The organism is Sphingobium indicum BiD32 (assembly GCF_000382885.1).
Classification (GTDB): domain Bacteria; phylum Pseudomonadota; class Alphaproteobacteria; order Sphingomonadales; family Sphingomonadaceae; genus Sphingobium; species Sphingobium japonicum_C.
In genome coordinates, this window is sequence record NZ_CAVK010000237.1 from 1 (window position 1) to 44394 (window position 44394).

Annotated in this window: 36 protein-coding genes, 1 tRNA gene and 1 pseudogene; 18 read left to right on the forward strand and 20 right to left on the reverse strand. The window is 64.5% G+C overall.

The window, feature by feature from the left end; translation table 11 throughout:
- Positions 1 to 73 precede the first annotated feature (73 nt).
- The gene (locus tag EBBID32_RS20705; protein ID WP_037492301.1) at positions 74 to 1018 is read right to left on the reverse strand and encodes a helix-turn-helix domain-containing protein; all 945 of its coding nucleotides are present in this window, start codon (positions 1016 to 1018) and stop codon (positions 74 to 76) included.
- A gap of 350 nt (positions 1019 to 1368) precedes the next feature.
- On the opposite strand from EBBID32_RS20705, the gene EBBID32_RS20710 reads away from it, so the two are divergent.
- Complete coding sequence (locus EBBID32_RS20710; RefSeq protein ID WP_037492318.1) at positions 1369 to 2412, forward strand: quinone-dependent dihydroorotate dehydrogenase; 1044 nt, start codon at positions 1369 to 1371, stop codon at positions 2410 to 2412.
- A gap of 12 nt (positions 2413 to 2424) precedes the next feature.
- On the opposite strand, the gene yczR is transcribed toward EBBID32_RS20710, so the two are convergent.
- On the reverse strand, positions 2425 to 3888 hold the full coding sequence (gene yczR, locus EBBID32_RS20715) for a MocR-like transcription factor YczR (RefSeq protein ID WP_006966384.1): 1464 nt from the start codon (positions 3886 to 3888) through the stop codon (positions 2425 to 2427).
- Between the two features lie 90 nt (positions 3889 to 3978).
- Between yczR and yczE the strand changes: the two genes are divergently transcribed.
- The 3 genes from yczE (at position 3979) to EBBID32_RS20730 (ending at position 6356) form a co-directional block, all read left to right on the forward strand.
- A complete protein-coding gene (gene yczE, locus EBBID32_RS20720; protein WP_006966386.1) occupies positions 3979 to 4581 on the forward strand; it encodes a membrane protein YczE in 603 nt (200 codons plus the stop codon).
- Positions 4582 to 4650: 69 nt separating this feature from the next.
- Positions 4651 to 5835 carry a hypothetical protein gene (locus EBBID32_RS20725; protein WP_006966388.1) on the forward strand — a complete coding sequence of 395 codons (1185 nt, stop codon included), beginning with the start codon at positions 4651 to 4653 and terminating at the stop codon, positions 5833 to 5835.
- A gap of 14 nt (positions 5836 to 5849) precedes the next feature.
- The gene (locus tag EBBID32_RS20730) at positions 5850 to 6356 is read left to right on the forward strand and encodes a DUF1993 domain-containing protein (RefSeq protein ID WP_006966390.1); all 507 of its coding nucleotides are present in this window, start codon (positions 5850 to 5852) and stop codon (positions 6354 to 6356) included.
- 3 nt (positions 6357 to 6359) lie between these two features.
- Here EBBID32_RS20730 and EBBID32_RS20735 read toward each other — a convergent pair whose 3' ends face one another.
- The gene (locus tag EBBID32_RS20735) at positions 6360 to 6842 is read right to left on the reverse strand and encodes a hypothetical protein (protein WP_006966392.1); all 483 of its coding nucleotides are present in this window, start codon (positions 6840 to 6842) and stop codon (positions 6360 to 6362) included.
- Positions 6843 to 6928: 86 nt separating this feature from the next.
- On the opposite strand from EBBID32_RS20735, the gene gyrB reads away from it, so the two are divergent.
- Complete coding sequence (gyrB, locus tag EBBID32_RS20740; RefSeq protein ID WP_037492321.1) at positions 6929 to 9418, forward strand: DNA topoisomerase (ATP-hydrolyzing) subunit B; 2490 nt, start codon at positions 6929 to 6931, stop codon at positions 9416 to 9418.
- Position 9419: 1 nt separating this feature from the next.
- Positions 9420 to 9932 (forward strand): COG3650 family protein, encoded by a 513-nt coding sequence (locus tag EBBID32_RS20745; RefSeq protein ID WP_006966396.1) that lies wholly within the window; start codon positions 9420 to 9422, stop codon positions 9930 to 9932.
- 64 nt (positions 9933 to 9996) lie between these two features.
- Here the strand turns inward: EBBID32_RS20745 and EBBID32_RS20750 are convergent, their stop codons facing one another.
- The 3 genes from EBBID32_RS20750 to EBBID32_RS20760 all read right to left on the reverse strand — a co-directional run bounded on the left by EBBID32_RS20750 (position 9997) and on the right by EBBID32_RS20760 (position 14910).
- On the reverse strand, positions 9997 to 10545 hold the full coding sequence (locus EBBID32_RS20750) for an ankyrin repeat domain-containing protein (protein ID WP_006966398.1): 549 nt from the start codon (positions 10543 to 10545) through the stop codon (positions 9997 to 9999).
- A gap of 142 nt (positions 10546 to 10687) precedes the next feature.
- Positions 10688 to 12355: a catalase gene (locus EBBID32_RS20755; RefSeq protein ID WP_006966399.1), complete on the reverse strand. Its 1668-nt coding sequence runs from the start codon at positions 12353 to 12355 to the stop codon at positions 10688 to 10690.
- Between the two features lie 146 nt (positions 12356 to 12501).
- Complete coding sequence (locus EBBID32_RS20760) at positions 12502 to 14910, reverse strand: ligase-associated DNA damage response DEXH box helicase (RefSeq protein WP_037492323.1); 2409 nt, start codon at positions 14908 to 14910, stop codon at positions 12502 to 12504.
- Positions 14911 to 15097: 187 nt separating this feature from the next.
- On the opposite strand from EBBID32_RS20760, the gene EBBID32_RS20765 reads away from it, so the two are divergent.
- Both EBBID32_RS20765 and EBBID32_RS20770 read left to right on the forward strand, forming a co-directional pair.
- Positions 15098 to 16417 carry a cystathionine gamma-synthase family protein gene (locus EBBID32_RS20765; RefSeq protein WP_006966401.1) on the forward strand — a complete coding sequence of 440 codons (1320 nt, stop codon included), beginning with the start codon at positions 15098 to 15100 and terminating at the stop codon, positions 16415 to 16417.
- Position 16418: 1 nt separating this feature from the next.
- Entirely contained in the window at positions 16419 to 17345 is a 927-nt protein-coding gene (locus EBBID32_RS20770) for a 2-hydroxyacid dehydrogenase (protein WP_006966402.1), read from the forward strand.
- 67 nt (positions 17346 to 17412) lie between these two features.
- On the opposite strand, the gene EBBID32_RS20775 is transcribed toward EBBID32_RS20770, so the two are convergent.
- On the reverse strand, positions 17413 to 18087 hold the full coding sequence (locus EBBID32_RS20775; RefSeq protein WP_006966404.1) for an HAD family hydrolase: 675 nt from the start codon (positions 18085 to 18087) through the stop codon (positions 17413 to 17415).
- Positions 18088 to 18185: 98 nt separating this feature from the next.
- On the opposite strand from EBBID32_RS20775, the gene EBBID32_RS20780 reads away from it, so the two are divergent.
- Genes EBBID32_RS20780 through EBBID32_RS20795 form a run of 4 tightly spaced genes read left to right on the forward strand, consistent with a single transcriptional unit; the run spans position 18186 to position 21774 of the window.
- The gene (locus EBBID32_RS20780; protein WP_006966406.1) at positions 18186 to 19295 is read left to right on the forward strand and encodes an ABC transporter permease; all 1110 of its coding nucleotides are present in this window, start codon (positions 18186 to 18188) and stop codon (positions 19293 to 19295) included.
- Positions 19295 to 20179 (forward strand): ABC transporter ATP-binding protein, encoded by an 885-nt coding sequence (locus EBBID32_RS20785; protein WP_006966408.1) that lies wholly within the window; start codon positions 19295 to 19297, stop codon positions 20177 to 20179. The genes EBBID32_RS20780 and EBBID32_RS20785 overlap by 1 nt, the downstream gene beginning before the upstream one ends.
- 3 nt (positions 20180 to 20182) lie before the next feature.
- Positions 20183 to 21145, forward strand: coding sequence for an MlaD family protein (locus EBBID32_RS20790; RefSeq protein WP_006966415.1), 963 nt, complete (start codon positions 20183 to 20185; stop codon positions 21143 to 21145).
- A 17-nt stretch (positions 21146 to 21162) separates the two neighbouring features.
- Complete coding sequence (locus EBBID32_RS20795) at positions 21163 to 21774, forward strand: ABC-type transport auxiliary lipoprotein family protein (RefSeq protein ID WP_037492307.1); 612 nt, start codon at positions 21163 to 21165, stop codon at positions 21772 to 21774.
- Here EBBID32_RS20795 and EBBID32_RS20800 read toward each other — a convergent pair.
- Both EBBID32_RS20800 and mutS read right to left on the reverse strand, forming a co-directional pair.
- The gene (locus EBBID32_RS20800; protein WP_006966417.1) at positions 21771 to 24533 is read right to left on the reverse strand and encodes a [protein-PII] uridylyltransferase; all 2763 of its coding nucleotides are present in this window, start codon (positions 24531 to 24533) and stop codon (positions 21771 to 21773) included. The two genes, EBBID32_RS20795 and EBBID32_RS20800, sit on opposite strands and share 4 nt — an antisense overlap.
- A gap of 9 nt (positions 24534 to 24542) precedes the next feature.
- A complete protein-coding gene (gene mutS / locus EBBID32_RS20805; RefSeq protein ID WP_037492326.1) occupies positions 24543 to 27194 on the reverse strand; it encodes a DNA mismatch repair protein MutS in 2652 nt (883 codons plus the stop codon).
- 123 nt (positions 27195 to 27317) lie between these two features.
- On the opposite strand from mutS, the gene EBBID32_RS20810 reads away from it, so the two are divergent.
- The 4 genes from EBBID32_RS20810 to EBBID32_RS20825 all read left to right on the forward strand — a co-directional run bounded on the left by EBBID32_RS20810 (position 27318) and on the right by EBBID32_RS20825 (position 32493).
- On the forward strand, positions 27318 to 29648 hold the full coding sequence (locus EBBID32_RS20810; RefSeq protein ID WP_006966419.1) for an NADP-dependent malic enzyme: 2331 nt from the start codon (positions 27318 to 27320) through the stop codon (positions 29646 to 29648).
- Entirely contained in the window at positions 29645 to 30142 is a 498-nt protein-coding gene (locus EBBID32_RS20815) for a flavin reductase family protein (protein ID WP_006966421.1), read from the forward strand. The genes EBBID32_RS20810 and EBBID32_RS20815 overlap by 4 nt, the downstream gene beginning before the upstream one ends.
- A gap of 160 nt (positions 30143 to 30302) precedes the next feature.
- Entirely contained in the window at positions 30303 to 31283 is a 981-nt protein-coding gene (locus tag EBBID32_RS20820; RefSeq protein WP_006966423.1) for a polysaccharide deacetylase family protein, read from the forward strand.
- Between the two features lie 22 nt (positions 31284 to 31305).
- A complete protein-coding gene (locus EBBID32_RS20825; RefSeq protein ID WP_006966425.1) occupies positions 31306 to 32493 on the forward strand; it encodes a carboxylate--amine ligase in 1188 nt (395 codons plus the stop codon).
- Here the strand turns inward: EBBID32_RS20825 and EBBID32_RS20830 are convergent.
- On the reverse strand, positions 32462 to 33013 hold the full coding sequence (locus tag EBBID32_RS20830) for an arsenate reductase/protein-tyrosine-phosphatase family protein (RefSeq protein WP_006966427.1): 552 nt from the start codon (positions 33011 to 33013) through the stop codon (positions 32462 to 32464). The two genes, EBBID32_RS20825 and EBBID32_RS20830, sit on opposite strands and share 32 nt — an antisense overlap.
- A gap of 20 nt (positions 33014 to 33033) precedes the next feature.
- Positions 33034 to 33125 (reverse strand) — tRNA-Ser (locus EBBID32_RS20835).
- Positions 33126 to 33359: 234 nt separating this feature from the next.
- Here EBBID32_RS20835 and EBBID32_RS20840 point away from each other — a divergent pair.
- The gene (locus EBBID32_RS20840) at positions 33360 to 34145 is read left to right on the forward strand and encodes a DUF1134 domain-containing protein (protein WP_006966429.1); all 786 of its coding nucleotides are present in this window, start codon (positions 33360 to 33362) and stop codon (positions 34143 to 34145) included.
- A gap of 48 nt (positions 34146 to 34193) precedes the next feature.
- On the opposite strand, the gene dinB is transcribed toward EBBID32_RS20840, so the two are convergent.
- From dinB to EBBID32_RS20855, 3 genes are read right to left on the reverse strand one after another with little or no spacing between them, the layout of a single operon-like run.
- Positions 34194 to 35282, reverse strand: coding sequence for a DNA polymerase IV (gene dinB, locus EBBID32_RS20845; RefSeq protein ID WP_006966432.1), 1089 nt, complete (start codon positions 35280 to 35282; stop codon positions 34194 to 34196).
- 58 nt (positions 35283 to 35340) lie between these two features.
- Positions 35341 to 35871 (reverse strand): DUF177 domain-containing protein, encoded by a 531-nt coding sequence (locus tag EBBID32_RS20850; protein ID WP_006966433.1) that lies wholly within the window; start codon positions 35869 to 35871, stop codon positions 35341 to 35343.
- On the reverse strand, positions 35868 to 36395 hold the full coding sequence (locus EBBID32_RS20855; RefSeq protein WP_006966438.1) for a ubiquinol-cytochrome C chaperone family protein: 528 nt from the start codon (positions 36393 to 36395) through the stop codon (positions 35868 to 35870). The genes EBBID32_RS20850 and EBBID32_RS20855 overlap by 4 nt, the downstream gene beginning before the upstream one ends.
- A gap of 164 nt (positions 36396 to 36559) precedes the next feature.
- Here EBBID32_RS20855 and EBBID32_RS20860 point away from each other — a divergent pair, with 164 nt between their 5' ends.
- Positions 36560 to 37075 carry an outer membrane protein assembly factor BamE gene (locus EBBID32_RS20860; RefSeq protein WP_006966442.1) on the forward strand — a complete coding sequence of 172 codons (516 nt, stop codon included), beginning with the start codon at positions 36560 to 36562 and terminating at the stop codon, positions 37073 to 37075.
- Positions 37076 to 37083: 8 nt separating this feature from the next.
- On the opposite strand, the gene pepN is transcribed toward EBBID32_RS20860, so the two are convergent.
- The 6 genes and pseudogenes from pepN to EBBID32_RS20890 all read right to left on the reverse strand — a co-directional run.
- Complete coding sequence (gene pepN, locus EBBID32_RS20865) at positions 37084 to 39681, reverse strand: aminopeptidase N (RefSeq protein WP_037492311.1); 2598 nt, start codon at positions 39679 to 39681, stop codon at positions 37084 to 37086.
- Positions 39682 to 39774: 93 nt separating this feature from the next.
- The gene (locus tag EBBID32_RS20870) at positions 39775 to 40698 is read right to left on the reverse strand and encodes a ParB/RepB/Spo0J family partition protein (protein WP_006966447.1); all 924 of its coding nucleotides are present in this window, start codon (positions 40696 to 40698) and stop codon (positions 39775 to 39777) included.
- The gene (locus EBBID32_RS20875; protein WP_006966449.1) at positions 40695 to 41477 is read right to left on the reverse strand and encodes a ParA family protein; all 783 of its coding nucleotides are present in this window, start codon (positions 41475 to 41477) and stop codon (positions 40695 to 40697) included. The genes EBBID32_RS20870 and EBBID32_RS20875 overlap by 4 nt, the downstream gene beginning before the upstream one ends.
- Complete coding sequence (rsmG, locus tag EBBID32_RS20880; protein WP_006966452.1) at positions 41474 to 42118, reverse strand: 16S rRNA (guanine(527)-N(7))-methyltransferase RsmG; 645 nt, start codon at positions 42116 to 42118, stop codon at positions 41474 to 41476. Before rsmG ends, EBBID32_RS20875 begins: the two co-directional genes overlap by 4 nt.
- Positions 42115 to 43965, reverse strand: a complete 1851-nt coding sequence (gene mnmG / locus EBBID32_RS20885) for a tRNA uridine-5-carboxymethylaminomethyl(34) synthesis enzyme MnmG (protein ID WP_006966454.1) — start codon at positions 43963 to 43965, stop codon at positions 42115 to 42117. The genes rsmG and mnmG overlap by 4 nt, the downstream gene beginning before the upstream one ends.
- 61 nt (positions 43966 to 44026) lie before the next feature.
- Positions 44027 to 44394 (reverse strand): annotated as a pseudogene (locus tag EBBID32_RS20890) (tRNA uridine-5-carboxymethylaminomethyl(34) synthesis GTPase MnmE); the annotation flags it as partial.

Consider the following 44394-nt stretch of genomic DNA (forward strand, 5'->3'; position numbering starts at 1 on the left):
GGTCGGGTGGGGGTGTGGGCTGGTGCGGCGACGCAAATGCGCTCTTTCGCGTATTTCGAGAGAGACTCTTGCCTCAGCTCAAGCGGTTGAGCGTGGCGACATCTGCGCCCAGCGACCGGCGCAGCAAGGTCAGTTGCGCCACGGCGGAGGGTTCGGTCTGCAACTGGTGCGGAGTCAGGCCGATGAAATGCTTGATCTCACGAATGAAGTGCGACTGGTCGTAAAAACCCGCCTCCTCGCACAGGAGTTGCCAGCTTTCCCGGTCGAGCGCGATCTTGGCCGAACAGCGCAGTGCGCGATATTTGCGGGCCAGCAATTTGGGCGGCGCGCCATAATATTTGTTGGTCAGCCGCGCGAGCTGGCGCGGCGACAGGCCGGTGGTTTCCGCCAATATCTCGATTCGCGGCGATCCTTCGTCCATCAGCCAAGCATCGACGGCATGGAGCAGCGCCCAGGTCGCCGGGCGCGGCGGTTTGATCATCCCGCCCAGCTGCGTCCAGCACAGGGCCACCATGGCGTCCGTCTGATCATCGCCCAGCGCGCGCAGCCCGTCGAGCAGGCGCGCATAGGCATCGCCCCGCTCCGCTACCAGATCGCACAACCGGTCCGCAAGCAGGCTGGCATCGCTGCCATGCAGCGCCAGCCAGCCGGCTGGCAGCAGCGAGATGCCAACGACCCGCGCGGGGCGATCCAGCTCGAACCGGGTCGCACCCATGGTTGGCCCCAGCAGGCAGACGTCAGGCGTCGCCATCGCCATGCCGTCCTGAAAATGATAATAGCCCCCGCCATCGAGCATGAAGCGCAGTTGCGGCACGTCGGCACGGGTTACGTCGGCATAGCGGTCCGCCGACACAGTGAACAGATAGAGAGAGCCGAAATAAGCGCGCAAATGTTCGGGCGGCGCAAAGTAGCACAACCGCACCGGTCCCTGCGCGGCGGCCACGGTATAGGATAGTGGCCCCCGGTCGTCCGGCAGAGCGACACCGCCCCCGGTCCCGTCGATGTGATGCGACCCCATATTCTTACCCCAATTGGGATTTACTATGCGCCAACATCGCCACCGCGCAAGCGGGATGGATAATAAACTGTAACTTTTGTTGGTTTGTGTCGCACTGCACAAAAAATGGCCCGGCAATTTGCATTGCCGGGCCAGTAAAAGGTCTCATCGGCTGGAAGCCTAAGAGCCTTCGGGTCGCAAGGACGCTTTACCCCCGAATCACGGTAATATTATTGGACGGATCGGACATTTCCCTGCCGAAAACGATCCCAAACATGACGTTTCCTGTTATGAAATGACGTTAGGAAGGGGCTGTGGCTATGCTGCAACAGCGACTCGACGGACGGCCCCGCCGCTGGCATAGCGCGGCCATGCCCTACCGTCTGATCCGCCCGCTGCTGTTCACCCTCGATGCCGAGCGCGCCCATAATCTGTCGATCGCCGCACTGCGCCTGATGCCGACTCCCGGCCCGCTGACGCCGGACCCGATGCTGGCGAGCAAGGTCGCGGGACTCCACTTCCCCAACCCGGTCGGTCTGGCGGCAGGCTATGACAAGGAAGGAAGGGTCGCGCACAAGATGCATGGCCTGGGCTTTGGCTTTGCCGAGCTGGGAACGCTGACCCCGCTGGCCCAACCGGGCAATCCCTGCCCCCGGCTGTTCCGGCTGGTCGAGGACAGAGCGGTGATCAACCGTTTCGGTTTCAACAATGGCGGTCAGGGCGCGGCGGCGGACCGGATCGCGCGCTATCGCCGTCCGTTTGGTGAAGGGCCGGTGATCGGCATCAATATCGGCGCGAACAAGGATGCGACGGACCGGATCGCCGACTATGTGACAGGGGTGCAGGTCATGGCACCGCTGGCAGACTATCTGACCGTCAATATCTCCTCCCCCAACACACCGGGCCTGCGCGCGCTACAGGATCGCGCGGCGCTGGATGAATTGCTGGGTGCGGTGATGGCCGCGCGCGGCAGGCGCACCACGCCGATTTTCCTGAAGGTCGCGCCTGATCTGGAACCAGCGGATGTGGAGGATATTGCCGCCGCCTGCCTCGATCATCGCATCGACGCGCTGATCGTGTCCAACACCACCATCACCCGCCCGGCGCTGCGGTCGGCCTTTGCGGGCGAAACGGGCGGCCTGTCGGGCGCGCCGCTGACCAACCTGTCATTGCAGAAACTGCTTGATTTCCGTCGGTTGCTGGGCGCGCGCCTGCCGCTGATCGGCGTTGGCGGCATTGCCAATGCGGAGCAGGCCTATGCCCGCATCCGCGCAGGCGCGTCGCTGGTCCAGCTCTACAGCGCGTTGGTCTATGAAGGGCCGTATCTGGCAAAACGGATCAATCACGGCCTCAAGGCGCTGATGGCGCGCGACGGTTTTGCGACCATAGACCAGATTGTCGGCATCGACGCCTGATCGACCAAGGCCTCAGATCAGTCGGTCCGCCTCCAGCGCCAGTGCCAGCGAATCGCGACCCCTGGGGGTGCGGGCGTGAAGATGGGCGTCGGCCTGGACCAGCCGTTCCACGCCGGTGGCGAGTTGGGCTTCGGATAGGGTGAAAGGCAGGCGCAGGAAGCGTTCAAACGCGCCGCTGACCCCGAAGCGCGGCCCGGCGGCAACCCGGACGCCCAGACTTTCGGCCAGCGCCGCAAGCGCCGTCGCCTCCGCACGGGGGAGTTCTGCCCAGAGCGACAGGCCGCCAGCGGGCGATTCGACCCGCCAGTGAGGCAGATGCTGTTCGAGCAGCGCCAGCAGATGGTCGCGCCGTCCGCGCAGCATATCAGCGCGCGCGCCCAGCCCTTCGTCGGCGTCGATGAGGTGAGCGACAGCAAGCTGTTCGACCACAGGGCTGGCCATGTCCATCGTCGTGCGCAGACGGCCGAGCGCCGCGACCGTCTGCGGATCGGCGCGAATCCAGCCGACGCGCAAGCCGCCCCAGAATATCTTGCTGGCCGACCCCATGGTGATGACCTGCCGCCCCGAGGGATCATGGATCGCGACCGGGGGCGGCGGCGCGAAATCCAGCCCCATCGCCACCATCGTTTCGTCGATCACCAGCGGCGTGTGGCTGCGGGTGGCGGCGGCGACCAGCGCGCGGCGAGTCGCCGGGTCCATGCTGCGCCCGGTGGGGTTATGGAAATCGGCAATCAGATAGGCAAAGCGCGGCGCGGTCTGGCGGAAGGCGGCGTCCATCGCGTCGATATCCCAGCCATGGGTCGGCAGACCGACCGGCACGGGCACGACATGGGCGCGCTGCAACGCCTGGATCGCATTATGATAGGTCGGATGGTCGATCACGACGCGATCGCCCGGCCCGGCGAGCCAGTGGAGCAGCAGGGAAAAGCCCTGCTGTGCGCCATTGGTGATGATGATCTGGTCCGCCTCCGTGGGGCAACCGCGCCGGTCGAAATGCGCGGCGACGGCGCGACGCAGCACCGGCAGGCCAAGCGGATCATAGCCCAGATCGCCGAGATAGGCGGGCAGCGCCTCGACCGCCGCCTGCATCGCGCGGCCGACGCCCGGTGCAGCGGGCAGCGCGGCATGAGTCCAGTTGAGCAGATTGCCGCCCGTCATCGTCTCAATCTCTGTCACCGGCGGTTCGACACGGCCCGGCGGCAGGCGAGTGACGCTGCCCGACCCCTGGCGGCTTTCCAGATAGCCCTCGTCCCGCAGCCGGTCGAACGCCGCCGCGATCGTCGTGCGCGACAGGCCAAGCGCGGCGGCCAGTTCGCGCTCGCCCGGCAGACGGACGTTGAGGCCCACGCGCCCGTCCAGCACCAGCATCCGCAACGCCTGCGCCAGTTGGCGATAGGCAGGCTGCGCGCTGTCCTGCGCGCGCCATGCGCCGAGCAAGCGGAGCAGGGAAGGTGGACGGAGGAAGGAAGTGGACATGGCGATCTAATCCAATTTGCGGATGGTCAGGGCCATTTATGTCAAAATGGTCCTTTTGGAAAAGGCCAATTGTGACGAAGAAGCCTGCCCATGATGATGCACCGCCGCCTTTTCCAGCTTTTCTGGGGCCTTGGCCTCTATGGTTTTTCCATGGCGCTGATGCTGCGTGCCAATCTGGGCCTCGACCCTTGGGACGTGCTGCATCAGGGGATGGCGCCCCGGCTTGGCCTGAGTTTCGGCATGACGGTCAATCTGGTTGGCGCGATCGTGCTGCTCTTGTGGTGGCCGCTGCGCCAGCGGCCGGGAATTGGCACGGTGGCCAATATCTTTGTGATCGGCACGGCGGTGGACCTGTCGCTGATGCTGCTGCCCACGCCGGACGGATATGCGATGCGCGCCGCGTGGCTGGGTGCGGGGATCGTGCTGAATGGCATCGCCGGGGGTGCCTATATCGGTGCGGGGCTGGGACCGGGACCGCGCGACGGCTTGATGACCGGCTTCTGCCGCCGCACGGACATGCCGGTCAAATGGGTCCGCACCGGCATAGAGATTGGCGTGCTGGCGATCGGCTGGCTGCTGGGCGGAACGGTGGGCGCAGGCACGGTCCTCTATGCAGTGAGCATAGGCTGGATCGTCCACCATGCCCTGCCATTGTTCCGCATCGACGTCCCGGAGCGTCCGGCGATGGCCTGAAGGGTCATTGACCGGGGCGGCTATCCGGGCATGATCCGCTTGCCCACCCCCGATCCCGGAGCTGTCCCGATGCGCCCCCTCCTTACCGTCGCCTTGCTGCTGACGTTGACCGCCGCCGCGCCCGATGAACGTGCGCTCGCCCCGCTCGCCTTTGAGCAGGTCGCGCCTGCGGGCACGAAAATGCCCCGGTTCAAGGTCGATGCGGCATGGCCAAACATGCCCGGCGACATGCTGCTGGGGCAGGTCAGCGGGGTGGCGGTCGCGCCCGATGATTCGGTCTGGGTCGTACATCGCCCCCACAGCCTGACCGCTACGGACACGGGCCTGGCCCAGAACCCGCCCATCGCCGTCTGTTGCAAACCAGCGCCGCCGGTGGTCCATTTTGGCAGCGACGGTCGCTATCTGGGCGGTTGGGGCGGGCCAGACAGCGCGCCGAGCGTCGATGGTGTCAACCAGTGGCCCGCCAGTCTGCATGGCATATTCGTCGATCAGGCGGGGACGGTCTGGTTCGGCGGCAATGGCAAGGACGACCATGTCGTGCTGAACTATCGCGCCGATGGCACATTCGTCCGGGCCTTCGGCCAGCGGGGCAAGACCGGCGGCAATGATGCGACCGACCAGTTGGGCAACCCGTCCGACGTCAACCATTCCGACGGCATGGTCCTGATTTCGGACGGCTATGTAAACCGGCGGGTAATCGGATATGAGGCCCGCACGAACGGCTATAAGGGCCGCTGGGGTGCCTATGCCAGGCCGCCGATTGCGCCGACACGGCAGGGGGCGTTCGACCAGAGCCATGCCGTCGACCCCAGCAAGATCGCCGATCCGAAAGCGCAGACCTTCGCCGACATCGTCCATTGCGTAGTGCCGACCAGGGACGGGCATGTCTATGTCTGCGATCGCAACAATAACCGCGCGCAGCTGTTCAGGCGGGGGAAGGATGGCGGCCTGACCTTCGTGCGCGACCTGGTGATTGCGGGCGAGACTGGCGGCACCCATACGGTCACCGACATCGCCTTTTCCCCCGATCCCGACCAGACCTATCTCTATGTCGCGGACATGATGAACGGGCGGATCTGGATCTTGCTGCGCAAGACGCATGAGGTGCTGGGCGCGATTGGCCGGGTGGGACGGCAGGCGGGACAATTTACCTGGCTGCACAGCATTGATACCGACAGCGACGGCAATATCTATGCAACCGAGGTCAATACCGGCCGTCGCATACAGAAGCTGGTGTTCACCGGCATCCAATGAGGGGGGGACGCCATATGGCGACCGCATTATACGATCTGACTGTGCCCATGTTCATCCGTGGGCTGAACGCGCTGTCGGGGTTGCTTGACAAGGGTGCCGCCTTTGCCGCCGAAAAGGGCATCGATCCCGCGACGCTGACCGGTGCGCAGCTGATCGCGGACATGAAGCCGCTGACCGCGCAGGTGCAGTTCGCCTGCGATACCGCCAAGGGGACGGTGACGCGGCTCGGTGATCTGGAGCCGGTAGCGATGGCGGACACGGAACTGACGTTCGCCGAGTTGCAGGCGCGCATCGCCAAGACGATCGCGCTGCTGGAAGCGGTGCCGCGCGACAAGATTGACGGGCGGGAGGATGCCGCCGTGGTGCTGAAAGTGCCGGGTGGCGAGATTCCCTTTACCGGCAGCAGCCATGTGCTGACCTTTTCCCTGCCCAATTTCTATTTTCATCTGACGACGGCCTATGCACTGCTGCGCCAGGCGGGCGTGCCGATCGGCAAGATCGACTTTCTGGGCGGAGTTTAAGATTTAGCCGGCGATCAGCCGGACATAGGCGCTGGCGAGCCAGCCGCTGACGCAAGGGCCGTCATAGGCCTGCTTGCGATCGACCGGGGAGGAGACGCCGCAATCGGCCGCTTCAGCGCCGTTGTCGGCAGGGGGCGTGGGGGCCAGCACCACGCCCAGCCATTTCTGGTCGATGCTGCGGGTGCAGATATAGGCGCGGTCGCCCTCGGCCAGGCTGGCGAGGATTTTCGCGTCGCCAAAGGGCGCGGCGCGCAGGGGCAGGCCAGTCGCGCCGGCGCGGGCCACCTGCCCCATGCCGCCACAGGCGTCGAGGCGCGGGCCATCCTCGCCGATCGTCACCGCCCGCGCGACCGGCGCGTCCATGCGGCTTTCGGGGACTTCGGCGCGGGGCGCACCGGCCAGCGAACTGTTGGGCAATTCGTCCAGCACTTCGCGACTGTCGGAACAGGCGGCTAGCAGGAAAAACAGGGCGATGGGACGCAACATGGGCCACGAGATAGACTGGTCTTGCACCGGGGGGAAGCCGCCATGTTTCGCTTTAGTTTCAGCGAGGCTTTCCCTATATGCTCGGCATGAGCGACGAACCCCAGAACAGCCCGAACACTAACGAATATGGCGCGGACAGCATCAAGGTGCTGAAAGGGCTGGATGCCGTGCGCAAACGGCCCGGCATGTATATTGGCGACACCGACGATGGATCGGGCCTGCACCATATGGTGTTCGAGGTCAGCGACAATGCGATCGACGAAGCGCTGGCCGGACATTGCGACCGGATCGACATCACCCTGAACCCCGATGGCTCCGTCAGCGTGATGGACAATGGCCGCGGCATCCCGACCGGCATCCACAGCGAGGAAGGCGTGTCGGCCGCCGAAGTCATCATGACCCAGCTGCACGCGGGTGGTAAGTTCGAGAATACCAGCGACGACAATGCCTATAAGGTATCGGGCGGCCTGCATGGCGTGGGCGTGTCCGTGGTGAACGCGCTGTCCGACTGGCTGGAGCTGAACATCTGGCGCGAGGGCCAAGAACATTGGATGCGGTTCCGCAACGGCGACGCCGAAGCGCCATTGAAGGTACTGGGACCAGCAGCGCCGGGGCAGAAGGGCACCAAGGTCACCTTCATGTTCTCGACCGACACGTTCAAGAATGTCACCGACTATGATTTCGACAAGCTGGAGCATCGCTATCGCGAGCTGGCGTTCCTGAACAGCGGCGTGCGCCTGTTCCTGACCGACGCGCGGCATGAGGAAAGCAAGACGGTCGAGCTTTATTATGAGGGCGGCATCGCGGCGTTCGTCAAATATCTCGATCGTAACAAGGCGGCGATGATGCCGGAGCCGATTGCCATTTCCGGCACCCGCGACGATGTGACCATCGACGTCGCGCTGGAATGGAATGACAGCTATTATGAAAATGTGCTGTGTTTCACCAACAACATCCCGCAGCGCGATGGCGGCACCCATCTGGCCGCGTTCCGCGCGGCGCTGACCCGGACCCTCAACAATTATGCCGACAAGTCGGGCATGTTGAAGAAGGAGAAGGTGTCGCTGACCGGTGAGGATATGCGCGAAGGGCTGACCGCGATCGTGTCGGTCAAACTGCCCGATCCCAAATTTTCGTCCCAGACCAAGGACAAGCTGGTCAGTTCCGAAGTGCGCCAGCCGCTGGAAAGCCTGATGGCCGACAAGATGGCTGAGTGGCTGGAAGAAAATCCCGCCCATGGCAAGATGATCATCCAGAAGGTGATCGACGCCGCCGCCGCGCGTGAGGCCGCCAAAAAGGCGCGCGAACTGACCCGGCGCAAGGGCGTGCTGGACATTGCCAGCTTGCCCGGCAAACTGGCCGACTGCCAGGAACGCGACCCCGCCAAGTCGGAACTGTTCCTGGTCGAAGGCGATTCGGCGGGCGGGTCGGCCAAGCAGGGCCGCAACCGGCATAATCAGGCGATCCTGCCGCTGAAGGGCAAGATCCTGAACGTCGAGCGCGCGCGGTTCGACCGCATGATCTCCTCCAAGGAGGTCGGCACGCTGATCCAGGCGATGGGCACCGGCATCCGCGACGATTTCAACATCGAAAAGCTGCGTTACCACAAGATCGTCATCATGACCGACGCGGACGTCGACGGCGCGCATATCCGCACGCTGCTGCTGACCTTCTTCTACCGCCAGATGCCCCAGATCATCGAGGCCGGGCATCTCTTCATCGCCCAGCCGCCGCTCTACAAGGCGACGCGGGGACGCAGCGAACTCTATCTGAAAAACGACACCGCGCTGGAGCAATATCTGGTCGATAATGGCGTCGAATCGATGGTGCTGGAGGGACCGGGCGGCACAAGGACCGGCAATGACCTGAAAAGCCTGGTCGATCATGCCCGGCGGATGCGTGCAGTGATGCGCTACGTGCCGCGCCGTTATGACCCGACCATCATCGAGGCGCTGAGCCTGACCGGGGCGCTGGACCCCGAATTGTCGCAGGATGAGCAGGCGACCCGCCTGGCCGCTGCGGTTGCGTGGATGGGTGCGCAGGATGCGGAAGGCAAATGGACCGGCCGGATCGCGGAGGAAGGCGGCTTCCATTTCGAGCGACTGTGGCGCGGCGTGACCGACCATCATGTCATCGAACATGGCTTTGTTGGGTCGGCCGAAGCGCGCAAGCTGCACACGCTGGCAAGCGAGGAATCCCAAAGCTATGTAACGCCGTCGCGGCTGGTGAGCGCAAAGGCTGCGCAGGCGGCCGAAGAAGCGGGCGAGGATGACCTGCCGGTCGTCGCGGCCAAGGGTTCGACTTTGGTGACCCGGCCAAGCGAATTGCTGGCCGCGATCCTGGCCGCCGGGCGCAAGGGGCTGGCGATCCAGCGCTATAAGGGGCTGGGCGAAATGAACGCGGAACAGCTGTGGGAGACCACGCTGGACCCGGACAATCGCTCCATGCTGCGGGTCGAGGTCGAGCAGGCGGATGTCGCCGATGAGATTTTCAGCCGCCTGATGGGTGAAATCGTCGAGCCGCGCCGTGAGTTCATTCAGGACAATGCGCTGAACGTCGCCAATCTGGACGTGTAGGGTGACGGGCTTGCGACTGGCGGGTGTCGTGCTGATCAGCGCGGGGCTGGCCGGTTGCGACACTGAGCCGAACAATCATGCGGAGTCGGTCAATCAGGCCATTCCAGTGGTGGTGAATAGCGCGCTGCCGGTTAACGCCACTGCGCCGGTCGCTGAGCCGAAGATTTTGAAAAGTGACCACTTTCCTGTTTCACGTGAAACACAGCCTGCCCCGGCTCCCGCCCTGGCCGCACCCGATTATCGCGCGATCGGCACCGAGCCGTTCTGGGCAGTGACGGTGCGCGGCACGACCGCAACGCTGGAACGGCCGGATCATCCGCCGGTACGATTCGTAGTCGTTCGTGACGTCGAGGAGCGCGCCATTCGCTATTCGGGCGAAGGCTTCGCCATGACGATCAACGACGGCCCGTGCAGCGACGGGATGAGCGATGCGCTGTGGTCCGACCGGGTAGCGGTAGCTTTTGGGGATGGCGTGTTGAAGGGCTGCGGCGGGGAGCGGGACGAGGGCGCATGATCGACCAACCCTTGATCCTCTCCTGCAAGGGGAGGATCAGCGAGAGCAGGGCTGCTGTAAGCGTCTAGTTCCGCCCTTCCAGTTGCGCGACCATGGCGTCATTGCCCTGTCCCTGCGCCACCGCTTTGGCGGTGCGGCCTGACGCATCGGCCAAAGCCGGGTCGGCACCAGCCTTGACCAGCATCGCCACCTGCGCGCTGCGACCGAACAGGGCGGCCATCATCAGAGCGGTCTGGCCAGCCATGTTGCGGGCGTTGACATCGCAACCAGCGGTCAGCAGCCGGGCTGCAATGGCGTCATTGCCCTTGAAGGCGACGCCCATTTGCGCGGTGTTGCCCTGTGATGCGTCAGGCTTGCAGGGGTCAGCGCCCGCCGCGATCAGCGCGTCGAGCGTCTCTGCCTGACCGTTATAGGCGGCCAGGATCAGCGGGGTAAAGCCGCGCGCATCGGTGGCGTTGATGTCGACGCCCGCCTTGACCAGCGGGGCGATCATGTCCGCGCGACCGAGGCGGGCTGCGTCGAAGAGGAGTTGCTGGCGGCGTTCGGGGGATGGGAGGGCGTCGGCTGTGGGGGACGCGGCGGCAAGCGTGGTGGCTAGGAGGAGGGAGAGCATGGGGTCATCCTTGATGATTTCTGGCGTGGCATCTTGCCGCCCGCCCCCACCCCAACCCCTCCCCTGTAGGGGAAGGGCTAGAATGGGTGCCCTGTTCAAGCGGAGCGCATGGAGCCTGAAAGTGCGGTGTTTGGCTAATGCCTCAGCGCACCGTCAACCGCTGTTGCGGGTAGGCGGCCTCATATTCCGATACCGCCTTGGTCACTTCGCCCATCGGCACATTGACCGCCCTGGCGATGCGCGTGCCATAGTCCTTGTCGGCCTGGTAGAAGTAGCTGACCATGATCGTGCGGGTGCGGTCGGAGGTCACCTGTCCCAGATCGCCCGCCAGATTGGCGATCAGGTCGGCCTTGTCCTTGGCCGACAGCGAACGGTAAAATAGGCCCGCCTGCGCAAAATTATTGGTCTTTTCGATCGGCTTGGCGTCGACCGTGGCGTTCACCGCATAGGTGGATTGGCCAAATTCGGCGGCAGCCTGCTTCTGGACGGTTGCGGGGAAATAATTGACGTTGGAGGTTGATCCGGTCCCGTCCATCACCCCGTCCTGATAATTATTCACCACCGGTGCCAGCGGCTTGTTGACCGGCAGCCCCATGACGTTCGCGCCGACGCGATAGCGCTGCGTGTCCGAATAGCTGAACAGGCGACCCTGCAACATGCGGTCGGGCGACGCTTCGATGCCCGGCACCATATTAGCGGGTGCAAAGGCCGACTGTTCGGTGAATTCAAAGAAGTTGGCGGGCATCCTGTTCAGCGTCATTTCGCCGATCTTGCGGAAGGGGACGTCCAGCCATTCCTTGGTATCGTCGAACGGGTTATAATCGAGGCCGGCAAACTGGTCCGGCGACATGGTCTGGATCATCAGATCCCAGGTCGGGACATTGCCCTTGCCTACTTCGCGATAAAGATCATCTGTCATGAAGTTGAACTGCGCCGCGCCTGCGTCCCTGGCTGTCAGATTCTTGACGCCCTGACGGCTGATCCAGCGGAATTTGGCGAAGGTGACCTTGCCCTGCGCATTCACCAGCTTGAAGGCGTGGACGCCATTGCCGTCCATCGTGCGGTAGGAGGATGGCGTACCCAGATTGGAATAAAGCTGGGTCAGCATGTTGGTCGATTCAGGCGTGTTGGAAAAGAAATCGAAGAAACGATTGGGGTCCTGCTTGTTGGTCACCGGCGAGGGCTTGAGGCTATGCACCATGTCGGGGAATTGCATCGCGTCGCGGATGAAAAAGACCGGCAGGTTGTTGCCGACCAGATCCCAATTGCCCTGATCAGTGTAGAATTTGGTGGCGAAACCGCGCGGATCGCGCAGCCCTTCGGGACTGCCCGACGGGTGGATCACGCTGGAAAAGCGCACGAATATCGGGGTTTCCTTGCCCGACATGAAGAGCGAGGCGCGGGTCAGGTCGCTAATGTCGGCGGTGGCGCGGAATATGCCATGGGCGCCGGTGCCGCGCGCGTGGACGACACGTTCGGGGATGCGTTCGCGGTCGAAGCGTGACAGTTTTTCGATCAGCGTCGTGTCCTCCAGCAGGACCGGACCAAGATCGCCCGCCGTTTTGCTGTTGCGGTTCGCCCCGATCGGCGCGCCATTGTCGCGGGTCAGGTTGGGGACGGCAGCGGACACGGCTTCGGCGGGGACCGGCATGGTGTTGCCAGCATCGGCAGGCAGGGTCACGGTCGCCATGCGCCCGGCAACCTGTGTTTCCGTCTGGGCGAGCGCCTGCGCGCCGACAAGCGCGGACAGGCTGACGGCAGCCAGGGTCAGGCCGCGCAGGGACGCGGCCGAAATCGGTGAATTCGGCATGATCAGGTTCCTCTGTTGTTTCATCGATCGTGGCGATCGAATACCCTTCGGACCGGGAAACGCTGGATGAACCCGGACGATCGCCAAGAGAAACGGCTAATCTTGCTTTCAGATAGTGGCGTTTTCGATGATTGCTCCAGAAACAGTCAATCGGGGCGCATGGCCTGCGCGACAAGCGCCTCCGCCTCGATCAGCAGCGCGTCGTCCGCCGCACTTTGCGCGACATGCTCACGGCCAATGAGGATTAGGACGGGGACGGCCAGCGGACTGACCCGGTCGAGCGTCACATGCAGCATGGTCGTCGCAGCGCGATCTATCAGGTCGCCGAGCCGCCCCACATCGGTCATCCGCGCCCGCGCGTCGGCCCAGGCGGCCTTGAGCAGCAGATGGTCGGGCTGATATTTACGCAGTACGTCATAAATGAGGTCGGTTGAAAAGGTCACCTGCCGTCCGGTCTTGCGCTTGCCGGGATGCTGGCGCTCGATCAGGCCGGATATGACGGCGACGTCGCGGAAGGCGCGCTTCAGCAGGCTCGACTGTTCGACCCAGTCGATAAATTCATGGTCGAGAATGTCGGCGGAAAACAGGTTTTGGGGATCGGTGACGGGCTTCATGCCATAGATGGCGAGCGCATAGTCGTTGGCGACGAAACCCAGCGGCATCAGCCCTTGGCTCTCCATCCGCCGGGTGAGCAACATGCCGAGCGACTGGTGCGCATTCCAGCCTTCAAAACTGTAGCAGAGCAGATAATGCCGCCCTTCATGGGGGAAGGTTTCGATGAGTAATTGTCCCGGTTGCGGCAGGACCGAGCGCAATTTCTGCATGTCGAGCCATTCGCGCACGTCGGGCGGGAAGCTGTGCCATTGATCGGGACTGGCCAGAAAGGTGCGGACCCGGTCGGCGAGGCGCGTGGACATGGCCATGCGGGTGCCCCCCCAACTGGGGATGCGCGCCTGTTTCGACGTGGCACGGACGATCAGGTCGCTGGTGTCCATCTTCACCACTTCCAGCGCCATGCCGGAAAAGAAGAAGCTGTCACCGGGCGTGAGTTGTGCGGCAAATCCTTCCTCGACCGTGCCGAGCTTGCGGCCATTGGCAAAACGGACGGCAAGTGCGGGCTGATCGACGATGATGCCGGCGTTCAGGCGATGCTGCTGGATGAAGCGGGGGTGGGAAACGCGCCATGTGCCGTCGGGATCGCGGGTCAGCCGTTTGAACCGGTCATAGGCGCGCAGCGCGTAGCCGCCGCCTTCGATGAAGTGGAGAACGGAGGCGAAGGCTTGCGGGGTCAGCGCGCTATAGGGGGTGGCGGACTGGATTTCGGCGAGCATCGCCGCTTCGCGGAACGGCCCGGCGCAGGCAAGACCCATGATGTGCTGGGCCAGCACGTCGAGGCTGCCCGCGCGAAAATCATCGGCATCGCGTTCGCCCGCTTCCACCGCGTCCAATGCGGCGCGGGCTTCGAGATATTCAAACCGGTTGCCGGGGATCAGGATCGCCTCGCTCGACTGATCGAGCCGGTGGTTGGCGCGGCCGATGCGCTGGAGCAGGCGGGAGGAGCCTTTGGGCGCCCCCATCTGGATGACGCAATCGACATTGCCCCAGTCGACGCCCAGGTCGAGCGACGCCGTGGCGACCAGTGCGCGCAGTCTGCCGTCGGCCATCGCCGATTCCACCTTGCGGCGCGCCTCGATCGACAGGCTGCCATGGTGGATGGCGATGGGCAGGTTCGCGTCATTGGCGGACCATAATGACTGAAAGATGAGTTCGGCGAGGCCGCGCGTGTTGCAGAATACCAGCGTGGTCTGATGTGCGGCGATTTCGGCCATGACCTGATTGGCGGCATATTTGCCCGAATGACCCGACCAGGGGACGCGGCCTTCGGGGATGAGGATAGTGACATTGGGTTCTGCGCCAACCTCTCCCAGCACCGCCGCCACCGTGTCGATATCGCCATCTGGCGCGAGCCAGCCGCGGTAGGCGTCGATGTCCGCAACGGTGGCGGACAAAGCGACGCGGCGCAGGCCGGGGTTGATCGCCTGAAGCCGCGCCATCGACAGGCTGAGCAGATCGCCGCGTTTCTGGGTGGCGAAGGCATGGACTTCGTCGACGATGACGGTTTGCAGATCGGCGAACATCAGCACTGCGTCGGGATAGCTGAGCAACAGCGAGAGCGATTCGGGGGTAGTTAGCAATATGTGGGGCGGCTTGACGCGCTGGCGGGCCTTGCGGTCGGATGGTGTGTCGCCGGTGCGGGTTTCGACGCGGATCGGCAGCGCCATTTCCTCGACCGGGGTCAGTAGATTGCGGCGGACATCGACCGCCAGCGCCTTGAGCGGCGAAACGTAGAGGGTGTGGAGCCGGTCGGTCGGCCGATCGATCAGGTCGGTGAGCGTGGGAAGGAAGCCCGCCAGCGTCTTGCCCGCACCGGTCGGGGCCACGAGCAGCGCATGATCGCCCCGGCGCGCTGCGGCGAGCATCGCGCGCTGATGGGCGCGCGGGGTCCAGTCGCGCGCGGCGAACCATTGTTCCAGCACGGGGGGGAGAAGAACCATGAACGGGATGTAGGGAGGCGCCCGTCCGGTGTCACCGCCTTCGTCCACACCGCCGCATATACAGTAACTAAAATACCAACGCGCGAAATATTCTTACGCCACCCTCTGGCCCTCCGGCCCGTCCCTGCGTTATCATCGCGCCATCAGGAGCGGCGCAGCAGACGCCGTATCGAGCAGGAGATAATCTATGTCTGGCGAAAGTGAAGCCGACCTCACCGGTGTCGAATCCAACCGCCGCCGTCCCAAGCCGCCAATCATGGAGATTGACGGGCGCAAGCTGAAACCCGCGACGCTGATGATGGGGCATGGCTATGATCCGACCCTGTCGGAGGGGTCTCTCAAACCCCCGATCTTTCTCACCTCCACCTTCGCGTTTGAAAGTGCGGCGGCGGGCAAGCGGCATTTTGAAGGGGTGACGGGCATAAGGCCCGGCGGATCGGAGGGCCTTGTCTATTCGCGCTTCAACGGTCCCAATCAGGAGATTGCCGAGGATCGGCTATCGGTATGGGAAGATGCCGAGGATGCATTGCTCTTTTCCAGCGGCATGTCGGCGATCGCGACGACTTTGCTGGCGATGGTGCAGCCGGGTGACGTGATCGTCCACTCCGCGCCGCTCTATGCCGCGACCGAATCGCTGATCGGGCGGATATTGGGCAAGTTCGGGGTGCAGTGGCTCGATTTCCCGGCGGGCGCGACCGCAGACGAGATTGGCGCGGTGATCGAGAAGGCCAGGGGCTTTGGCCGCGTTGCGATGATCTATCTGGAAAGTCCGGCCAATCCGACCAATGTGCTGGTCGATATCGACGCAGTTGTCGCGCGGCGCAACTTCCTGTTTGCGGGCGAAAGCCATGTGCCGCCGGTCGCGATCGACAATACATTCCTGGGACCATTATGGTTGAAGCCGCTGGCCCATGGCGCGGATCTGGTGATCTATAGCCTGACCAAATATGCGGGCGGGCATAGCGATCTGGTCGCTGGCGGGGTGCTGGGGTCCAATGCGCTGATCACCACCATCCGGCTGATGCGCAACACGATCGGGACCATATTGGACCCCCACAGCGCGTGGATGCTGTTGCGCAGCCTTGAGACGCTGGAGCTGCGGATGAGCCGGGCGGGCGAAAATGCGGCGAAGGTGTGCGGCTGGCTGAAGGATCAGCCGCAAGTGGAGAAGATCGTCTATCTGGGCTTTCCCGAAAGCGAGCGGCAGCGCGACATATATGCGCGCCATTGCAGCGGGGCGGGATCGACCTTCTCGCTTTACCTGAAAGGTGGCGAGGCGGAGGCCTTCGCCTTTCTCGATGCGCTCAAGATCGCCAAGCTGGCGGTAAGTTTGGGCGGAACGGAGACACTGGCAAGCCATCCCGCCGCGATGACCCATTTGTCGGTGCCTGCCGCGCGCAAGGCAGCGCTGGGGATTGGCGACAATATGGTGCGCATCTCGATCGGCTGCGAGGATGCCGACGATCTGATCGCCGATTTCGCGCAAGCCCTTCGGGCGATTGGCTGAGATGCGCCGCCCTGTGCTGTTGGTGGGCCAGCCTTTGCTGGACCCCTTGCTGACGCTGCTGGCCAGTGATCATGACGTCATCGCTTTGTGGGAGCATCCCGACGCCACGCACCTGGCGGGTGTCGATGCGGTCGTGTGGGCGGGCGAGTTCGTGCTGGAGCGGGCGCTGATCGACGCAATGCCGCGCCTGTCGCTGATCGCCTGCTTCACCGTGGGCTATGACGGGGTGGATCTGGCGCTGGCGCGGCAACGCGGCATCGCCGTGACCCATGCGGGCGACGCCAATGCACAGGATGTGGCCGACCATGCGATCGGGCTGATGATCGCCCATCGCCGCTGGATCGTTGGCGGCGACCGGCATTTGCGTGCCGGCAAGTGGACGATCGACACCAAGACGCGCACCAGGTCGATGGGCGGGGCGCGACTGGGGATTATCGGCATGGGATCGATCGGCATCGCAGCGGCGGAGCGGGCGCAGGCGATGCGGATGCAGATCGGCTGGTGGGGACCGCGCGACAAGCCCACCCTCCCCTGGCCGCGCGCCGACAGTCTGGATGCATTGGCGCGTCAGAGCAACATTGTGCTGGTCGCGGCGCGCGCGGACGAGAGCAACCGCAAGATGATTTCGGCGGCGATCATGGATATGCTGGGGCCGGACGGGCTGCTGGTCAATGTCGCGCGCGGGCAGCTGGTGGACGAAGAAGCGCTGATCGCAGCGCTGAAAAGCGGACGGCTGGGCGGCGCGGCGATCGACGTGTTCGACCCCGAACCGACCGATCCGGCGCGCTGGGCGGACGTCCCCAATGTCGTGCTGACCCCGCATACCGGCGGCGCGACGCATGAGGCGGTCGGGCGGATGGCGCAGATGCTGATCGCCAATCTGGCCGCCCATTTTGCAGGCCAGCCGCTCCCCTCCCCCGTTCGCTAGGCCGGATCGATTTTGACATTCGAGCGCGGCGTCGCCTCAAACGGTATCGAATGTCAGAATCGAAGCACTAGTTCCAGTCCACCCGCGTCCAGCCGCGCTGCGCCGCCAGTTTCGCGAGCTTCTTGTGCGGGTTGGAGGCGAAGGGGATGTCGGCAAATTCGAGCATAGGCGCGTCCGACACATGGTCGGAGTAAGCGCGGATATGCGCCTGGCTGCGGTCGATCGCCTCAGCCACCATCCACGCCTTGATCATCCGCAGCTTGCCGGTGTCGTAGCAATTTTCGCCCGCAATCTTGGCACGGACATAGCGCAGATCCTGGCTCAGATGATCGGTCGCGATCACCGCGTCGAAGCCCAGCCGCCGGGCGATCGGCTCGACATAGAGGCGGTAGGAGGCGGTCGCGAGGACGAGGCGATAGCCATCGGCCCGGTCCTGCGCGATCTGCGCCACCGCGCCCTGGCGCAAATTGGTCGCGATGACCTTGTCGGCATAGGTTTCGACATGCGGCATCAACCGCGCACGCTCGACATTGAAGCCGATCATCAGCGCCTGATTCAGTTCCTTGAGGCGCTGGCGAGTGATCAGCTTGATCACATAGGCGAGCATCAGCAGCCCGACGCAGGGCAGCAGCGCCAACCGCCAGGGGGCCATGGCGCGCGCCATATGAATGAGAAAGCCGGTATAGGTGCCGCTGAACGTCACCGTGCGGTCCATGTCGTAAATTGCGAGCCGGTGCGTCATGCCGTGTCCGAAACTTTTGCCCTAGTGCTTCGTTCTGGCTTGCAGTTGGGCCGTTTCGGCTTGCCGTGCAACCGATATTGGACCAGTAATCCCATCGCATGAACAAAGCCGCCGATCTTGCTGAAGAAATGCGCGACGACGGCACAGTGATCCGGCTTTCCGGGTCGCTGGCGATCGCCTGTCTGCATGATCTGCCAAGCCGACTGGATGCCGTGCAGGGTCCGGTCAGTGCGATCGACCTGTCGGGCGTGGAGCATATCGACACGATCGGCGCCTGGACCGTGCATCGCACCGCCAAGCGGCTGAACAGCCCGATCACCGGCGGGCGCGACGATACGATGCGCCTGATCGATGCGGTTGGCGCGCTGGATGAGCCGGTGTTGATCCGGCCCGATCATGTCCCCGCGGTCCGTCGCATCGTCGGCCAGATTGGCGAGGCGGTCAGCACGGCGGGATCGACCATGCTGGGCCTGCTGGGCTTTTTCGGCGGTACGTTGGTCGCTACCTGGAGCATCATCCGCCACCCCCGCCGCTTCCGCGTCAACGCTGTGGTCCAGCGGTTCGAGGTGGTGGGCGTGTCCGCGCTGGGCATTATCGGCCTGATGAGTTTCCTGATCGGCATCGTCATCGCGCAGCAAGGATCGGTGCAGTTGCGCCAGTTCGGCATGGAGATGCTGGCGATCAATCTGGTCGGTCGCCTGACCTTCCGTGAGTTGGGCGTGCTGATGACCGCGATCATGGTCGCGGGCCGTTCCGGTTCCGCGTTCGCCGCGCAACTCGGCACGATGAAGCTGACCGAGGAAGTCGATGCGATGCGCACGATCGGCGTGTCGCCGATGGAGGCGCTGGTGCTGCCGCGCACGCTGGCGGTCGTCATCATGATGCCGCTGCTGGGCTTTTATGCGTCGATCATGGCGGTGATTGGCGGCGGTTTTCTCTGTGCCATTGCACTCGACATACCGCCAATCACCTTCATCCAGCGGCTGCGCGAAGTCGTGCCGATCACCGACCTGTGGGTGGGCTTGATCAAGGCACCCGTATTTGGCCTGATCATCGCCATTTCCGGTTGTTTCCAGGGGATGCAGGTCAAGGGCAATGCCGAGGAAGTGGGGCTGCGCACCACCGCTGCGGTCGTGCAAGCGATCTTCCTGGTCATCGTCCTCGACGCCATATTCGCCGTATTCTTCACTTGGCTGGGGTGGAACTGATGGCGGAGCAGGACGACATCGCCGCCGAGGAAGCGCGGGTCGAATCGATGATGGCGCAGAGCGATATCGCCATTTCGGTGCGCGGCATCCGCAACAGTTTCGGCGAACAGGTGGTGCATGACGGGCTCGACCTGGACGTGCGCAAGGGCGAGATATTGGGCGTGGTCGGCGGGTCGGGCACGGGCAAATCGGTGCTGATGCGGGCGATCATCGGCCTCCAGACCCCGGACGAGGGCGAAATCCACGTCTTTGGCGAATCGATGGTCGGGCGACTGGACGATGAGGCGCTGGCGATCCGCAAGCGCTGGGGCGTATTGTTTCAGGGCGGCGCCCTGTTTTCGACGCTGACAGTCGCTGAAAATGTCGAAGTGCCGATCCGCGAATATTATCCCAATATCGGCGCGGAACTGCGCGACGAGATTGCCGCCTACAAGATCCGGATGACCGGGCTGCCGGCCGAGGCTGGCCCCAAATATCCGTCCGAACTGTCGGGCGGCATGAAGAAGCGCGCTGGGCTGGCGCGCGCGCTGGCGCTGGACCCGGACCTGCTGTTCCTGGACGAGCCGACCGCCGGGCTGGACCCGATCGGCGCGGCGGCCTTTGACGAACAGACCCGCCAGTTGCAACAGACGCTGGGGCTGACTGTGTTCCTGATCACCCATGACCTGGATACGCTCTATTCGATCTGCGACCGGGTGGCGGTATTGGCGGATCACAAGGTCATTGCGGTCGGCACGATCGAGGAATTGCTGGCGACCGATCATCCGTGGATACAGGAATATTTCAACGGCCCGCGCGGCCGCGCCGCGACGGCGGCGGTTGCACGTCATCACGACCGCGAACAGGATAGGGCGGCACAGACCCCGCCCGATGGAAGGCAATAGGATATGGAAACCCGATCCAACCATGTGCTGGTGGGCGCGGTCACGCTGATCTTGCTGGCGGCGATCATTGCGGCCGCCTTCTGGTTCTCGCGCATCTCCGATGGGCAGAACAAGGAATATGACATCTTCTTCAAACAGTCGGTCAACGGACTGGCGAAGGGGTCCAGCGTCAATTATTCCGGCGTTCCATCGGGCCAGGTTGAAAGGATCGAGCTGTGGAAGCGCGATCCCGGCTTTGTGCGGGTGCGCATTTCGGTAAAGGATGGCACGCCCGTCCTGCAAGGCACCACCGCGACGATCGCAGGCGTGGGCTTTACCGGGGTCAGCGAAATCGTGCTGGACGGCGCGGTCAAGGGCGCGCCGCCAATCGCCTGCCCAACCAATAACCCGCTGGCGGTCTGCCCCGACGGCGTGCCGGTAATCCCGACCAAGCCGGGTGCGTTGGGCGAACTGCTCAACAATGCGCCGCAACTGCTGGAACGGCTGTCGACCCTGACCGAGCGGCTGACCGAATTGCTGAATGACAAGAATCAGCAGTCGATCGCAGGCATCCTGGCCAATGTCGAGCGCATCTCCAGCTCGCTGGCCGATCGCAGCCCGGAAATCTCCGCCACGCTGGCCGAAGCGCGTATCGCGGTGCAGCGCACCGGGGTTGCAGCCGAACAGATTGGCAAACTCGCCGCGACGACCGACGCGATGCTGACGGACGAGGGCAAGCCGCTGATGGCCGACCTGCGCAAGAGCGTGCAGTCGGCGACGCGGAGCATCGACACGCTCGACAAGACCATTGCCGAAGCCCAGCCGGGCGTGCGCGCGTTCAGCAACCAGACCATGCCGGAGGTCAACCAGCTGGTCCGCGACCTGCGCGAAATGTCGCGCGCTTTCCGGGGTGTTGCCGAGAAACTGGACCAGCAAGGGGCCGGTTCGCTGGTCGGATCGCCCAAATTGCCGGATTACAAGCCATGATGAGAGGGACAAGGCGCATGTTCAACCGCCAAACGCGCAGCGCCATAGTTGCGCTCACCGCCGCCTTCCTGCTGGCAGGTTGCGTGTCTTTCGGGGCCAAGCCGCCGGAACAGTTGCTGGCGCTCAGCGCCGCGCAGAGGGTTGCGCCAGGGCGCTTGTTGACCGGAGCGCAGGGGCCAAGCCTGACCGTGGCCGATCCCGAAGCGCCCAAAATGCTGGATACGGTGCGGGTGCCAGTGCAGCTGTCGCCCACTTCGGTTGCCTATGTGACCAAGGTGCAATGGTCCGACACCCCGCGCCACCTGTTCCAGAAGCTGCTGGCGGAAACGATTTCCGCGACCAGCAACCGCATCGTGCTGGACCCCGGCCAATATGCTGGCGACGCAGGCCAGCGGCTGATGGGTGAACTGGTCGCTTTCGGCATCGACGCGCCGGGCAACAGCGCGGTCGTGACCTATGATGCCATATTGACCAAGGGCAGCGGCACGGTGATCGCGCGGCAGCGCTTCACCGCCAGCGTGCCGGTGGGCGCGAAGATCGAGGCAGGCACGATCGGCGCGCCGCTCAACGCGGCGGCAAACAAGGTCGCGGCGGACGTGGCGGCCTGGCTGGCGACGCAGCCGGGTTAAGCCCGCTCCAGCGCCTCGCCAATCTCACCGCCTGCGGCGTCCAGCAGGCGGCGCTCCAGCGTTTGCAGCCGCGCCTTGCTCTCAATCTTGCCGCCCAGCAGGTCGGTGACGTAGAAGGTATCGACCGCGCGTTCGCCATAGGTGGCAACATGGGCGCTGTGGACCGTGACCTTCGACTGGAACAGCGCATTGGCGAGGCTGAACAGCAGGGCAGGCCGGTCAGCCGCGTTGATTTCCACCACGGTGAAGCGGTTTGACGCCTTGTTGTCGATCAGCACATTGGGGACGATGCGGAAGGCTTCGGCGCGGGTCCGGGTGAGCGGACGCGCCGACAATTTGGTGATCATCCGGTGGCGGTTGGACAGCGAATCCTCGATCGCGTTGCGGATGCGAGTGAGCTGGTCGGGATTGTGGAAGGCGCCGCCAAACGGGTCCTGCACCAGGAAATTGTCGATCGCCACGCCATCGCGCGTCGTGTGGATGCGCGCGTCGATGATGTTGCCGCCCGCCAGATGGATGGCCCCGGCAATACGGTAGAACAGACCTGGATGGTCGGTGGCATAGACCGTCACCAGCGTCGCGCCGCGTTGCGGATAATAATGAGCCGCGATCGACAATGGGGCGTCAGCGGACGCCAATATGTGGTGCGCGTTGTGGATCAATATATCCTCTGGCTCGGCGATCCAGTAGGATTCAGGCAGACGCCTGCGTAGCCGCTCAAACTCCGCATCGGGCAGCCCCAGCGCCAGCCGCGTCGCTTCCTGCTTGGCCGCGACCCGTTCGCTACGGCCCTTCTGCTTGTGGCCCAGCCGCAGCAATTCTTCGGCCGATTCGTACAGGTCGCCCAGCAATTGCCGCTTCCAGCTGTTCCACACACCCGGTCCGACAGCGCGAATATCCACCACGGTCAGGCAGAGCAGCAGCCGCAGCCGTTCCGGGCTTTGCACGACATCGACGAAATCGAGGATCGTCTTGTAATCGGCCAGATCGCGCTTGAAAGCGGTGGCCGACATCAACAGATGGTAGCGCACCAGCCAGGCGACCGTCTCCGTCTCCGCCGGGGTCAGGCCAAGGCGCGGGCAAAGATGTTCGGCGACTTCCGCGCCCAATATGCTGTGGTCGCCGCCCCGCCCCTTGGCAATGTCATGCAGCAGCACCGCGACGTAGAGGACGCGGCGCGAGAGTAGCTTGCCCATCAATTCAGACGCCAGCGGATGATCTTCGGGCAGATCGCCCTTTTCGATCCGGGCAAGCAGGCCAACGGCACGGATCGTATGTTCGTCCACCGTATAATGGTGATACATATCGAACTGCATCTGCGCCACGACCCGACGGAAATCAGGGATGAAACGGCCGAATACCGTGGATTCGTTCATCCAGCGCAGGACGGTTTCGGGGTCACGCGGGCTGGTGAGCACCTCCATGAACGCGGCGTTGGCACGCGCGTCCTTGCGCACCTTGGCCGTGATGAGGCCAGCGTCGCGACTGGCAGCGCGGATCGCGCTGGGGTGGATCGACAGGCCGTGGCGGTCGGCCACCGCAAAAATCTCTATCAGGCGGACCGGATCGTCCTGAAAGAAATCGTCGCTGGGCAGCGACAGGCGGCCGCGTTCCAGGACGAAACCGTCCAGCTTCTTGGGCCGGCGGAACATGGCGGGGATGTAGCGCCGCCCCTTGGCCGCCATCTGGTCATCCAGATGAGCCAGGAACATGGCAGTCAGGTCGCCCACGATTTTGGCGTTGAGGAAATAATAGCGCATGAAGCGCTCCACCCCGGACCGGCCATGCCGCCCGGTAAAGCGCATCCGCGTCGCGGTTTCCAGCTGGAGGTCGAAGGTCAGCCGATCCTCCGCCCGGCCGGTGATGGTGTGGAGATGACAGCGCACCGCCCACAGAAAATCTTCCGCCTTCTGGAACTGGCGCAATTCCAGCTGTGTCAGCAGCCCGACATCGACCAGCTCTGCGACCGATCGCACCCGGTTCACATATTTGCCGATCCAGAAAAGGGTGTGAAGGTCACGCAGGCCGCCCTTGCCCTCCTTCACATTGGGTTCGACGACATAGCGGCTGTCGCCCATCCTTTTGTGCCGCTCCTCGCGCTCGGCCAGCTTGTCGGTGACGAAGGCGCGAGCGGTGCCCTGCATCACTTCCGCGTCGAAACGGGTCGACGTTTCCTCATAGAGCGCCCGGTCGCCCCATATATAGCGCGCCTCCAACAGGGCGGTACGGACGGTCAGGTCCGCCTTGGCCATCCGCATCGTCTCGTCGATGGAGCGGCTGGAATGGCCGACTTTCAGGCCCAGATCCCACAGCGAATAGAGCATGGATTCAATGACCTGCTCGGTCCAGCCGGTCGGCTTCCAGGGCGTAATGAAGCCGATATCGACGTCACTATGCGGCGCCATTTCACCCCGGCCATAGCCGCCAACCGCGATCAGGGCGATCCGCTCGCCCGTGCTGCGATTGCCCGACGGGTAGAGATGGTGCGTCGTCGCGTCGTAGAGCAGGCGGAGAATCTGGTCGATCAGGAAGGCAAAGGCCGTCACCGTCTCCCGCCCGCGCGTGGGCTTGGCCTCCAGCCGGCGGGCGACTTCGGCCCGGCCTCCATCCAGCGCCGCCTTCAATTCCTTGACGATCAGGCCGCGCAGCAGCATCGGATCACTACGGTGCATTTGCGCCTGGGCGGTGATGTTGTCGGAAATCGCGCGCCGATCAATGATCGCACGGCGCGATCCCAGCGCGGGAAAATGCATGACCATGGAGGCTATCTAGTCATGGTCGCTGGTCGCGGCCAGTTGTTTCAGTCGATATATCTGATCGAGCGCTTCGCGCGGCGACAATGCGTCGGCGTCAATGCCGTCGAGCGCGGCGCGTAACGGGTCGATCACCGCTTCGGGTTCGGCCGCAACGGCGGCGAACAGCGGCAGATCGTCCAGCCCCGCCGCGATGCCCCCGGTCTTTGCCTTGCCCGCCTCCAGCCGCGCCAGCACATCCTTGGCGCGCTTCAGGACGGCGGCGGGAAGGCCCGCGAGCCGCGCGACGGCCAGGCCATAGCTGCGGTCGGCCGGTCCCTGTGCCAGTTCGTGCAGCAGCACCAGATCGCCCTTCCATTCGCGCGCGCGAACATGGTGGAGCGAGAGCGCGGACAGGCTTTCGGCGAGGCGCGTGAGTTCATGATAATGGGTGGCGAACAGGCAGCGGCAGCGATTGACCTCATGCACCGCCTCCACCACCGCCCAGGCGAGCGCCAGCCCGTCATAGGTGGAGGTGCCGCGCCCGACCTCGTCGAGGATCACGAAGCTGTCGGCGGTCGCCTGCGCCAGTATGGCGGCGGTCTCGACCATCTCGACCATGAAGGTCGATCGCCCCCGCGCCAGATTGTCCGACGCCCCGACCCGGCTGAACAGTCGATCGACCAGACTGAGCGTCGCCGCCTGTGCGGGGACATAGGCGCCTGCCTGCGCCAATATGACGATCAGCGCATTTTGCCGCAGAAAGGTGGATTTACCGCCCATATTGGGACCAGTGACCAGCCAGAGCCGATCGTCCTGCACCAGACGGCAATCATTGGCGACAAAGGCCTGCCCGTCGCGCCGCAGCGCATCCTCCACGACCGGATGCCGTCCGCCGGTGATGTCGAGGCATGGCCCCGCCCCGTCCGCCGCGACGAAATGCGGCCGCTGCCAGCCGCCCTCCGCCGCGCGTTCGGCAAGCGCGGCCGCGACGTCGAGCCGGGCCAGCGCCTGTGCGGCGCGGGCGATGTCGGCCTTGCGATCCAGCACGGCGGCGATCAGATCCTCCAGATGCGCGGCTTCGGCCACCAGCGCGTGACCGCCCGCCTGCGCGACGCGCCCGGCTTCCTCATGCAGGTCGACCGAGTTGAACCGCACGACGCCGGCCAGCGTCTGGCGATGGGTGAAGCCGCTGTCGGGCTGCATCAGCGTGTCGGCAGCGCGGGCAGGTACCTCGACATGATAGCCCAGTACGCCATTATGGCGGATCTTGAGGGTGGAGATGCCGCTCTGCGCGCGATATTTCGCCTCCAGCGCAGCGATCGCCCGGCGACCATCGCCCGCCATGCGGCGCAGTTCGTCGAGCGCGGGATCATAACCGTCGGCAATATAACCGCCGCTGGCGGTTTCGGTCGGCGGGGCAGGCACCAGCGCCCGCGCCAGCCTGTCCACCAGCGCGCCATGGCCATCGAGCGCGGGGAGCAGGCGAGCAAGCAGCAGCGGCTGTTCGGGCAACCGCCCCAGCCGTTCGCGCAGCAGCCGCGCTTCGCCAAGGCCATCGCGCAACTGGCCCAGGTCACGCGGGCTGCCACGGCCCACCGCGACCCGGCCCAGCGCCCGGCCAATGTCTGGCAGGGCGCGCAAGGCTGCACGGAGCTGGTCGCGCAGCCCCGCATCGTCGTGGAACAGCTGCACCAGCCCCAGCCGCGCCTCGATCAGACCCATGTCCATCAGCGGCGCGGACAAATCCTGCGCGAGCAGCCGGGCACCCGCCCCCGTCACCGTGCGATCGACCGCGCCCAGCAGGCTGCCCGCGCGCGCGCCGCTCATCGTCGCGACAATCTCCAGACTTTCGCGCGTCGCCGCGTCGATCGCGACATGGCCGCCGCTGGTCTGGCGCAGGGGTGGCGCAAGGAAGGGCAGTGTCCCCTTCCCCGCATGGTCGAGATAGGCGGTCAGTCCCCCCATCGCCGCCAGTTCGGCGCGGCTGAACTGGCCAAAGCCGTCGAGCGTCGCAACCCCGAACAGCCGTTTGAGCGCTGTTTCGGCGCGACTGCTGGAAAAGGCCGCGCGATCGAACATATGGGCGTCGGTTATGTCGAGCGTTGATCCGTCCGCCACTACCGTCTCGCTGGGACGCAAGCGGGCGAGTTCGGCGGGCAGATCGATGGCGCGGCAGGTCATCGTCTCGAACCGGCCAGTGGAGATATCGGCGGCGGCAAGGCCAATCTCGCCGTCTCCTCCCACTTGTGCGAGGGCCACCAGCATATTGTCGCGCCGGGAATCGAGCAGGGTCTCCTCGGTCAGCGTACCCGCCGTCACATAGCGGACGATGTCGCGCGCCACGAGCGTCTTGCCGCCGCGCGCCTTCGCCTGCGCGGGCGTTTCGGTCTGTTCGGCAATGGCGACCCGATGGCCGGCCTTGATCAGCCTGGCCAGATAGCCCTCCGCGCTATGCACCGGCACACCGCACATCGGAATCGGTGTGCCGCCATGTTCGCCCCGACTGGTCAGCGCAATATCGAGCGTCGCGGCGGCAGCCTTCGCATCATCGAAGAACAGCTCGAAGAAATCGCCCATGCGGTAGAAGAGCAGGCAATCGCTCGCCCGCGCCTTGAGCGACAGATATTGCGCCATCATCGGGGTAAGCGGCGGCTGGATCGCGGTGTCATGAGGGGCGCTGGGCATGATCGTGCGATAGCGCCAAGCCGCCACGCAGGAAAGAGCCGTGAAAAGCGGCCTTCTCGCACTTGCCCACAAGGCGCGCTTGCCGCTAGGGCCAAGGTAACGGACAGCAAAGGCGGGTATCTGATGACCGACAAGTCGAATGTGGAATTTTCCGAGCGCGAGGCGCTGTTCTTCCATTCGACCGGCCGCCCCGGCAAGATCGAGATCATCGCGTCCAAGCCGATGGCGACCCAGCGCGACCTGTCGCTGGCCTATTCGCCGGGCGTCGCTGTGCCGGTGCTGGCGATCGCGGCCGATCCTGCCACCGCCTATGACTATACGGCCAAGGGCAATCTGGTCGCCGTCATCACCAACGGTACGGCGATCCTGGGCCTTGGCAATCTGGGCGCGCTGGCGTCCAAGCCGGTGATGGAGGGCAAGGCGGTGCTGTTCAAGCGCTTCGCCGACGTTGATTCCATCGACATCGAACTCAAGACCGAGGATGTCGATCGCTTCATCGACGCAGTCGAGCTGATGGAGCCGACCTTTGGCGGCATCAACCTTGAGGATATCAAGGCGCCGGAGTGCTTCATCATCGAACAGACGCTCAAAGAGCGGATGAACATCCCGGTGTTCCATGACGACCAGCATGGCACCGCGATCATCGCGGCGGCGGGCGTCATCAACGCAGCGATGCTGACCGGGCGCGAACTGAAAGACCTGAAAGTCGTGGTCAATGGCGCGGGTGCGGCGTCGATCGCCTGCACCGAGCTGATCAAGGCGCTGGGCGTGGCGGGTGACAATGTCATCATGTGCGACAGCAAGGGCGTGATCTATCAGGGTCGCACCGAAGGCATGAACCAGTGGAAGTCGGCCCATGCGGTGAAAACCGACGCCCGCACGCTCAAGGAAGCGATGAAGGGCGCGGACGTGTTCCTGGGGCTTTCGGTCAAGGGCGCGGTGACGCCGGACATGGTCAAGGATATGGGCGAAAAGCCGATCATCTTCGCCATGGCCAATCCCGACCCGGAAATCACGCCCCCCGATGCCAAGTCCGTGCGGCCGGAAGCCATCGTCGCCACCGGCCGGTCGGACTATCCCAATCAGGTCAACAACGTCATCGGCTTCCCCTTCATCTTCCGGGGTGCGCTGGACGTGCGGGCGACGACGATCAATGAAGCGATGAAGGTCGCCGCCGCCCATGCCATCGCCGAACTGGCGCGTGAGCAGGTGCCGGAGGAAGTGGCCAAGGCCTATGGCCGTTCGCACAGTTTCGGCCCGGACTATATCATCCCCGCCCCGTTTGACCCGCGCCTGATGGAAGTGGTGCCGTCGGCCGTGGCGCAGGCGGCGATGGATAGCGGCGTCGCGCAAAAGCCAATCGCCGACATGGCGGCCTATCGCCAGTCGCTCAAGGCCCGGCTCAACCCGACCACCTCGGTCCTGACATCCGCCTATGAGATGGCCAAGGCCAATCCCAAGCGCGTCGTGTTCGCCGAAGCGGAGGAGGAGGTCGTGCTACGCGCCGCGATCCAGTTCCGCGACCTGGGCTATGGCATCCCGGTGCTGGTCGGGCGCGGCGAGGTGGTCGACAAGCTCAAGGCGCTGGGCGTGCGCGATCCCGACAGTTTCGAGCTGCACAACAGCGTCAATTCGCCGCTGGTGCCCCAAATGGTCGACCTGCTTTACAGTCGGCTCCAGCGGCGCGGCTATCTGCGCCGTGATTGTGAGCGGATGGTGAACCGGGATCGCAACATTTTTGGTACATTGCTGGTCAAGATGGGCGTGGCCGACGCGATGATCACCGGCATGACCCGCCCCTATGCCCAGACGCTGCGCGAGGTGAAGCGCGTGATGGACCCGGCCGCGGGGCGCACCCCCTTTGGCATCCATGTCATGGTATCGAAGGACAAGACCGTGTTTCTGGCCGATACCACGGTCAATGAACGCCCGACGGCCGGCGAACTGGCCGACATTGCGGAGGGCACCGTCGCCGTCGCCCGACGGATGGGCCATGACCCGCGCGTTGCCTTCCTCTCCTACTCCAATTTCGGCAACCCGCCCGGCGCATTTCTGGAAAATGTGCGTGGCGCGGTGAAGCTGCTCGACGAACGCGATGTCGATTTTGAGTATGAAGGCGAAATGACCGCCGATGTCGCGCTCAACCCGGCCGTGATGAAGAATTATCCGTTCAGCCGCCTGTCCGGCCCGGCCAATGTGCTGGTCATGCCCGGCCTGCAATCGGCCAATATTTCGGCCAAGCTGCTGCGCGAACTGGGTGGCACGTCGATGATCGGCCCGGTTCTGGTCGGCATGGAAAAATCGGTGCAGATCGCAACGATGGCGTCCAATGCGTCGGAACTGCTGACGCTGGCGGTGCTGGCGGCGGGCGGAATCGCGCTCTGCTCGACAAAGGATGCCCCCATCCAATGGCAGGTTCGTGGACAAACACAGTGCAGGAAAAAGCCAGCATGAGTGACAATATCAGTTTCGACAGCGCAACTTTCCGTCGCGTGCTGGGCCATTATCCCACTGGCGTATGTGTCGTCACAGCCATTGAAGCAGATGGCGCGCCGGTCGGCATGGTGGTCGGCTCATTCACCTCGGTCTCGCTCGATCCGCCGCTGGTCGCCTTCTTCCCGGCCAAGACGTCGAGCAGCTGGCCACGCCTGGCTGCGGTCGGCAAATTCTGCGTCAACGTGCTCGCCAGCGACCAGCAGGCGCTGTGCCGCCAGCTGTCCGGGCGCGGCGAGGACAAGTTTGCCGGTGTGTCGCATCGTGCATCGGCGAACGGATCGCCGATCCTGGACGATGTCGTCGCCTGGATCGACTGTACGCTGGACGCCGTGCATGAAGCGGGCGACCATTATATCGTGCTGGGCAGGGTCGTGGCGCTGGAGGTCGACCGACCGGAGCGGCCCTTATTGTTCTTCCAGGGCAATTATGGCGAATTTTCGCTGATCGGATAAGGTTGCCGCCGGCACGCGGCGTCTTACCAGTAAAGTTACGGATTGAAGGTCCAGAGCCGTCTTTCTACCATGTGTCCTAATGGGCGTATGGGAGAAGTATTACTGGTCCTTAACTCCTGCCAGCTATTGCTGACTGACGCCTCCCCCTGCCGGATCGCCCATGACTGCGCTGCTCATCACTGTCGATACGGAACTGTCATCCTTGCTCCAGCAGCGCGGTGTGGGCCTGGAGGAGAATATCCGCCGTTCGATCTGGGCAGAGGCGCAGGGCCAGCCGCACGGCATTGGCTGGCAGATGGACATGCTGGACCGCCATGGCCTGAAGGGCGTATTCTTTCTCGATCCTCTGCCCGCGCTGGTTCATGGTGCCGATTTTCTGACGCCGATCATCGCTGCCATCGTGGAGCGGGGCCATGAAGTGCAGATGCACATCCACACCGAATGGCTCGCTTGGGCGAAACAATCGCCGGTTGAGGGACGGCAAGGCCGCAATATCGGCGACTTCACGCTGGCCGACCAGATCGTCCTGCTGGGCCTGGCCAAGGGGTTGCTGGAACAGGCCGGGGCACCTGCCATCACCGCCTTTCGCGCCGGTAATTTCGGCGCAAATAACGACACGCTGCGCGCCCTCGCGGCGATAGGCCTGTCCTGGGACAGCAGCGTCAACCCTGCCTATCTGGGCCGCGACTGCCATATTGATGCCGATCCGGGCGAAATAGGCGCGACCCGTCTATGCGGCATCACTGAATTGCCAGTATCGGGTATCATCGACCGGCCCGGCAGCTTTCGTCCGGCACAGATTTGCGCGATGTCCGCCGCCGAGATGCGCGCCGGACTGCGCCATGCCGCGCGGGAGGGCCACGACGCCTTCGTCATTGTCACCCACAGTTTCGAGATGCTGTCCCGCGACCGCCAGCGGGCCAATGGCGCGGTCAAGGCGCGGTTCGTCGCGCTTTGCCGGGAGGCCGCCCGCCTGCCGCAGGTCCGCGGCGCAGGCTTCCATGACCTGCCCACGGCGCTGGCCGATCGCCCCGGCCGCAGCCTGACCCGCGTGCCGCCCAGCCGGGTGCGCACCGGACTGCGGATCGCGCAGCAGGCCTGGACAACATGGCGCTACGAACATCGGCTGGTGCCTGCGTGACATCTTCCCCGGTGCGATTGTCATGGGTCTGGAGAACGCCATCGGCCTGACGGTCGTGCGCGAACTGGGCGAGCATGGCGTGCCGGTCCATGGCGTTGTCCGCGACGCGCACAGTGTCGGGGCCGCCTCGCGCCATTGCACCCACCTGCTGTTGCGCCCGCCTGGCCCTGCTGCCCTCTGGCTGCCGGAGATGATCGACCGAACCGGCGCGCGCGCAGTGCTGGCCGTGTCGGAATCGGACCTGCTGGAGCTGGCGGACCTGCCGCCGACAATCGGCGACTGCCACATATTGGTCCCCCGGCCCGACCGGCTGGCCAACGTAATCGACAAATTGCGCACGCTGGACATTGCCGCACAGATCGGCCTGCGCGTCCCGCAAACCTGGCAACCCCAGCCCGGTGAGGATTTCGCCATCCGCATCGCGGCGATGCGCTATCCGTTGGTCGCCAAATGGGCCAATCCACCTGCGGTCATCCCGATATTGGAACAGGCCGGGCTTGCATGGCTAAAGACCGATTATATCCGTACCCCGCAGGAGCTGATCGCGCTGCTGGACCGCTATGCCCCGGTCTGGCGCTGGCCGCTGATCCAGCAATATTGCGGGGGCGTCGGGCTGGGGCAGATGCTCTATATGGAACAGGGTCGGGCGACGATGCAGTTCCAGCATCGCCGTCTGCACGAATGGCCCCCTGAAGGGGGCGTGTCCACGCTGTGCCGGGCCGAGCCGGCCGGCCACCACGGCGAACAGATGGCCTTGTCGGAATCGTTGCTGCGCGCGCTCGACTGGGACGGGCAGGCGATGGTCGAATATCGCTACGAACCCGATAGCGGACGCTACTGGCTGATGGAGGTCAATGGCCGCTTCTGGGGCAGCTTGCCGCTCGCCCGCCATTGCGGCGCGCATTTCGCCTGGGAAGCCTATCGCCGCACCGTGCTGGGGCAGCATGATCCGGCACCACCCCCGCGCGACGATTTGCGCGCGCGCTATATGGTACCGGAAACCAAGCGCCTCGTGCGCTTGTGGATCGCGCCGGGACTAATCGGCGATCCTTTCTTCAAGCGGCGGCCGGTCAGGGATCTGATTGACTATGTGCTGGCTTTTTTTGACCCCGCCACCCGCTATTATGTGCTCACCCTGTCCGATCCACGCCCATGGGTGCGGGATATGACGCAGATGCTCAGGAAAGCCGTGCGCCGGGAAAAGCACTGACCAGCCGCGCCACCGCCTGTTCGATCCGGGCTAGGCAAGTCGCCATATAGCGATCGTCCAGCCCATAGGGATCGTGCAGATGCGGCAGCATCGGCCGGGTCCAGCGCCCCAGCAAAAGCCGCGGCAAATGGTTCAGGCGCGAATCGGCCGCCAGCCGATGCAATTGCCGCACCTCCATCGCCAGCAGCAGGTCGCCCTCCTGCGGCACGTAGTCGGCCATGTCGATTGCCCGGTGCCGGGACAGGTCATGGCCCAGCGCATGGGCAGCGACGATTGCGGGATCATGCGCGGCGCGGCCAGTGGTGGTCGACAGGCCGAAGGAGGCGGCCCGAAGCCCCGCCCGGCGCGCCGCCACATCGGCCAAGGCGCTGCGGCAGATATTACCCTGACACACAAAGACCAGCCGCCGCACCTGCGCAGGATCAGCCGTGCGGCTGGCAGACAGGCCCAGCGTGAGTTGCGGATAGGACAGGATCAGGCGGACCAACCCGCGCAAAGTGCCGAAACGGGCGCGGATCATCGGCTTGGTCCGAAAAAGGGTGGCGGAGACGGAGGGATTCGAACCCTCGGTAAGGAGTTATCCCTACGACGGTTTAGCAAACCGTTGGTTTCAGCCACTCACCCACGTCTCCAAACATGGCCTGAACGCCCGCTTGGGGCGGGGCTGCGGCTAGGCGACGTGTCCTATAGCGACGGCTTTGGCGCATGGCAACGGTCCTGTTCGGGGATTTTTTGCCCTTTTGCCATCCCGCTAATTCGTTCCGGCCCGGAATCGACTCAGGTGGGCGTTCGTTCATTGTCGTTTCAGGTTGAAAGCCGATAGTCTGGGGGATGGTTAAGATGGCAATTTGCGGGGAGCTTGCGGCATGATCGGGATTATGGGACGGACAAGCGCCCGCTTGGCGCGCGCAGGCGCGCTGGTCGCGGCGCTGGCAGGGCTGGCGTTCAGCCCCGTTACAGCGTCGGCGCAGGTGCGTACGATCGATCCCAACACCGCGATCGATGCCGATCTCGCACCGCCGCCGCCCGCGCGCAGCGCGCCCATCGAATCGGGCGTCGACCCCAGCGTCTATAGCGACAGCCCGGCCGACAGCGCCGTCACATCCGGCACCACCGCGACCGGCGCGCCAGTCACCGCCGCATCGCCGCCCGCCGCGATCGCACCCAGCGATTCCTTCCAGGAGGACGATCTGATCGGCGCGGCCGAAGGCGTGTTCGGCAAGGGCGCGGAAGGACTGGCGGGGCTGATCGAAAAAGTGCTGAAAGATCAGGGCCGCCCCAACGCCTATATTGCGGGGCGCGAGGCGTCGGGCGCTTTCGTCGTCGGCCTTCGCTACGGTTCCGGCACGCTCAATCACAAGGTGGAGGGCAAGCGCGAAGTCTATTGGACCGGCCCGTCGATCGGCTTCGATGTCGGCGGCAACGCGGCCAACACCTTCGTTCTGGTCTATAATCTCTACGACACGCAGGATCTCTATCACCGCTTCCCGGCTGCCGAGGGCACCGCCTATCTGGTAGGCGGTTTCACCGCCAGCTATCTGCGCTGGGGCAATGTCGTATTGATCCCGATCCGTCTGGGCGTCGGCTATCGGCTGGGGGTCAATGCCGGCTATATGAAGTTCAGCGAAAAGCGGACCTGGCTGCCGTTCTGAGGGGCTTTCGTGGCTCCCGCCTGCGCGGGAACATATCACGCCTTGGGCTTACAACCCCAGCGCCAGCTGATCGCCCTGATCGCCTATCTCCGTCACTTCCAGATTATGCACCCCCAACCCCAGCAACCGCGCGCCCATCCGCAGCGGTAGCTGGGCCAGCAGCAACTCCCGCGCGGCCTGTGCCAGCTGGTCGGGCGACCGCACCGGCGTCGCAAAGCTGCGCGACCGGGTGATGATGCGGAAATCGGCGAACTTGATCTTGAGTGTCACCGTCCGGCCCCAGGCCTGTGCCTTGTCGATCCGGCCCCACAGGCTGGTCGCGATCCGGTCAATCTCCGCAACCAGCCTTTCCCGGTCGGTCAGGTCGTCGAAAAATGTATCCTCGACGCTCACCGACTTGCGCTGCTCGCGTTCGCGCACCGGCCGGTCATCCTGCCCGCGTGCGGCGCGGTAATAATAGCCCGCCGCGCTGCCGAAATGCGCCTGGAGAAAGGGCAGGTCGCGCGCGCGCAGATCAGCACCCGTCTCTATCCCCAGCGCATGCATCCGCGCCGCCGTCACCGGTCCCACGCCATGAATGCGCCGCACCGGCATCGCCGCAATGAAGGCCGGGCCTTCGCTGGGCCGGACGATGCACATGCCGTCGGGCTTGTTCTGGTCCGACGCCAGTTTGGCGATCAGCTTGTTATAGGACACGCCCGCCGATGCGGTGAGGCCGGTTTCGGCGCGAATCAGCGCGCGAATCTCTGCGGCGACCTGCGTGGCTGAGGCAATGCCCGGCTTGTTCACGGTGACGTCCAGATAGGCCTCGTCCAGCGACAGGGGCTGGATCAAGTCGGTAAAGCGCGCGAAGATCGCCCGGATCTGCCCGGACACCGCGCGATAGGCGTCGAATCGCGGCGGTACGAAGATGAGGCCGGGGCAGAGCCGTCGCGCCCGTGCGCCGGGCATGGCGGACTTGACCCCGAAGGCGCGCGCCTCATAGCTGGCCGTCGCCACCACCCCTCGCGGGCCGCCGCCACCGACCGCGATCGGCTGGCCCCGAAGTGCGGGATCGTCACGCTGTTCCACCGACGCATAGAAGGCGTCCATGTCGATATGGATGATCTTGCGCAGCGGTGGCGGCGGGGCGTCCATGGACCGATCTTATGCCATGGCAGGAACGAAAGGGAAACAGCATTGCCGCCGCCGCGCCCTATTCCTTGCCCTTGAGCGCCAGCAAGGCGGCAAATGGACCAGCCTGATCCTCCCGCAGCACACCTGCTTCACGTAAAACGGCGTCGGCATCGGGTGCGCGTGGATAGGGCGCCATTGCCAGCGCCACCGTTTCGGCCACCGCTTCGCCCATATCGATGATGTTGCCGCTATAGCCGATCGTGTCGCAATCTTCCGCGTCCAGCTCCATTTCAGAGCCTTCGACGATATCGCCATCCTCCGCGACGAAGCGGAGCAGGAAATCACTGTCGATCATCTCCGGAACCGGCAAACCGGTTGCCACGCAGGCCTGTGCCAAACTGGCGCGCACCCGGCCGCGCGCGAAGATGCTGCCATTCTCCTCACTGATCGCATAGTCCGCGTCCAACGCATCCAGCGCCAGCAGACCGAACCGGCGCATCAACGCTGCGCGCTCGGCCGCATCGGCCGTGATAGTCGTCTTGCCACTGATATGGCCGATCTGGTCGAGCCTGATGGGCCGCGAAAATTCAGGCGTTGGCACCGCGCTCATCCCATATCCCCCGCCAGCATCGCATCGCGCGTCAGACAGCCCAGCCGCGTCCAGCGTTCCCGCAAGGCGCCTTCGACATGGGCGAGCGCAGCCTCACTCACCGGCGCACCGCGATAGAGGTTACGACGCAGCGCGTCCGCCATGTCGGCCTCGCCCGCCAGCGCGGCGCGATAGGCGCTGATCCGGCCGCCCAGCGCGCTCATCATACGGCCGATATGCTTGCCGACCACGACGTCGCCAATCCCTTCCTGCCGCAATTGGCCGTCCATATCGTCCACGAACAATTCGGTCAGCCAGACGCTTTCCTGGGTTGCCCCCTGCTGCTCCAGCCGCATCAGCACCTGCGCCAGCACCGCGACGATCATGTCGAAACGCCCGTCCAGCGTATCGGGCACTGCGCCCTCCAAATACCAGTGCGGCTGACGCCCCTGGGCGACGACGGCGTGATAGAGCGGCATCAACCCGGTCTTGGGATCGGCGCGGCCAAACAGGCGCTGGAGGAAGTTGGGGGAGGCGGTGGACATGATAGCTACGCTTTTTTAAGACGGATCGTTGGACGGAGCGCCGTCCTGCCAAGTGTCGCCCCTTGCCGGGGGCGACGCATTTCCATATTGATCGAGCGGCTGCCCAATGCAATGGCGGCATCATGTTTATTGGGTTCGCGGGTGCGTTCCGCCAGGAGAAGTCCATGCGTCAGTTCAGCCGTCATTCCACACGCGGGCGTTTCCTGTTGGCTCTCGGCCTCGGCGCGCTGGTGCTGGGGGCATCGGGCTGCACCCGCATCCGCACCCATCAGGGCTATCAGGTCGACAAGCTGCTGGTCGATTCGGTCCAGCCGGGCATCGACAATCGCGCATCGGTGGAAGGGACGCTGGGTCGGCCCAGTTTCACGTCGCAGTTCGGCGAGCAGGACTGGTATTATGTGTCGCGCGACATGCGGTCGCTGGCCTTCTCCAACCCCAAGCCAGCCGACCAGACGGTATTGCGCGTTCGCTTCGATGCAGCGGGCAATGTCGTTGCGGTGGACCGCGCGGGACTTGAGCAGGTCGCCAACATCTCGCCCATGGGCGACAAGACCCCGACGCTGGGTCGCAATCGCAGCCTGTTTGACGAGATATTCGGCAATATCGGCGCGGTCGGTGCCGGTGGCATGGGTGGCAATGCTGGCGGCAGCGGTCCAGGTGGCGGCCCGAACGGCAGCTAAGGCCGCCCTCACTCCAGGCTCTTACTCGCCTGTTCGGTGACATCCTTCGACAGGCCCGGCTGCGCCAATATGCGCTGCAACTGCTCCCGCATCAGCGCGGCGCGCTCGGCGTCAAAACGCTTCCACCGGCCCAGCGGCGGCACCAGCCGCGCAGCAGTCTGCGGATTGCGCGGATCGAGCGCGATGATGCAGTCGGCAACCAGTTGATAGCCCTTGCCCGACCGGTGGTGGAACGCCCACTGATTGCCTGCAAATGCGCCGTACAGCGACCGCACCCGGTTGGGGTTGGACAGAGTGAAAGCCTTGTGCCGCCCCAATTCCTCGACCTGATCGACCGTATCGGGATGCAGCGCGAACGCCTGGGTCTGGAACCATTTGTCGAGCGTCAGCGCATCATGGCCATAGCGGTTGTAGAATATGTCGATCGCCGCGTCGCGTTCCGCACTGGTGCCGTTGGCCAGCGTGGCGAGCGCCGCCTGCCGCTCGGTCATATTGTCCGCCTCGTGAAACTGGGCAAAAGCGATGGCGGGGCCATCTTCCGCGCCCGACGCCACCAGATAATGGAGCGCCGCGTTGCGCAGCTTGCGGGCACCCTTGGCCGCCGATGACAGCGAAAAGCCATTCGCTTTCGTGCGGCTATGGATGTCGCGCCATAGCGGCTCCAACTCCGCGCCGATCCGCTGTTGCAGCGCTTCGCGCGCGGCGTGGATCGCATCAGGGTCCACCACGCCCATCTGGTCGCCCAGATAGGCTTCGCTGGGCAGGCGAATCGCCTCTGCGACGAAGGCCGGGTCGAGCAGCGGATCGGTAATGGTGTTGCGCACCGCCGCGACGACCGCACCGTCATCGACCAATTGTTCCGCGATGGTGCCGATCAACACATTGACCATCAATTGCTGCATCGCCTCATAACGCGCGAACGGATCGTCATCGCGCGCCGACAGGAAGGCGAGGTCGTCCTGACTGCGATTGGTCTCGACGATCACCGGCGCGGAAAAGCCGCGATTGATCGACAGGATTGGCGGGGTCGCAAACCCCTGGAAACGGAAGCTCTGTTGCGCCTGTGTCAGCATCAGCAGTTGGTCGCCCTGATGCGCGCCGGTCGCGGGATCAAACAGAGCAACGCGCAACGGGATCGCCATCGGCTGCTTGTCGGGTTGGCCGGGCGTGGGCGGGATGCTTTGTTGCAGATCAAGCTCGACCGTTCCGGTTGCGGGATCATGGTCCAGCAGCGCGCGGACATGCGGCGTCCCCGCCTGCTCATACCAGCGGCGGAACTGGCGGAGGTCGATCTCCCCGCCCTCTTCCATGGCGGCCACGAAATCCTCGCAGGTCGCGGCCTGCCCATCATGCCGGTCGAAATAGAGATCGCTGCCTGCGCGAAAGCGTTCAGCGCCCAGCATCAGCGCCATCATGCGGATAATCTCCGCCCCCTTATTGTAGATGGTCGCTGTGTAGAAGTTACTGATTTCCATATAGGATTCTGGACGGATCGGATGTGCGAGCGGGCCGCTATCTTCCTGAAACTGCGCCGCGCGCAGGATGCGGACATCCTCGATCCGCTTGACCGCATGGCTGCCCATGTCGGCCGAAAAGCTCTGATCGCGAAAGACGGTGAAGCCTTCCTTCAGGGACAGTTGAAACCAGTCGCGGCAGGTGACGCGATTGCCCGACCAGTTGTGGAAATATTCATGCGCCACCACGCCCTCGACCCCGTCATAATCAATGTCGGTCGCGGTTTCAGGGTCGGCCAATATGTAGCGCGAATTGAAGATGTTGAGGCCTTTATTCTCCATCGCGCCAAAGTTGAAATCGGCGACAGCGACGATGTTGAACACGTCCAGATCATATTCGCGGCCATAGACGCGCTCGTCCCAGGCCATGCTGTCCTTGAGCGCCTGCATGGCATGGGCGGTGCGGGGCAGGTCGGCCTCGCGGACCCATATACCCAGCTGCACATCTCGCCCGCTCATCGTCACGAAACGGTCGGCGTTGCAGGCCAGGTCGCCTGCCACCAGCGCGAACAGATAGCAGGGCTTGGGGAAGGGATCGTTCCAGCGCGCCCAGTGGCGGCCATCACCGGCCTCCCCCTGTTCGACCGGATCACCATTGGCGAGCAGGATGGGGTAGCGCGCCTTGTCTGCCTCCAGCCGAACCATGTAGCGCGACAGCACATCGGGCCGGTCGGGGAAGAAAGTGATACGGCGGAAGCCTTCCGCTTCGCACTGGGTGCACAGCAGGCCACCGCTGGCGTATAGCCCCATCAGCTTGCTGTTGCTCTCTGGCGCCAGTTCGACCAGCGTTTCGATGTTGTGCGCCGCGCCGGTCAGCGCGACGATCAGCGACCCGGCCTCCAGATGCCAGTCGTCCGCAGCCAGCAGCACGCCATCGACCTTTACCTCCAGCGGCACCAGCCCGTCGCCATCCAGCCGCAACGGCCGATCATGATCACCATTGCGGGTCACCGACAGCGTCGCACGAACGCTGGTCAACGCCGGGTCGAGAAGGAAATCCAGCGCGATCGTGGGAACGAGCCAGTCGGGCGGGCTATAGTCTGAGCGGCGGATGATCGTGGGGGCGGTGGTGGAGCTTTGCATGTCGGCCATGCCCACAACCTAGGGAGCGGGTGGGCAAAAGGCCAGTCTGCTTTGGGTCTAACTCTTCAAACTTCGCCCATATCAACTATGGTGATTCACGGCCTAGATGCGTTCGCCTGACAGGCGCTGGCACAGCATGTCGAGCTGATCGAGCGTCGAATAGCGCAGCGATAGCGTGCCGCCGGCGCCGCTGACATGGTCGATATCGACCTTCAGCCCCAATATGTCGGCCAGATGCTGCTCCAGCGCAGCGATGTCGGCGTCCTTGTCGCCCGAACCGCCGCCGCGTCGTGCCGCCGGTGCATCCTCGCCCTTCTTCACCCGGCGGACGAGCTGTTCAGTATCGCGGACCGACAGGCCTTTTTGTTCGACCCGCCGCGCCAGCGCCTCGCAATCGGGCGCGCCGATCAGGGCGCGGGCATGGCCCATGCTGATTTTCTGTTCGACTACCTGTTGCTGCACCGTGGCGGGCAGGTCGAGCAGCCGCATCAGATTGGCGACATGGCTGCGCGACTTGCCGACCAGGCGGCCCAGCGCTTCCTGGCTGTGATTAAATTCGGCGATCAGCTTGCGATAGGCCTCCGCCTCTTCGATCGGGTTGAGATCTTCGCGCTGGATATTTTCGATCAGCGCGATTTCCAGCGTCTCCGCCTCATCGAAATCGCGCACGATAGCGGGGATGCGGTGGAGATGGGCGCGTTGCGCCGCGCGCCAGCGGCGTTCGCCCGCGACGATCTGAAAACCGCCGCCATGCGGACGGACGATGATCGGCTGGATAATGCCGCGCTTGGCGATACTTTCGGCCAGTTCCTGCAACGCGCCTTCATCGAAATGGCGGCGTGGCTGTTCGGGGTGCGGCTGGATCAGCGCGACCTCTATGCTCTGGATCGCCTTGCCCGATGGCGAGGGGGCGGACGGCGCCACCGGTTCTTCGCGCGCGACATCGCCCAGCAGCGCGGACAGGCCGCGCCCCAACCCATGCGGGCGCTTGACCACCTTGGGCTTTTCGCTCGTGTCGTCGCTCAAGCCGCTACCTCCTGCCGGGGAAGGCGCGCGATCAGTTCGCGCGCCAGTCGCATATAGGCTTCCGATCCCGAACAGCGGAAGTCATAGATCAACGCCGGAACACCGTGGCTGGGCGCTTCGGACAGGCGCACGTTGCGCGGAATGACGGTGGTGAACACCAGATCGCCCAGGCAGGCCCGAACATCATCGGCCACCTGATCGGTCAGCCGGTTGCGCCGGTCATACATGGTCAGCGCCACGCCCATAATCGACAGGCCCGGATTGAAGCGACCCCGGATACGTTCGACCGTCTGGAGCAGTTGCGACAGGCCTTCGAGCGCGAAAAATTCGCACTGCAACGGCACCAGCAAGGATTGCGCGGCGACCATGGCATTGATCGTCAGCAGCCCCAGCGACGGCGGGCAATCGATCAGGCAAATGTCCCAGCGACCAACCGGCGCTTCTGACAAGACCCGTTCCAGCCGGTGGGTGCGCTCCTCATATTCGATCAATTCGATTTCGCAGCCCGACAGATCCTGCGTTGCGGGGACGAGATCGAGCTTGGGCACGCGGGTGGCGACGATGGCGTCCTCCAGCGCGCAATTGCCGACCAGCAGGTCATAGCTGGACTGCGCCCGGTCCGCCTGCATCACGCCCAGACCGGTCGAGGCATTGCCCTGCGGATCGAGATCGACCAGCAACACGCGCAATCCCGTCGCCGCCAGTCCCGTGGCCAGATTGATCGCGGTCGTGGTCTTGCCCACGCCGCCCTTTTGATTGGCGATGGCGATGCAGATCATGCGCGGCCTTTCCTCCTGGCGACGGGTTTGACGGACTGCGCGATCAGGATGGCGCTATCGGCATCCGTTACGCTCGCTTCCATGTGAAAGACACCTTGCCACGATGGGCGCACCGCCTCCAGTTCATTTTGCGCATTTCGTCCCTTGGGCAGCACCCATAGCGTTTTTTCATTGGCCAGATGCGCGGCGGACGACAGGAGTTTGGGCAAGGGTGCGTAAGCGCGGGCGCTGATGACCGCCGCTGCGGTCGACGGAACTGCCTCGACACGGCCGCCAAACACGCGCGCGCGGTTGAGGCCGAGTTGGTCGATCACTTCGTCGAGAAATTCGATCCGCTTGCGCCGTGATTCCACCATCGTCACCGGCCGCGTGGACAGGCAGGCGACGACAATGCCGGGCAATCCCGCGCCTGAGCCGAGGTCATACCAGTCCCCTTCGCCCGCACGTTCGGCATGGCAAAGCAATTGCGCGGAATCGACGATATGCCGCGCCCACACATGGGGGCGGGTCGATTCCGCGATCAGATTCTGCTCGTCCATTGCCGCCAGCAGAATCGCTACATAGCGTTCCAGCCGGTCCCATGTTTCACGTGAAACATCGAATTGCGTTTCAAGCCAGGCCCGCGCCTCTTCCTCCGTCACGCGGCCACCCGGCGGACATGGACGAGAATCGCAGCCAGCGCCGCCGGGGTAATCCCCCGGATCCGGCTCGCCGCCGCCAGCGTGTCGGGCCGGGCCGCGTCGAGCCGCTCGATCATTTCGGTCGACAGGCCACCGATCAGGGCAAAGTCGAAATCGGCCGGGATCATCACCCGTTCGTTGCGGCGCATATCGGCAATCTCCGCATCCTGCCGTTCGAGATAGGGGGCGTAATGCGCGTCCTCCAATATTTCCGCGCGCAGGTCATCGGGCGCATCGCGCAGGCCGGGGGCAAGGGTCAACAGCAAGGCCTCGTCCACTTCGGGGAAGCGCGCCCAATCAAACAGGCTGCGCCGCGCACCGTCCTGTCGCACGGTTGCGCCAGCGCGCGCCATTTCCGTTGCCGTCATAGGCCGGGCCAACTGCGCCTCCACGGCTGCGCGTTGCGTTGCGCGACTGGCCAGCCGCGTTGCACGATCCGCGCCGATCAGTCCATGCGCCAGCCCGATCGCGCCCAGCCGCGTCTCGGCATTGTCGGCCCGCAACCGCAGGCGATATTCCGCGCGGGCGGTCAGCATCCGATAGGGTTCGGTCACACCCTGCAACACCAGATCATCGATCATCACGCCAATATAGCTGCTCGCCCGATCGAGAACCAATGCGCCCTCGCCCCGCGACCGCGCCGCGGCGTTTGCCCCCGCGACCAGTCCTTGCGCGGCGGCTTCCTCATAGCCGGTGGTGCCGTTGATCTGCCCGGCGCAGAACAGGCCGGGGATCGCGCGCACTTCCAACGTGGAATCGAGCGCGCGCGGATCGACATGATCATATTCGACGGCATAGCCCGGCACGACAATCTCGGCCCGTTCCAGCCCGCGCATCGAGCGGACCATGGCAATCTGCACATCGGTCGGGAGCGACGTGCTGATGCCATTGGGATAGACGAGCGGATCGTCCAGCCCTTCCGGCTCCAGAAAAATCTGATGCCCGTCGCGGTCACCGAAGCGCTGGATCTTGTCCTCGATCGACGGGCAGTAGCGCGGCCCCCGCCCCTCGATCGCACCGCTGAACAAGGGCGAGCGGCCTAGTCCGTCGCGGATGATCTGATGGGTGCTGTCATTGGTGCGGGTGATCGCGCAGGCGAGTTGGGGCAGGACACGCCCGTGCGACAGTGGCGACATGGTCCAGTGCGCGCTGTCGGAGGGCTGCGCCTCCAACATTGCCCAGTCGATCGTGCGCCCGTCGATGCGCGGTGGCGTGCCGGTCTTGAGCCGCCCGATCGGCAGGCCGATGGCGCGCAGCTGGAGGCCCAGCGTCGTCGCGGCGCGCTCGCCAACGCGGCCGCCGGTCTCGCGCTCGTCGCCCCGGAACAGCTTGCCGCCCAGGAACGTGCCGGTCGCCAGCACGACAGACGGCGCGTGCAGCACCCGGCCATCGGCCAGCGCCAGCCCGGCGACGACATCACCATCCAGCAGCAGCGCGTCGGCTTCGCCTTCAACAATCTCCAGCCCCGACTGCGCATCGAGCATCTGGTGGATCGCCGCGCGATAGCGTTTGCGGTCGGCCTGGACACGCGGTCCTTGCACCGCTGCGCCCTTGCTGCTGTTGAGCATCCGATAATGGATGGCGGCGGCGTCGGCGGCACGGGCGATCAGCCCATCGAGCGCATCGACCTCGCGCACCAGATGGCCCTTGCCCAGCCCGCCGATCGCGGGGTTGCAGGACATGGCGCCTATGGTCGCCCGCTCGAAGGTGAGCAGCGCCACCGCCGCGCCTTTGCGGGCCGCAACGGCCGCCGCCTCACACCCGGCATGGCCGCCACCGACCACGATCACATCAAAGCTTGTTCGCATGGTGCCGCCCTTATCAGAAAGGCGCGGTCGGGGCAAAAGCGTTCCACGTGGAACATGCGGCTCATTTGCCGATGCAGAATCCCGCAAACAGCCGGTCGAGCATATCCTCGGTCCCCGCCTGCCCGGTCAGCGCATCAATCTCTCGCCGCGCCTGCCGCAGTTCCTCGGCCAGGATCAGCAAATCATGGGCGCTGGCAGCGGAATCGAGAAAGGCCGCAATATGTCCAACTCGCTGTCGCTGTCGCTCGTGCAGCGCATAGTCGCCCTCGCCCGGCAGCAGTGCGGCGGCACGGTCGAGCAGCAGCGCGACGAGCGCCTCCATCCCTTCGCCGGTTTGGGCGGACAGGCGCAGGCCGGGACGATCCCCCTCCCCGTGCCGGTCGCATTGCGCCGCGACCAGCAACGCATCCTCGCGCGGCACGTCGGCAG

Coding starts and splice junctions, on each gene's coding strand:
- EBBID32_RS20755 (WP_006966399.1), bottom strand. CDS start 12,355: ATGCCGAATTCACCGATTTCGGCCGCGTCCCTGCGCGGCCTGACCCTG.
- yczE (WP_006966386.1), top strand. CDS start 3,979: ATGATGATGCACCGCCGCCTTTTCCAGCTTTTCTGGGGCCTTGGCCTC.
- EBBID32_RS20765 (WP_006966401.1), top strand. CDS start 15,098: ATGTCTGGCGAAAGTGAAGCCGACCTCACCGGTGTCGAATCCAACCGC.
- EBBID32_RS20810 (WP_006966419.1), top strand. CDS start 27,318: ATGACCGACAAGTCGAATGTGGAATTTTCCGAGCGCGAGGCGCTGTTC.
- EBBID32_RS20785 (WP_006966408.1), top strand. CDS start 19,295: ATGGCGGAGCAGGACGACATCGCCGCCGAGGAAGCGCGGGTCGAATCG.
- EBBID32_RS20850 (WP_006966433.1), bottom strand. CDS start 35,871: ATGAGCGCGGTGCCAACGCCTGAATTTTCGCGGCCCATCAGGCTCGAC.
- EBBID32_RS20710 (WP_037492318.1), top strand. CDS start 1,369: ATGCCCTACCGTCTGATCCGCCCGCTGCTGTTCACCCTCGATGCCGAG.
- EBBID32_RS20770 (WP_006966402.1), top strand. CDS start 16,419: ATGCGCCGCCCTGTGCTGTTGGTGGGCCAGCCTTTGCTGGACCCCTTG.
- EBBID32_RS20855 (WP_006966438.1), bottom strand. CDS start 36,395: ATGTCCACCGCCTCCCCCAACTTCCTCCAGCGCCTGTTTGGCCGCGCC.
- EBBID32_RS20795 (WP_037492307.1), top strand. CDS start 21,163: ATGTTCAACCGCCAAACGCGCAGCGCCATAGTTGCGCTCACCGCCGCC.
- EBBID32_RS20820 (WP_006966423.1), top strand. CDS start 30,303: ATGACTGCGCTGCTCATCACTGTCGATACGGAACTGTCATCCTTGCTC.
- EBBID32_RS20730 (WP_006966390.1), top strand. CDS start 5,850: ATGGCGACCGCATTATACGATCTGACTGTGCCCATGTTCATCCGTGGG.
- EBBID32_RS20815 (WP_006966421.1), top strand. CDS start 29,645: ATGAGTGACAATATCAGTTTCGACAGCGCAACTTTCCGTCGCGTGCTG.
- dinB (WP_006966432.1), bottom strand. CDS start 35,282: ATGGACGCCCCGCCGCCACCGCTGCGCAAGATCATCCATATCGACATG.
- EBBID32_RS20825 (WP_006966425.1), top strand. CDS start 31,306: ATGGGTCTGGAGAACGCCATCGGCCTGACGGTCGTGCGCGAACTGGGC.
- gyrB (WP_037492321.1), top strand. CDS start 6,929: ATGAGCGACGAACCCCAGAACAGCCCGAACACTAACGAATATGGCGCG.
- mutS (WP_037492326.1), bottom strand. CDS start 27,194: ATGCCCAGCGCCCCTCATGACACCGCGATCCAGCCGCCGCTTACCCCG.
- EBBID32_RS20780 (WP_006966406.1), top strand. CDS start 18,186: ATGAACAAAGCCGCCGATCTTGCTGAAGAAATGCGCGACGACGGCACA.
- yczR (WP_006966384.1), bottom strand. CDS start 3,888: ATGTCCACTTCCTTCCTCCGTCCACCTTCCCTGCTCCGCTTGCTCGGC.
- EBBID32_RS20875 (WP_006966449.1), bottom strand. CDS start 41,477: ATGATCTGCATCGCCATCGCCAATCAAAAGGGCGGCGTGGGCAAGACC.
- EBBID32_RS20760 (WP_037492323.1), bottom strand. CDS start 14,910: ATGGTTCTTCTCCCCCCCGTGCTGGAACAATGGTTCGCCGCGCGCGAC.
- EBBID32_RS20800 (WP_006966417.1), bottom strand. CDS start 24,533: ATGGTCATGCATTTTCCCGCGCTGGGATCGCGCCGTGCGATCATTGAT.
- EBBID32_RS20725 (WP_006966388.1), top strand. CDS start 4,651: ATGCGCCCCCTCCTTACCGTCGCCTTGCTGCTGACGTTGACCGCCGCC.
- EBBID32_RS20775 (WP_006966404.1), bottom strand. CDS start 18,087: ATGACGCACCGGCTCGCAATTTACGACATGGACCGCACGGTGACGTTC.
- EBBID32_RS20860 (WP_006966442.1), top strand. CDS start 36,560: ATGCGTCAGTTCAGCCGTCATTCCACACGCGGGCGTTTCCTGTTGGCT.
- EBBID32_RS20750 (WP_006966398.1), bottom strand. CDS start 10,545: ATGCTCTCCCTCCTCCTAGCCACCACGCTTGCCGCCGCGTCCCCCACA.
- EBBID32_RS20840 (WP_006966429.1), top strand. CDS start 33,360: ATGATCGGGATTATGGGACGGACAAGCGCCCGCTTGGCGCGCGCAGGC.
- EBBID32_RS20790 (WP_006966415.1), top strand. CDS start 20,183: ATGGAAACCCGATCCAACCATGTGCTGGTGGGCGCGGTCACGCTGATC.
- mnmG (WP_006966454.1), bottom strand. CDS start 43,965: ATGCGAACAAGCTTTGATGTGATCGTGGTCGGTGGCGGCCATGCCGGG.
- EBBID32_RS20705 (WP_037492301.1), bottom strand. CDS start 1,018: ATGGGGTCGCATCACATCGACGGGACCGGGGGCGGTGTCGCTCTGCCG.
- EBBID32_RS20830 (WP_006966427.1), bottom strand. CDS start 33,013: ATGATCCGCGCCCGTTTCGGCACTTTGCGCGGGTTGGTCCGCCTGATC.
- EBBID32_RS20735 (WP_006966392.1), bottom strand. CDS start 6,842: ATGTTGCGTCCCATCGCCCTGTTTTTCCTGCTAGCCGCCTGTTCCGAC.
- pepN (WP_037492311.1), bottom strand. CDS start 39,681: ATGGCCGACATGCAAAGCTCCACCACCGCCCCCACGATCATCCGCCGC.